A 56,559-nucleotide genomic window follows, 5' to 3' on the forward strand; every position below is an offset into this window, starting at 1 on the left:
TTGGTTGGTGTGTTTTCCGTGGGACTTGTAGCCGTTCCCCGACCAACGCTCACCCCGGTGTTGTTTTTGTACCGGCTTTTAAAAACTCGCCTTACCACTCACGACAGCTGCGGCAGGGCGCTTGCTACTTGGTCACCGCTCCGGTCTTCGGGTCGAGCGTGACCTTCCGGGCCTTCGGCCACCAGAAGTCGAACATCCCGTTCAGCGATCCGGCGCGCGCGTCGAACGACGAGTCGCCGATCCGGCCGGCGAACCAGTTGTCCTCGATGAACTTCAGGATCGACGTCTGGTCCGTGAGCGTGTGGTCGACGTGGTTCACCTTGCTGAACGGCGAAACCACCAGCAGCGGCAGCCGCGGGCCGTAGCCGCAGCGGTCGGCGTACGTGCCCACCGACGTCGGCTTGGCCGTGCAGACCGCCTGGTCCTGCGAGGCGTCGTGGGAGCCGTTGACGATCGGGGACTTCTGGTGGTCGTACCAGCCGTCCGAGTCGTCGTAGGCCAGCACGATCGCCGTCGAGCGCCAGTCGGGGGACTGCTGGATCTTGTTGATCTCGTCGACCACGAACTGCTGCTCGTCCAGGGGGTCCGAGTAGCCCGCGTGGCCGTCCTGGTACTCCGGGGCCTTCAGGAAGCTGACCGCGGGCATCGAGCCGGCCCGCAGCGCGTCGTCGAAGTCCGAAATGTCGTACTGGTGGTTCGCGCGGTCGGTCTGGCCGATCGCGTGCACCGACGACGGCGCCAGGTGCTTCGGGTTCGCCGTCGACGGGTAGTACTGGAACGGCTCGTGGTGCGGGCTGTAGTCGGCGACCGCGTTGCCGCCCACGTTCGTGTGCTTCTGGCCGCAGACCGCGTACCCGTTGGCCTCGCCGGTCGGGCGGAAGCCGCCCTGGAACCAGCCCCACGTCACGTGGCGCTGGTTGAGCAGGTCACCGACGTTGCGGCCCTGCATCGTGGCCAGGTTGTCCGTGCTCGTGTGGTTCTTGTCCGAGCAGTCGTCCCACGCCGGGTCCGGGTCGTTGATCACCGTGCCGACGCCGTTCGCGTCCGGCGACTGCACCGCGTAGGCGTCGCTGACCGGCTTGTGCGTCACCGGGTCGACGGCCTGGGCGCCGTGCGTCTGGCCCGAAATCAGGTTGAGCGCACCCGGCGTCGACGGGCCGAAGACCGTGTTGAACGAGTTGTCGCTCATCGCGTAGTGCTGGGCGTAGTTCCACATGCCCGTGACGGTGTTGCCGTCGTAGTAGTCCATGACCAGGCCGGGCTCGCCGAACAGGATCGGCTGGCCGGTGCACTTGTCCGTCTCGGTCTTCTCGACGAACTTGTCCATCTTGCCGCCGTCGAACGCGGCCTGCTCGGCGCCGTAGTTGTGGTTCTGGTCGCAGGTCATCGCCTGCTCGTGCGTCAGCCGCTTCGGGTTGTACGCGTTCGGGTTGGCGGTCAGGAGCTTGTGGTCCAGGCCGTTGACCTTCGGGGTGCCGTGCGCGGCGGTGAACGGCGTGCCGTCGGTGTTGGCCGCGTCCGGGTAGGTGCCGAAGTAGTGGTCGAACGAGATGTTCTCGCCGAAGATCACCACGACGTGCTTGATCGGGGTGGCCGTCGGGATCCACTGCGCGGGAAAGGGGTGCAGCGGCTGGGCGTCCGCGGTGCTCGCCGCGGAGCCGGTGGCGACGGCCAGGACGGCCACCGAGGCGAGGGCCCCGGCGCCGAGCAGGCCACGCCGTCGCCGGCGGGTTCTGGTGTCCACTGTGGATTCCTTTCGTGGTGGGGTTCGCTCAAGCGAGCAGGGAGCGCCCGAAGTGGTCGTCCGGGCCGGTGACACCCGGCAGCGCGAAGAAGTAGCCGCCGCCGAACGGGGAGATGTAGTCGGTCAGGGGTTCGCCGGCCAGCCGCGTCTGGACCGCCTCGAACTGGCGCTCGAGGTCCTGCTGGTAGCAGACGAACAGCAGGCCCATGTCCAGGTTGCCGTTGCTGTCGACGCCGCGGTCGTAGTTGACCGCGCGGCGCAGGATCCGGCTGGCGTCGGTCTCCGGCGTGCGCGGGTTCGCCTTCCGGATGTGGCTGGTCAGCGGGATGACGGTGCCGATCGGGTCGTCGGCGTAGCGGGGGACGTCGGTCTCCGCGGTGCCGTCGAGCGGGGCGCCGGTGTCGCGGCGGCGGCCGAACATGTTCTCCTGCTCGGCCAGCGAGACCCGGTCCCAGAACTCCACCAGCATCCGGATCAGCCGGATGACCTGGTAGCTGCCGCCCGCGGCCCACGCGGGCTCGCCCTGCGTCCACACCAGACTGTCCACTTCGGAGCCGGTGGGGTTCGCGGTGCCGTCCTTGAACCCCATCAGGTTCCGCGGGGTGCCCTCGGGTCGCGGCGGCGAGCTGAAGCCGTTGAGCTTCCAGCGCAGCTGCATGCCACCGCGCGTGGCGCGGGCGATGTCCCGCAGCGCGTGCAGGACGGTGTCGGTGGAGTTCGCGGACAGCACGAGGCTGAGGTCGCCGTGGCACTGCGCGGGGTCGAGGGCGTCGTTCGGGAACGTCGTCATCGGCTTCAGCTTGGCGGGCTTGAGTTTCGCGAGCCCGTACCGGTCGTCGAACAGGCCGGCGCCGACACCGAGGATGACGCCGAGGTCCCCGCCGGGCACGACGGGCCCGAGCACGCCGGAGTCGGCCGGCGGCGCGGTGATCCCGAGGGAGGCGGGGGCCCCGCCGCCGGTGAGGAACCGGGCCCGGTCGGTGATGGCGCGGAAGAGCTCGGTCAGTTCGGCCTTGGACGCGGCCACGGCGTCGAAGGAGGCGACGATGGTCTGGGTCGGCGGCTTGCGCAGGATGGCGGCCTGGTTCCGGCCGTAAAATGGAACGGGAGAGGTGCTGTCGGTGACGGCGGCGGAAGCGCCCAGCCCGGCCCCGGCGGCCACGGTGAACCCGGCGCCCATGGCGGCCCGGCGGAGGAAGGAACGGCGGGGGAGGCCGGTCACGAGGTCCTCCTCGGCTGGGTGGTGGCGGCCCGGTTCGGGCAGGCGGCCCGGTGCTTCTCGGCTTGGTGGCGGCGCGGCGGGTGCCCGTGCTCGCGGGGTGCGCTCGTCACGAGGTCCTCCTCGGCTCGGCGATCGCCGCGATCGGGGCCAGGAGTTCGGTCAGCTCGCTCACGTCCGCGTTCAGCTTCTGCCGCTCCGGACGGCCGAGCTCGCCCGGCCGGGTCCACGTGCCGTCCGGGCGGTGCGCCGCGTCCAAAGCGGACTGCGTCCGGTTCAGCCAGCTGTCCACCTTGGACAAGCCGGGGTACCGCGGTGCCAGCAGCGGGCGCAGCACGTCCAGCACCGCGCGGGTGCCGTCGAGGTTGGCGCGGGCCGTGGCCAGGTTCGTGCCGCTGCCGTAGTCGGTGCGGGCGGTCAGTTCGAACTGCAGCGTGTTCTCCATGATCTCGTGCGCGCGCAGGCCCAGGTCGTTCCCGTCGACCTGGCTGGTGGCGAAGGACGTCTGCAGCGCGTGGGCGTCGGTGTCGAGCCGGTCGGCGGCCGCGGCGAGCGCGCCCAGGTCCTCGCCGTGCCAAAGGCCCTGCTCCAGGCGGTGGAAGCCGGTGAATCCCGGGTCCGCCGGGCCGTCCGGGAGGCCGTCGGCCGTTCCGTTGAGCGCGCCGTCGGAGTCGCCGAACGCGTCGTACGCCGCCCCGAGCCGCTCGTACGTCAGGTGGGCCGTCAGCCACGCCGCCTGGCTCGCCGCGCGGTCGCCGCCGTGGATCGTGTCCTTCAGCGCGCCGGTGTTCGCGACCAGCTCGGCGAGGCCCGTCGTGACGTGCTGCTGGTACGCCTTGAGCGGGCCGAGCAGGTCGTCGTGCGTCACCGGCGCGACGCCCGGCCCGGTCCGCTCGGCCCCGCCGGTGACCTGCACGGCCGGGCCGACGATCGCGGCGGCGTCCTCGGGCAGGCAGCGGAACGCGTAGCTGCCGTTGCCCAGGTTGACCTGCAGCGGCCGGGTCGTCGCCGGGCCGAGGCCCTCGACCTCGCCGTAGATCACGCCGGTCGCCGGGTCGATCAGGTCGACCTCGGCGGTCACCGACCCGGTGTTGTGCAGCCGGAACGTCTGCGGCCCGGGCTTCGGGTCCGCCCAGCCGGTGCCGCACGCCGAGCGCGAGACCGCGATCTCGGGGTCACCGGCGGCCGCGCTGCCCGGCAGGAACGCCACGACGGCGCCCGCGCCGGCGGCGAGCAGCACCACCGCGCCCACGATCCAGCGAGCACGTACTGACCCCGGCACGCGCACTCTCCCGTCACTCGATCGGACCATCATCGGTCACGGATTATGCGAGCCTATCGCCCGGAAAACCGCATCGGATCCGATCGAAAGAGGGAAGTTCACCCGGACTTCAGCCGGCTGTCTGCAAAAGAGGGAGAATCCAGACGTTTCCCTGTGCCAGATCTGTCGTGTTCGAGAAGTTCGACCGATTTGGCCAGGTCACGGCAGCGGGACACCGGTCTCGAGCAGCGTCTTCAGGCTGGACAGCAGCGCGGGCCAGCCCTGGCTGCACATCGCCAGCGTCGTGCTGTCGTCGTCGAAGCCGTCGTGCAGCACGGTCAGCTTCACCATTTCGCCCTGCGGTTCGAGGGTGAACGTGACTTTCGTGCGGCTTTCCCGTTGCAGTTTGGCGAGCGTTTCCGCGTCGATTCCGTTTCCGTTCGCCCAGTCCGCGGTGAAGGTGTGCCAGGTGTACGACAGCTTGCGGTACGGGTCCGATTCCAGGACGACCTGCCCGGGGTCTTCCGTTTTCGCGCCGTTCTCGGTCCAGGCCATCGGCGAGCCCGGCTTCCAGTCGGTTTCGAAGGAAACGCCCCAGTACTGGCGGGTGAACGCCGGATCGGTAAGCGCTTGCCACAGCTTTTCCGGGGTCGTGTTGATGTAGGTGGTGTAGGCGAATTCGTTCATCGGTGCGGACTCCAAAGCTCGTTTCAGGTCGGCCAGCGCGCCGGCCCGCCGCCGGTCGTAGCGGGTCATCCAGCGCTCGGCGATCGCGTTGATCGGCGCGGCGTCGAGGTGGTGCAGCTTTTCCCGGCCGCGCCAGGTGGTGGTGACCAATCCGGCGGCTTCGAGCACCCCCAGGTGCTTGCTGACCGACTGGCGGGCCATGGTCAGCCCCGCGCACAGCTCGCGCAGCGTCTGGCCGTTGCGCTCGTTGAGCAGGTCCAGCAGCCGGCGGCGGCTGGGGTCGGCCAGCGCCTTGAACACCTCGTCCATTGCGCCTCTCCGGAGAAATGCAGCCGTTTGGCTGCCTTTTCACGATAGGCAGCCGGGCGGCTGCATGTCAACCGGGGGTCAGCGGAAGCGGATCACCGTGATGCCGGCGAGGACGAAGAAGACGAGGACGACCAGGGTGCCGGTCTGCGCGCCGGACGACCGGGTGATCACCTGGTCGACGGCGCCGGTCAGGCGCACCCCGCACTCGGCGACGACGGTGTGCCGCCCCGCCTCGATGCGGGTGAACTCGACCGGCGCGGTGAAGGCGCCGGAGCCGTCGGTGATGGCGGAGCCGACCTCGGCGCCGTCCGACGTCAGCGTCACCATCCGGCCCGGCTGGCAGCCCTTCCCGGACGCCGAGAGCGTCTCGCCGGGCTTGATGCTCGGGTGGTCGAGCACCAGTTCACCGGGCTTCGGCGTAGTGCTGGAGGTCGTGGGGACGCCGGGCGTGACCGGGGTGGTTGTGGTCGGCGGCGCGCTCGTGGTGGCCGGCGGGGTGGTGGTCGTCGGAGTGGGCGGGGTCGTGGTGGTGCGTGGCCGGGTCGGCTGCGTCGTCACCGGCGGCGGAGTGGTGGTCGGCGGCGGGGGCGTGGTGGTCGGGGTGGTCCCGGTGACGACGAAGGTGCCGCTGGCGGTCTCCGGCTGGCTCGTGCAGGTCGCGGTGACCGTGTACGAGCCCGGCTTGGCGCCGGCCGGGACGGCGGTGGGGAACTGCCCGCTGGTCGCCGGGGCCACCTTCGAACCGAGAGTGCTGCCCGCCCAGGAGAAATTGATGATCCGGCAGGTCGGGAAACCGTTCCAGGAAATGGTGAACGAGCTGCCCGCCGGTCCGGTCGACGGTTTCAAACCAACCGACGGCGGAACCTGTGCGTCAGCCGTGCCCGCGGTCATGAGCAGAAGCAACGTTCCGGCCACGGCGCCGAAAAACAGCCGAACCACGAATCGCATTGGGACGTCCCTCCCCGGTGTGTGCTCGCTGTAGCATTCCGGACCAGTCGGATAACGCAAGTAGGGGATGCCCAATGGGACGTGTCATCGCGGCGGGGGTTGCGTTGGGTTTGTGCGCGGTGCTGCTGGGCGCGCCGCCCGCCTCGGCGGAGTCCGGCTCGCTCCAGCTGCAGGTGTCGATCGACCGGCGGCCGATCGAAGACGCCACGGTCCCGATCGATCCGGCGAACCAGGTGGAGCTGCAGGTCGTGGCGACCAACACCGGCACCGCGCCGGTGAAGGTCCGCAGCGTGCGGCTCTCGGGCGTCGCGCTCGCCCTCACCTTCTTCGCCTACGACACGACAGCGCCGTTCGAGGTGCCGCCCCGCGGGTCGGTGTCGCGGACGTTCGTGCTCGACCTCGGTGACCTGAGCGGCCAGGCGACCGGGCTGCTGCCGTCGTCGGTCGAGCTGCTCGACGCCCAGCGCGGCACGCTCGGCGAGGCGGCGACGGTCGCCGACGTCCGCGGCTCCTTCTGGTCGGTCTACGGCGTCTTCGGCCTGGCGATGCTGGTGCTGACGGTGCTGGCCTGGCTGACCGCGCTGCTCGCGCTGGCCCGGCACCGGCTGGCGCCCAACCGCTGGCGCCGCGGCCTGCGGTTCCTGCCCGCCGGGTTCGGCACCGGCCTGGTCGCGGTGATCAGCCTGTCGGTGCTGCGGCTGGTGCCGCCCGAGCCGGCGGTCGAGATCCCGGTGGTCCTGGGCGCGGCGGCGATCGCGTTCCTGCTCGGCTACCTGACCCCGCACCCGGCCCCGCCAGCAGTGACGGAGAGTGACACGACGGTCCGGCTGCCGCTGCCGTCCACGCAGGAATTCACCCGATGAGCGCACCGGCCGAGCTGGTCGCCGCCCTGCCGCAGTACGAGATCGGGGCGTCGATCGGCGAAGGCGGCATGGGGGTGGTGTTCGCCGGCGTGCACCGGACGCTGGGGCGCAGCGTCGCGATCAAGCAGCTGCCGTGGGACGTGCTCAACCACGCGGCGAGCAGCGAGCTCTTCGACCGCGAAGCGCGGGTGCTGGCCAGCCTGGACCACCCGCACATCGTCCCGGTGTACGACTACGTCCGCACCGGCCGCGAGCACCTGCTGGTGATGGAACGCCTGGACGGCGGCACGGTGCACAGCCGCTTCCACGGCGGCGGCGTCAGCGGCGAGCAGGCGTGCGCGATCGGGCTGGCGATGCTGGCCGGGCTGCACGCGGCGCACCGGGCGGGGGTGCTGCACCTCGACGTCAAGCCGCGGAACCTGCTGTTCAGCACGCAGGGCGTGGTGAAGGTGGCCGACTTCGGCATCGCCAGGGTGATCAGCGAGGGCGCGACCCTGGTGACGCACGGCGGCGAGATCCTGGGCACGCCCGCGTACATCGCCCCGGAGCAGGCGATGGGCAACGCCCTGAGCCCGGCGGCGGACGTGTACGCGGCGGGCACGGTGCTGTACGAGCTGCTGTCGGGCCGGCTGCCGTTCGACAACACCCGCGGCGCGATCAGCATGATGCGCCAGCACATGTTCACCGACCCCCGCCCGATCGCGGGCGTGCCGACGCCGATCGCGGGGGTGGTGATGCGCAGCCTGGCCCGCGAACTGGACGCGCGCTACCGCGAGGCGGAGTCGTTCGCGGCGGACCTGGCCGCGGCGGCGACGGTGGCGTACGGACCGGGGTGGCTGGAGCGAGCCGGGGTGCCGGTGCTGCACCTGACGCCGCGGGTGATCGGGGGGCTGAATTCGGCGACCGCGCCGGCACCGCCGGGCGAGGCCCGGACGCGGCCGGTGGCCCGGCCGGGAGCCACGCTGGTCGGAACACCGGCGGAAGTGGCGGACGCGGGCTGGGCCGGCGGGCACGCCGGGCTGGGTGCTGATGCGGCTGGCGCCGGATGGGTCGGGGGGCAGGCCGGGCTGGGTGCCGATGCGGCCGGCGTCGGGCGGCCCGGGGGATCGGGCGGCGCCGGGTGGCCGGGCGGCGATGCCGGTGCCGGTCCTGGTGTGGCGAGTTCCGGGCGGGGTGCCGATGCGGCCGGTGCCGGTCCGGGTGTGGCTGGTTCCGGATGGGCCGGTGGGCAGGGCGGCCGCGGTGCCGACGCAGCCGGCGCCGGTTCGGGTGCGGCTGGTTCCGGGTGGCCCGGCGGTGCGGACGATTCCGCGGCGAACGCTTCCCAAGCCGTTGTGGTGTGGCTGCGGCTGGCGGCTGCGGCCGCCGCGATCGTCCTGGTCGTGCTCGCCCTGCTCAATCCCGCGCGGCTGCCGCACGAGGCGTCCGCCGCGCTGAACCTCGGTGGTGCTTCCGTGGCCACGCCCGTCGAGGTCGATCTCAGCAAGCCGTTGCTGCTGACCGGGCCCGGTAATCCCGGCCCGGTCGAGCTCCACCTGTCCGCCGCCGGGATTCCGCTCGGGTCGGCCGTCACCCAGGCCAAGCCCGCCGGCAACGGCTTCACCGCGCAGCTCACCCTGCCCGGGATCGCGCGGTGGATCGTCGGGGGCGCCGTCACCGCCGACGTCCGCACGGGTTCGTCCACCCAGACCTTCACGCTGCTCACCAGCCAGCACCCGCTCGCCAGCGCCATGGGCGCGGGCAGTCTCATCCTGGCGCTGTTCGCCCTCGCCTATCTCGAGTCGGGGCTGCGCACGATCCGCAACGGCCACCGCTGGCGGGGCGCGGCCGTCGGCGGCCCGGTGCTGGGCGTCCTGTTCGGCGCCGCCGTGTGGCTGTGCGTGTCCGTGCTGCGGGTGCACGAGCCGTCGCCCGGGTTCGGGGCCGGGTGTGCGGTGGCGGGCGCCGTCGCGGCCGGGCTGGTCGTCGCCGCGGCGCGGCGACGGGCGTCCACTGTGGTCAGTCGACCATCCGGACGGTGACGTGCGGGCTGTAGCTCTTGCGCCGGTTCCACCCGTGCTCGGCGCACAGGCTCAGCTGGATCGCGCGGTCGGCGGGCGCCCAGTAGCCGGTGCGGACGAAGTAGCCCTCCATCGTGTTCAGCGCGCCGAGGGTCTTGCGCGCCGAGCACATCTCCCAGCCCCACTGCCGCCCGCTCTGCTCGACGCCGTTGCGGCGCACCGAGATGCGCGGGTTGCCGACCGCACGGATGTCCGCGTCACCCTCGGTGACGTAGACGACGCCGTCGATCTTGTAGAACCGGTTGTTGTCCAGAAGGGACACCTGGCCCGAGAGGGCGACGGCGACCCGCGCGCCTTCGCCGCCCGTGAGCGTCCAATCGAGACAGAATTCCTGAACCGGGAGTTCCAGCGACTGGGTCATGACGAGTTTCCCCTGTTCTGGCTGAGCGTCACCTCCTGAAGATAAGGATTTCCCGGGCGCGGGGAAGGGGACGGGGTGATCTTCACCCGAAGTGGTTTCCGACGCCGGATGCCTTGGGGGACAGGGGTTTTCAGGCTCTTGGGTGACGTGCGGTACGGGGTGTGACCACGGTGCGTCCGGGCGGGTGGTGTTCGGTGCACGGGTGGTCGTCTGCGGGCTTCGGTCACGTTCCGTGAGATCAAGGTAAAGGAACCATTACCTTTGGCGGCGCGTTCGGGGGATATGAGCGCGCCTACTGTCATCGAGCTTGGCCCGCGGGATCTGCTTGTCGTGGCCGGGTTGCCCGGGGCCGGTAAGACGACCATGCTCCGGCATGCGGTTGCCGGGCTGCCGGTGCTCGATTCCGACCAGGTTCGTGAGCGGCTGCGGGGTTTGGTGCCTTCGGTGCCGTATCGCTGGTACCGGCCGGTCGTGCATGCCTGGCATCGGGCGCGGATCGTCGGGTTCGCTGTCGGGGTGGCGGGGCCGGTTGTGGTTCATGAGCCGTCGACCCGGGCTTCGACTCGGCTGCTGCTTGCTCTCGTTGGCTTGGTCAGTGGGCGGTCGGTGCGGTTGCTGTTTCTCGATGTTCCTGCGGACGTGGCGCTGGCCGGGCAGGTGGGGCGGGGGCGGGTGGTTCGGGCGCGGTCCTTTGCCCGGCATGTTCGGCGGGTTGAGCGGTGGCGGGAGGCTTTGCTTGGTGGTCGGGTGCCTGTCGGGTGGTGCAGTGTTCAGGTGATTGATCGGGGGGTGGCTGGTCGGGCTCGGGTAGTGGGTTTCACCGACCCGGACGCCGGATTGTTCAACGGCCGGCACGCCGCGTCAAGGCGGGAAAGCGTGCCTTGACCCGGCGTGCCGGCCGCTGATGCGGCTGCGTATCGGGTCGGCAGGGGGGGTGTGGCCGGGGGGGCTTGGCTCGTGCGTGGGGTGCGTGGTTCGTGCGTGCGGCTGGTGCTCGCGTCGGGTGGTGTGCTCGGCCGGCCTGCGCCGGCCGTGGCCTAGCTGAGCCGGGAGCGTGGCGAGCGATGTGGCCCCCGCTGCTCCCGGCGCGCAAGCCGCCGAACAGGCGACTGCCGGGGTTGGTGTTCCGTTGCTCTGCGTGTGCGGCCGGGGGCCGCTTCCGGCGCTGCTCCCGTTCGCGGTGGGCCGCTCGCCTGCGGGCCGGGTGTCGAAGGCTCGTGTCGTGGCCTTTCCCGCGGTTGCCCGGAAACGCCGAACATCGAATTCCGTGGTTCGGTGATCAATGAACATGGTCACGCATTTCTGTTACGGTGCGAAATCTGTTTCACTCGATCGAGTGGTATTCGAATCCGGTTGTGGGGATTATTGGCGGGAAGTAATGGTGACGGTAAGGTCGTGCCGTGGAGCGCAACCCGAATGGTTGATTATTTCGCCGCTCGCCTTCCGCGATTTCGGAGGAGAGAGAAAAAGTCTTGGATTTCGAAGCACTCGCCGGCGAGCTGCGGAACCTGCGGGAAACCGTCGCCGGGGTGACCGATACAGTGCTGGCCGCCGTCGACGGCATTCCGATCATTGCCGATGCCGCCGATGACATCGATCCGGCGAAGATCTCCGCGCTCGCCGCGGCCGATCTCGGGATCGCGCGGCAGGCGGCCGAAATCACCGGCAAGGGGACGCTGAACCAGACCGTCGTTTTCGCCAGCGAAGGCTACATGGCCGTCTACGCCATCGGGCGGCTCGCGCTGATGGTCGTGCTGGGGGACAAGGGTCTCAACGTCGGGCGCCTGCTGTTCGAATCCCGGCCCGTCATCGAGCGGATCGGCTCGATCCTGGCCGCGTAGCACGCCGGCCACCCGTTCACGGAAAGGATGCAGCACGATGATGAACATCGACACGGCACTCAAGGAAGCCATGTCCATCAGCGGCGCCGTCGGCGTCGCGCTGGTCGACTACGAAAGCGGTATGTCGCTCGGCACCAGCGGCGGCGGCGACTGGCTCGACCTGGAGGTCGCCGCGGCCGGGAACACCGAGGTCGTCCGGTCGAAACTGCGGGTCATGTCCTCGCTGGCGCTCAACGATTCCATCGAGGACATCCTGATCACGTTGCACCGCCAGTACCACCTGATCCGGCTGCTGAATTCGGTGAGCACGCGGAATTCGCTGTTCCTGTACCTGGTGCTGGACCGCGACCGGGCGAACCTGGCGCTGGCCCGGCACTACCTCAAACGCATCGAAGCGGATCTGCAGGTGTAGCCGGGGATGACCGGAGGCGGCTCTCGCGCCGCACTCGTGATCGGCTCGGCGTTCGTGCACGACATCGGTTCCCTGTTCCCCGTGACGATGAACCTCGCCGGTGAAGAGCTGGCGTTCACGTTCGTGTCGTCCTGCCCGTCGCCCGACGCCGTCGAGGAGTGGGTGCGGCGGCGGTCGGGCACCGTCGTGGCCGGCCGGGTGCCGCGCTTCTTCGTCGACGCCGGCGGGCGGCGCATCCGCGTCGAGCTGGCCGGCTCGGCGATCCGGGCCCTGGTCGTGCTCGCCGACGAGGTGACCGCCGCCCCGGCGTCGGTCCCGCGCCTCGGCCGCTGGCAGGACCAGATGCCCTGCCGCGTGCGCGGCGCGATGGACGAGCTCGCCCGGATGCTGGCGCGCTGCCACCACCACGCGGGCGGCACCGCGCCGCTGATCGACCTGGAACTGGCCTACCGCCCGGACCGCGAGTACGAGACCCGGCTGGCCGGCGCGCACGAACGGGTCCAGGCGTACATCGCGCCGGTCCGCCCGGTGCTGGCGATGCGCTGGCGCTCGGCGACGTCGGCGCAGCGCAAGGCGTTCCTGGCGGAGGTCCCGGACGCCGCCGGCACCCGCGGCTGGCTCCGGCGGCGGCGGACCACGCGGATCATGGGAATGGAGGTGGAGGTGGCGCCGTGACCGTCGCCGCAGCCGCCGGTCGACGAGGTCCGACTCGCTCGAGGATCCGGCGAGCTACGTGGTCGGCTTCCGGGTGCCCGAGCCGCCGGAACTCGTCGGGCACGTCCAGGCACCGGCGGCCACGCCGGACAGCGGCGCGGGATGAGCGGCGCACGGCGCGGGCGCGCTGCGGGCCTCCTGGCGGCACGTCGACGCGAGCAGCAGCACCAGGAACAGCGCCGCGACGAGCCACACGCACCCGCCGCCTTCGGTGCGTTTCGCGCGGACCTCCACGCGGCCGCCGGGCACCCTCCGCGCGTGCCGCTGGGCGTAGTGGCGGGCTTGCGTCGCGGCGCCTTGCGACTCGGTCTGCCAGGGCGTCCGGTACGAGCATTCGCCGCACCAGTACCGGTAGTTCGCGGCCATCGGCTCTCCTTCCACGAACGGGATCCGGGCCGGGCGGCCCCCGTCCCCGCCCGGCCCGGAAGATCAGGGGTGCTGCAGCGCCTGCATGAGCAGGCCGACGAAGTGGTCCAGGTCGGCCTGCAGGCACGGCTGCTGGTTGTGCTTGCCGGTGCAGCCCGGCGCCCACGCGCTGCCGTCGCCGTAGTCGGCGAAGGTGAACGGGATGCCCTCGGCGGTCAGGTTGGCCGCGGTCACCAGGTTCGTCTCCCGCGCCCGGTTCTCCACGACCGCCTGCAGCGGGTCGACGGTCAGGTCGCCGCCGTTGCCGGTGTAGAGGGCCACGCCCATGCCGCGCAGCGACGACACGTGCTGGGCCGGGCTCTGCGCGTTCCAGATGCCGTCGAACGGCCAGACCGGCGGCCCGAAGATCGCGTCCACCGACGTCGTCGGCGTGCCGGACGCCGGGTCCAGCGCGGTCTCGGCGACCGCCGCCCGCTGTTCGGAGTTCTGCAGGTCGAGACCGCCGGAGAAGCTGCCGACGTAGCCGAACAGGTCGGGCCGGTGCTCGGCGTAGTGCACCGCGCCGAAGCCGCCCATCGAATGCCCGGCGATCGCGCGGCCGGTCCGCGCCGGGATCGTCCGCAGGGTGGCGTCGATCAGCGGGATCAGCTGCCCGAGGTGGAAGTTCTCCCAGTTCTGCGTGCCGAGCGCGCCGGGGTTGACCCAGTTCGAGTACCAGCTGCGGCCGCCGTTGGGCTGCACGGTGATCAGCGGCGCCGAGCGCGTCGCCGACTCGGCGATGTCCAGGTTCCGCTGCGTGTTGGGCAGGTCGGCGTTGCCGTGCAGGGCGTACAGCACCGGGTAGCGGGTGCTGCCGTCGTACCCCGCGGGCAAGGTGACCATGACGACGTGCCGGCCGGGCACCTGACCCGGCAGCACCGACGGCGCCGGCACCTGGTCCGAGCGCACGGCGAAGGTGAACGTCCGGGGGTGGCCGTCGACCCGGGTGGGTTGTTCGGTGACGGTCAGCCCGAAGCCGTCGGCGAAGTGCGGCAGCCCGGTTTCGGCGGCCGCCACCGGTGCGGCGAAGGCCGAGACGGCGGCGAAGCCGGCCACCAGGGCCGCTGTCCGCAGTAGGTGACTCTCCATGGCGGATCCCCTCTTTTCGTGTCCTGTTCCGCCGTGAGCTTGCGGTTCGCGCAGGTCAGGGCACCAGGACGCGGACCGGCCGAATATGGCCGATCGGCACGCTAGGGTCGTCGGGGACGAAACGCCGCTGCTGGGGGGATGCGCGGAAGTGACGAGCGGGTTCGGGGCGCTGTTGCGGGAACTGCGGCGGCAGGCGGGTTTGACGCAGGACGAGCTCGCGGAGCGGTCCGGGGTCGCGGTGCGGACCATCGGACGCCTCGAGCGTGACGAGGGCACCGACCCCCGGCTCGGCACCGTGAAGCTGCTCGCCGACGCGCTGGGTCTCGCCCCGGAGGACCGGCGGCGGCTGCTGGCCGTGGCGGCCGGCGGCACCCCGGAGCCCGACGACGTCCCCGAAGTCCCGCCCGAAGCCGTGACGCGGCCGGTGCCCCGCGGCGAGCTGGCCGACGCGGCCGAGCGGCTCGCCCACGCCGTCGCCGGGCGGTGGCAGCGGGAGGAGGAGCAGCGCCGGATCCACGACCCGTTCCCGCTGCCGGTGCGGTGGCGGCCGCTGCCGTCCCGGCTGACCGACCACTGGGCCAACGTCCGCCGCGTCCCGGCCGGTGCCACGGCGGACCCGCTGGACCTGTCGGGCGAACTGGGGGAGATCGCGGCGACCTACCGCCGGATCCCGTCCGGCCGGCTGGTGGTGCTCGGCCGCGCCGGGTCCGGCAAGACCGTCCTGACCCTGCGGTTCGTCCTGGACCAGGTGCGCGGGCGCGCGGCGGGCGACCCGGTGCCGGTGCTCTTCGGCCTCGGGTCGTGGGATCCGGGGACGACGGCGTTGCGGGACTGGCTGATCGAGGGCCTGCTGCGCGACTACCCGGGGCTGGCGGCGGCCGCACCCGGCGGGTCGACGCTCGCCGCCGCGCTGGTCGAAGCGGGGTACGTCCTGCCCGTGCTCGACGGCTTCGACGAGATCGCCGACGGCCTGCACCGCGCCGCGCTGGAGGCGCTGAACGGCACCACCCTGCCGCTGGTGCTGACCAGCCGCCCGGCCGAGTACGCCGCGGCGGTCGCGGCGACCGACGTGCTGACCGCGGCCGCCGGCGTCGAGCTGACCGACCTCACCCCGGCCGACGTGCTCGGCTACCTGCCCCGGACGACCCGCCGCCCGGCGCCGGCCGGCGGCCCCGGCACGGTGTGGGACCCCGTCCTCGGCGAAGCCGGCCCGGCGCTCGCCGCCGTCCTCAGCACCCCGCTGATGGTCGTGCTCGCGCGGACCGTGTACAGCGACGCGCCGGGGGAGGACCCCGCCGTCCTGCTGGACACCGAGCGCTTCCCGACCGCCGAAGCCGTCGAAGACCACCTGCTGGGCAGCTTCGTGCCGACGGTGTACCGGGACCGGCCGCGGTGGGAGCCCGCGCGCGCCCGCCGCTGGCTCGGCTACCTCGCCCGCCACCTCGACCGGCTCGGCACGCACGACCTGGCCTGGTGGCGCCTCGGCGGTTCGCTGCGCCGGTCGTCGCGCATCGTCGCCGTCGTGCTCTCGGCCATGCTCGCCACCGCGGTCGCCGACTGGCTCTTCTTCGTGCCCGTGGACGTCGCCGCGCTGGGTTTCCTGCCCGGGCTGGGCGCCGGGCTGCTGGACGGCCTGCTCGTCGGCACGGTGGTCGGCCTGGCGTTCGGCCTGGTCCACGGGATCATGGTGGTCTACGGCGGGCTGGTGTTCGAGCCGTCCCGGATGCAGCTGCGGCTGCGCGGGCGGACGGGCCGGCCCGAGGGCGGCCTGCTGCGCCGCTACGCCGGCCGGTTCGGCGCCGGGCTGCTGGGCGGGTTCGTCGTCGGGCTCGGCTACGGCCCGGTGACCGTCCTTTCCCGCGCCGCGGCGACCGGCGTCGCGCCCGAGCTCGGCGTCCTGGTGGAGACGGCGCTGGTCAACACGCTGGTGAGCGGGCTCGTGTTCGGCCTCGCCGCCGGGGCGACGTTCGGGCTCGTCGCCGTGCTGGAGACACCGCTCGACATCAGCTCGGCGGTCAGCCCGGCGACGCTGCTGCGCGCCAACCGCACGACGGTGCTGCGCCAGGTGCTGGCGTTCGGGCCGCTGCTGGCCCTGGCCATCGCGGCCGGCGGCCGGATCGTGGTCGAGCTCCTGCAGGACGTCGTCGGGCCGCTGGTCTGGACGCTCTCGGGCGGCCTGGCCGTCGGCGTGATCGGCGGTGCCGGCGGGGCGGTGGCGTACGTGTTCGCCTTCACCGCGTGGGGCCAGTGGCTGGTGGTGAGCCGGGTGTGGCTGCCGCTGACCGGCCGGCTGCCGTGGGCGACGGCGGCGTTCCTCGAGGACGCCTACCGCCGCGGGATCCTCCGCCAGGCGGGCGCGGTCTACCAGTTCCGCCACGCCCGGCTGCAGGACCACCTGGCCAGGACGGCCGGCGGCCCGGCGGAACGGGCCCCGGAACCGGCGCCGAGCTGAGTTTTCCCGCGCACCGATTCCTCCGGGCGTCGCGCGGTGTCTACGTCTTCGGAAGCGGCGGACCGCCGGTGACCGGAGCACGAGGAGACATCGTTGGGCATCAGGACTTCACCCCCGCCGGCCGCGCCGGGGACGCGGCAGCGGGGTGGCGGTGCCCCTCGGGCCGCTGCTCGGCGGGGCCGTCGCCGAGGGGTTTCCTGCCGGGCGCCTTCACCGACGGGTTCACCGCCGCCGCCGTGGTCAGCGCTGTCCTCGCCGCCGCGGGGGTGCTGGCCGGTTGTTTCATCCCGCGGCGCGAACCGAAGGAGCCGGACCATGCTTGAACTGAAGACCCACGCCGAGCTGCTGCGCTCGCTGCACCACGGGAAGCTGCTGGTGCTGCCGAACGCCTGGGACGAGGCCAGCGCGGAGCTCGTCGTCGAAGCCGGGTTCCCGGTGGTGGCGACGTCCAGCGTCGCGGTGGCGGACGTGCTCGGCCACCAGGACGGGGAAAAGGCGCCGTGGCGGGAGATGTTCGCCGCCGTCGCGCGGATCGCCCGCGCGGTGCCGGTGCCGGTGACCATGGACGCCGAGGCGGGCTACGGCCTGGCGCCCGAGCAGCTCGTGGCCGAGCTGCTCGAAGCCGGCGCCGCCGGCTGCAACCTCGAGGACACCGACCACCGGGCGGGCGGGCTCAGGGACGTCTCGGCGCAGGCGGACCGGCTGGCCGGCGTCCGCGCGGCCGCCGACGCGGCGGGCGTCCCGCTCGTGGTCAACGCCCGGATCGACGTTTTCCTGCCGCCGAGCGGAATCCCGGAACCCGGGCGGACGGCCGAGGCGATCCGCCGCGGCCAGGCCTACCGGGAGGCCGGCGCGGACTGCGTGTACCCGATCGGGATGTCCGCCGCCGTCGACGTCCGGCGGCTGGTCGAGGGGGTGCCCGGGCCGGTCAACGCGAATGCGGGACCGGCACTGGACCTGGACACCCTGGCGTCGCTGGGGGTCGCCAGGGTGTCCTACGGGCCGCGGTTCTACCGCGGCGGCCTGGCGGCGATGCGCGGCGCCCTCGAAGAACTGCGGAGGGCGGCCGGGCCGGAATCGCTGCGGGATTCCGCTCTTTGACCGACGATGTCCCCGACGAGCAGGAGTACGTGTGTCTTCCGAAGCGATTCCCCGGGCCGAGTGGCTGCAGGCCGAGTTCGGCGCGCTCCGCCCGGCGCTGGTCGCGCACTGCTACCGGATGACCGGGTCCTACCCGGACGCCGAAGACGTCGTCCAGGAAACCTGGCTCAAGGCCGTGCGCGGGGTGGCCGCGTTCGAGGGGCGGTCGTCGCTCAAGACGTGGCTCTACCGGATCGCGACCAACGCGTGCCTGAGCGAGCTGAGCCACCGGAGCCGGCGGGTGCTCCCCGCCGGCCTCGGCGCGCCGTCGGACGATCCCGGCGCGCGGGTCCTCGCCGACGACTCGATCGCGTGGCTCGGGCCGCTGCCCGACGCAGTGCTCGGCGACCCGGGCGAAGTCGTGGTGCAGCGCGAATCGGTCCGGCTGGCGCTGGTCGCGGCGCTGCAGCACCTGCCGGCGCGGCAGCGCGCGGCGTTCCTGCTGCGCGAGGTGCTCTCGTGGCCGGCCACCGAAATCGCGGACACCCTCGGCGTCAGCGTCCCGGCGGTGAAGAGCCTGCTGCAGCGGGCCCGCAGCAGGCTCGACGAGCTGGACCTGGACGACCGGCCGCCGCCCGGCCCGGAGCACGAGCTGCTCGGCCGCTACATCGCCGCGTTCGAGGCCGAGGACACCGCGGCGCTGCGGGCCGTCATCCACGACGACTTCAGCCTCGAAGCCGTGCCGCACCCGGTGTGGTTCCAGGGTGTGGACGTGTGCCTGCCGTTCCTGGAGCGCGCGTTCTCCGCACCGGGCGGCGCGCCCCGGCTCCTGCCCACCCGCGCGAACGGCCAGCCCGCCGCGGGCAGCTACCGGCCGGACGGGCCCGACGGCCTGTGGGTGTTCACGGTGCGGGACGGCCGCTTCTCGCGGGCGGTGAAGTTCCACGACCCCCGGCTCGTCACGGCCGCCGGCCTGCCGGCTCAGTGAGCGAGCAGCTTCACCGCCACGACGGCGAGCGCGATCGCCATCTCGACGACGAACAGCAGCAGCTTGAACAGGGCGGCGTCGAGCGGCAGCCAGCCGAGCGCCGCGGCGCCGACGCTGAGGATGGGCAGCGGTGCGCGCTCACGTCGGCGAAGCCGCCGGCCAGGCACAGGGCACCCAGGGCGGCGGCTTCGGTCATACCGGACCCTGAACGGGCCGCCGCGCGCGGACCCGGCGGACGACGAACACGCCTGCGGCGACGGCGATCGCCGCGAAAACCACGTACTGGAAGATCGACGCGTACCGCTCGACCCGCGGCCAGTGCTCGCCGAGCAGGTAGCCCGCGCCGACGAAACCGGTGTTCCAGATCAGGCTGCCGGCGGTGGTGCAGAGCAGAAAGCGCCAGAACGGCATCCGTTCGACGCCGGCGGGCACGGAGATGAAGCTCCGGAAGACGGGAACCATGCGGCCGACGAAGACGGCTTTGCCGCCGTGCCGCGCGAACCAGGCGGCGGCCCGGTCGAAGTCGCCGCCCCCGACCAGCGGCAGCCGGCTCACGAGCCGCCGGGTGCGCTCGTGGCCGAGCCGGCGGCCGAGCAGGTAGACGACGACGGCCCCGGCCACGGAACCGAAGGTGGTCCAGAAGAGGGCGGAGCCGAACCCGAAGGCACCGCGCCCGGCGGCGAAGCCGGCGAGCGGGAGAACGAGTTCGCTGGGCAGGGGCGGGAAGAGGTTGTCGAGCCCGACGACGAGGGCGGCTCCGGGCCCGCCGAGCGACTCCATGAGCCCGGCGGCCCACCCGGCCACCCCGGTGAGCTCTTCGGTGGCCGGTGGGGCCGGGGCTGCGGTCATGACGTCCTTTCGGGACGGGGATCGGGCCGGTTCGCGGAGTTGCGGTCTGACGTCCTTTCGGGACGGATCGGCCGGGCCGGCTCGCGGGCTTGCGGCCGAGTCCGGCTTGCCGGGCGTGGCGGCCAGGGTGCGCTCGGCCGCGGCCGAATCCGTGCCTCGGCAAGGTGGCCTCGCCGGGCAAGGCCGCCACCATCCATTAAGGACAAATCACCCCGCTGCGGGCTTTCGTCAACGCTTTCATCGGATTTCCTTCCGTGGGACCGCCGTGCGGGTCCGGATCAGGCTGGCGGCGACCGCCGTCGCGAGGATGGCGCCCACCACGCCCAGTGACAGGGCCGTCGGGATCTTCCAGATGTCCAGCAGCAGCATCTTCACGCCCACCCAGACCAGCACCAGGGCCAAGCCGAGCTTGAGGTACACGAACCGGTGCATGACGTCGGCGAGCAGGAAGTACATCGCCCGCAGCCCCAGTACCGCGAACGCGTTCGACGTGAACACCAGGAACGGTTCCTGGGTCACCGCGAAGATCGCCGGGATCGAGTCGACCGCGAAGACGACGTCGGTGACCTCGATCAGCACCAGGACCGCGAGCAGCGGCGTCGCCACCCAGCGGCCGCCGAGGCGCACGAGGAACTTGCCGCCGTGGTCGCCGTCGGTCGAGGGGACGATGCGGCGGAACACGCGCAGCACCGGGTTGTTCCCGTAGTCGACCGTTTCGTCCCGGTGCAGGGCCATCCGGATGCCGGTGAGGACGAGGAACGCGCCGAACACGTAGAGGATCCAGGCGAAGCTCGCGATGAGGGCCGAGCCCGCCGCGATGAACACCGCGCGGAACACCAGTGCGCCGACGACGCCGTAGAACAGGATGCGGTGCTGGTACTCGCGCGGGACGGCGAAGTAGCCGAAGATGATCGCGAACACGAAGACGTTGTCGACCGCGAGGGACTTCTCGATGACGTAGCCGGCGAAGTACTGGCCGGCGAACTCCGCGCCCCAGATCCACCAGACCACCGCGCCGAAGGCGAGCCCCAGCGCGACCCACACGCCGGACCAGGCGAGGGCTTCGCGGACGCCGACGACGGACGCCTTGCGGTGTGCGGCCAGGTCGATGGCGAGCATGGCCAGGATGACGCCGAGCACGGCGGCCCAGGCCCACAGCGGGACGGTCACGACACACTCCTCCGGTTCGGTGACGAACCGGAGGTCTCCCCGGTCACCCGAAGGTGACGCCGGCACCGGACTGCTCTGGGGCAGCCGGATTGACGATGCCGGACCGGGCGGGTACTCCCCTCCGCTGCCACCAGAATGACGAACTCCACTTCGTCTGTCAAGTTCGGACGTCTACTGTGGCCGGTATGGCTTCGTGGACGTTCCTCAGCAACCACGCGCACGTTCTGCTGTGCGTGGCCGCGGATCCGGACCGGACCCTGCACGACATCGCCGAGCGGGTCGGGATCACCGAGCGCGGCGTGCAGCTCATCCTGGGCGACCTCATCGCCGGGGGCTACCTCGAACGCGAGCGCGTCGGACGGCGGAACCACTACCGCATCCACCCCGAGGGCCGGCTGCGCCACCCGCTGGAGGCGCACCACCGGGTGGCCGATTTGGTGGCGGCGCTGGGCCTGGAGCCCGCCCCCGACGCGTGACCGCCGCCAGGGCACCGGCTCGCCCCACCGGTGCGCAGGGCGCCCGCAAGACCACTCGGTGAGTGAACCCCGGCCTACGAGCCGGCCGGCCGCAGCCAAGCCGCGGTGTCCGCGGCCACGATGCCGGGCTCGGCGCTCTGCAGCACGGCCGCACCCCACTCCGCGGGCGGCGTGAAGTCCGTCGGCCCGGTGTTGACCACGCACACCAGCTCGCCGCGCCGGAACGCGAGCACCGTGGCCTCGCCCGTCTCGAGCCACTCCACGTCGCCGGGCGCGCCCAGCCCGAGCTCGCGCCGCGCCCGGATCGCGCGGCGGTAGAGGTGCAGCGTCGACGTTTCGTCCTGGACGTCCGCCGCGTAACCGGCGAACCACTCCGGCTGGGGCAGCCACGGCGTGCCCGTGCTGAAGCCGAACGCCGGGGCGGCCGCCGACCAGGGCAGCGGGACGCGGCAGCCGTCGCGGCCCTTCTCCCGGCCGCCGCTGCGGTGGAACACCGGGTCCTCGCGAGCGTCGTCGGGCAGGTCGAGCACCTCGGGCAGGCCGAGTTCCTCGCCCTGGTACAGGAACACCGAGCCGGGCAGGGCCAGCACCAGGAGCAACGCGGCCCGGGCCCGCCGCTCGCCCAGCTTGACGTCGACCTCGCCGCGGGGGCGCATCAGGGCGGCGAACGCGTCGTTGCTCACCGGCGCCGGCTCGGGGCGGACGATGCCGTACCGGGTGACCGCCCGGTGCACGTCGTGGTTGGCCAGCGTCCACGCCGCCGGGGCACCGTGCACCGCCGTCCGGGCCACCGCGCGCTCGACGGCGCCGCGCAGTGCGCCCGCGTCCCACGGCTGGAGGAGCAGGTCGAACGAGAACGCCTGGTGCAGCTCGTCCGGGCGGAGGTAGTCGTCGAGGTCGGCCGGGTCGGGCACCCAGACCTCGCCGACCAGCAGCAGGTCGCGGTCGTAGCCCGCGGCCAGGGCGCGCCAGCGGCGGAAGATCTCGTGGACCTCCGGCTGGTTCCAGCTGTGGGCGTTGTAGCCGCCGCCGTCCCAGTCGCGCAGGGCCGCGTCCTTGATCAGCCCGTGGCAGACGTCGATGCGGAACCCGTCCACGCCGCGGTCGAACCAGAACCGCAGGATGTCGTCGAACTCGGCCAGGACGTCGGAGTGGCGCCAGTCGAAGTCCGGCTGCTCGCGGGCGAACAGGTGCAGGTACCACTGGCCGGGCGTGCCGTCGGGTTCGGTGACGCGGGTCCAGGCCGGCCCGCCGAACACCGACCGCCAGTTGTTGGGCGGCTCGTCGCCGCGGCCGTCGCGGAAGACGAACCGGGCGCGCTCGGGGGAGCCGGGGCCGGCGGCGAGCGCCGCGGTGAACCAGGGGTGGCGGTCCGAACAGTGGTTCGGCACCAGGTCCATGAGGATCCGCAGCCCGCGGGCGTGTGCCTCGGCGACCAGGTGGTCGAACGTCTCGAGGCTGCCGTATTCGGGGTTGACGCCGCGGTAGTCGGCGATGTCGTAGCCGTGGTCGGCCTGCGGCGAGGGGTAGCAGGGGTTGAGCCAGATCGCGCCGGCGCCGAGGCCGGCGATGTGGTCCAGCCGCCGGATCACCCCGCCGAGATCGCCGACGCCGTCGCCGTCGCTGTCGGCGAAGGAGCGGACGTAGAGCTGGTAGACGACCGCGTCGTCCCAGAACGAGGGGGTGCGGGAGGAAGTCGCAGGCACCCCGCGATCCTCGCACGCGGCCGGCGCCCGGGCCGCGGCTACCAGAGCGTCGTTGAGAAGATCCTGAGAGCGGGCCGGGTGGGGGAGCTGAACTCTCCGGGCGCGGCCGACGTGGCCTCCGGTGTTCGGGTCAACTTCCCAGGAGGTCACGGATGGCCGAGGACACGCGACGGGCAGCCGTCGTCCGCAACGACCGCGAGTACCGGCTGGTCACCAACCAGGCGGTGCCCGCCCGCGCGCTGCTGTTCACCCTCGAAGGCGAACTGACGGCCACGCCGACGCGCTTCACCGTCCAGCTCGACGCGCACAGCCACGTCGACATGCCCGCCGGGTGCCCGCTGGAGGAGGTGCTGGACCGCTACTACTGGCGGTTCATGAACCACGCCTGCGAGCCGGCGGCCGTGATCCGCGGCCGGTCGGTGCTGAGCCTGCGGCCGATCCCCGCCTGGTCGGAGATCACCTTCCACTACGCCAGCACCGAGTACGACATGGCCGAGCCGTTCGTCTGCCGGTGCGGCGCGGCCGCGTGCGACGGCACGATCCAGGGCTTCCGCCACCTGCCGCCGGAACGCCGCGAAAGCCTCCGCGAGCTGCTCTCGCCGTACCTGCTCGCCGTGCTGGACGGCCGGATCGCCGAACCCGCCGGGGTGTGACGGTGAGCCAAGCGCCCCAGCCGCACGACGCCCGCCCCGCCCTGCTCCACCGCTTCTTCGAGGAGTCGGCCCGGCGGTGGCCGGACGCGGTCGCCGTGGACGTGCCGCCTTCGGGCGGGCGGCCGCGGCGGACCGCCACCTACCGCGACATGCACCGCCGGTCCGCGATCGTGGCGCGCGCGGTGCACCGGGCCGTCCGGCGCCCGGGGATCGTCGCGATCCTGTTGTCCCGCACCACCGAAGACCTCTACCTCGCCCAGCTCGGCGTGCTCCGGGCGGGCTCGGCCTACGTCTGCCTCGATCCGTCCTTCCCGGACGAACAGCTCGGGCACATCCTCACCGACGCCGCGCCCGCGTTGCTGATCACCGACCGCGCCGGGCACGAGCGGGCCGTCCGGGCCGGGTACACCGGCGCGGTGCAGCGCGTCGACGGCACCGCCGAGCCCGCCGCGCAGCCGGTCATCGCCCCGGCGGCGCCGGCCGGCCTGGCCTACGTCATCTACACCTCGGGGACCACCGGCAAGCCGAAGGGCGTGCTCGTCGGGCACCAGGGCGTGGTGAACCTGATCCGCTCCGACGTCGCCGAGTTCGGCCTCGGGCCCGGCGACCGGGTGGCCCAGGGCTCCTCGCCCGCCTACGACTCCTCGGTGGAGGAAGCCTGGATGGCGTGGGCGTGCGGGGCCACCGCCGTGGTGATGGACGACGAGACCGCGCGCCTCGGCCCCGACCTCGTGCCCTGGCTGCGCGACGAGCGGATCACCGTGCTCTGCCCGCCGCCGACGTTGCTGCGCGCGGCCGCCTGCGCGGACCCCCGGCGGGAACTGCCGCAGCTGCGGCTGCTCTACGTCGGCGGGGAAGCGCTGCCCCCGGACGTCGCCGAGCGCTGGGCCCCCGGCCGCCGGATGGTCAACGGCTACGGGCCGACCGAATGCACGGTGACGTGCCTGCGCGCCGACGTCGAACCGGGGAAGCCGGTCGCGATCGGCCGTCCGGTGCCCGGCATGCGGGCCCTGGTGCTGGACGACCGGCTCGAACCGGTCGCGCCCGGCGAGAAGGGCGAGCTGTGCATGACCGGCGCCGGGCTGGCGCTGGGCTACCACGGCAAGCCGGAGCTCACCGCCGGGAAGTTCCCGCGGCACCCGCGGCTCGGCCGGCTCTACCGGACCGGCGACCTCGTGTCCGCCGGGCCGGACGGCTCGCTGTTCTACCACGGCCGGATCGATTCCCAGGTCAAGCTGCGCGGCTACCGGATCGAGCTGGAGGCGATCGAGGCGTCGCTCGCGCGTCACCCCGGCGTGCGCGAGGCCGCCTGCCGGGTCCAGGGCGAAGGCGCCGGCCAGGTGATCGCCGCGCACCTCGTGCCGGAGCGGCCCGGCGGCGTGCCGGACCCGGCCGAGCTGAAGGAACACCTGCGCAAGGCCCTGCCCGCGTACATGATCCCCGCCGTCTTCGGGGCGGCGGAGACGCTGCCGCGCAGCGCCGGCGGCAAGCTGCGGCGCACCGACTTGCCCGTGCTCGCCACCGCCCGGCGGCACGCGGCCGAGACCACCGCCACCAGCGGCAACGAGCTCGAGCAGTTCATCGCCGGCGCGCTGGGCGAGGTGTTCGAGACGACCGGCGTCGGGTTCGACGACGACTTCTTCGACGACCTGGGCGGCAGCTCGCTGCAGGCCGCGATGCTCATCTCGAAGCTGCGCGGCAACCCGCTCACCGAGGCCATCGCGGTCCGCGACGTCTACAGCGCCCGCACGGTGTCCGGCCTCGCGAAGCTCGCCGCGCCGGTGACCCACGACGAGCTGGACGCGGTCGCGGCGCCCGCGCGCAGCGCCGTCGCGATCACGCTCGCGCAGGCCGCCTGGCTCCTGGCCGAGCTGGCGATCGCCGCGCCGATCGGCTGGTTCGCCGCGTTCGTCGTGCTGCCCTGGCTCTCCGAGCGGATCGGGCTGGTCCCGCTGATCGTCCTGCTCCCGGTCGCGCTGCTGGTCCTCGGCTTCGGCTGGACGCCGGTGGCGGTGTTCCTCGCCGTCCGCGCGAAACGGCTGCTCATCGGCCGGTTCGAACCGATGCGGGCGCCCGTGTGGAGCGGGTTCCACCTGCGGCTGTGGATCGTGCGGCACCTGCTGCGGTTCGTGCCGTGGGGCACCATCGCCGGGACCGAGTTCCAGAACATGGCCCTGCGCGCGCTCGGCGCCCGCATCGGCAAGCGCGTGCACATCCACCGCGGCGTCGACGTCGTGCAGGGCGGCTGGGACCTGCTCGACATCGGCGACGACGCCACCATCGGCCAGGACGCCTCGCTGGGCACGGTCCAGCTGGCCGAAGGGCACCTCACGATCGGCCGGATCACCGTGGCCGGCGGCGCCACGGTGGACGTCCGCGCGGGCATGTCCCCGAACACCCGGCTCGGCCGGGGCGCCTGGCTCACCGCGCTGTCGTCGCTGCCGTCCGGGACCGCCGTGCCCGACGGCCGCCGCTGGGACGGCGTCCCCGCGCACGACGCCGGGCCCGCGCCCCGGGCGCCGGTCCCGGTCGTCTCGGGCAGCCTGCTTTCGCCGTTCGCCCACGGCCTGGCGACCGTCGCCGCCCGCGCCGCGTTCGGCTGGCTGTTCGCCCTGCCGTTCTCGGCCGTCACGGTCGCGCTGGTGCTGGCCTTCGGCATCACCTACCCGGACGTGCTCGCGGCGTTCACGCGGCCGTGGGCGCACGGGCAGTTCATGGCCGTGTTCGCCCTCTCGGCCTGCCTTTCGCTGCTGGCCGGCGTGTGGCTGGAGGCGGTGAGCGCGCGGCTGCTCGGCCAGGTCCGCGAAGGCGTGATCAGCCGGTGGAGCCTCGCCTACATCCGGGTGGCGCTCAAGACCGGGCTGGTCACCACGGCGGGGAACTGGCTCTCGGGCGGGCTGTTCTGGCCGGTGTGGCTGCGCTGGGCCGGGATGGCGGTGGGACGCGGCTGCGAGATCAGCACGATCATCGACGTCGTCCCGGAGCTGGTCGAGATCGGGCCGGACACGTTCTTCGCCGACGGCATCTACCTGGGCGGCCCCCGCATCCAGCAGGGCACGGTCACGCTGGCCCGGGTGCGCCTCGGGCACGACACGTTCCTCGGCAACCACGCGGTCGTCGCGGGCGGCCAGCGGCTGCCACCGGACATCCTGATCGGCGTCTGCACCGTCGCCGACGACCGGATCATGCGGCCCGGCACGTCGTGGTTCGGCCACGCGCCGATCCTGTTGCCCCGCCGGGAAATCGTCGAGACCGACCGCAGCCTGACCCACGACCCGTCGTTCGCCCGGGTGGTCACCCGGGTGTTCTGGGAGTGGCTGCGGTTCGCGCTGCCGATCGTGCCGCTCGCGGTGCTGACGGCGTGGTTCGTGCTGACCGCCTACGCGGCGCAGGTGCTGCCGCTCGCGGCGTTCCTCTTCCCCGGAGCGGCGGTGGTGGCGGTGCTGACCGCGATCCTGCCGTGCCTGGTCGTCCTCGCCCTGAAGTGGGGGCTGCTCGGCCGGGTCAAGCCGGGCGTGCACCCGCTGTGGTCGTGCTGGTGCAGCCGCTGGGACTTCCTCTACGTCGCCTGGGGTGTCATCGCGAGCGGCGTGCTCTCGGCGTTGGAGGGCACGCTGATGCTGCCGCTGTACCTTCGCCGCACGGGCATGGATATCGGCAAGCGCGTGGTCCTCGGCGAGGGGTTCGCGCAGGTCGTCGACCCGGACATGCTGCACTTCGGCGACGGGGCGACGGTCAGCGCGATGTTCCAGGCCCACACGTTCGAGGACCGCGTGCTCAAGATCGACCACGTGTACGTCGGTGCGCATTCGACCCTGTCCCACGGCACGGTTCCGTTGTACGGCGCGGAAATCGGCGAGTACGCCTATGTGGCCCCGCACAGCGTGATCATGAAGCAGGAGCACCTGCTGCCGCGGCTGCGCTACGCGGGCGTGCCGACGAAGGAGCAAAAGGCGCCGTCACCGCGGACGAACCCGGAGCTGCGGACGTACCCGTTCCGGGCCGGCCGGCCGCAGGTGGCGCCGGCCCCGCCGACGCAGCCGTTCCTGCAGTTCGAGCGCACGTTCACGGTGCCGGGCGAGCAGCCGGCGGCCAGGCCGCTGCCCCACGGCGGAGGGGCGCACAGTCATGCCTGAGCGAGCCGCGCCAGGTAGCGGTCCCGGGCCACGAGGCTCACCGCCAGGTGGTCGGCCAGCGGTTCGAAAAACGCGCTGCGGTACTTCGCGTCCGTCACCGTCGACGCCGCGAAGTACAGGCCCGAGAACGCTGCGATGAACAGCGACACCTGCAGCAGCTCCTGCGGGATCGGCAGCTGGATGCCGAACAGCGTGCCGCTCGCCGGGTCGCGGCCGATCCACGCCTTGATCACCGAGTGCTGCACCGCGCTGATCCCGAAGACCACGAAGAGCACGAACACCAGCGTGGCCAGCACGAGGGTCTGCAGCACCTGGGTCAGCACCAGGACGAGGACCATGTTCGCCCGCTCCAGCTTCGTCAGCGGGACCCGCTCGCCGTCCGCCGTGAACGCCGCCAGCGGGGTGTCGCGCAGCTTGTCGAGGCCGACCGGGACCGTGCGCGACTGCGTCAGGCGGGCGACTTCGTCCTTCAGCATCGCCAGCAGGAACACCACCGCGACCGCGGCGAACAGCGCCACGACCAGCCACATCCGCTGCCGCGGCAGGGCCGCGCCGACCTGCCAGATCTCGGTCGTGAAGAAGCCGAACACGGTGAACAGCAGGAGCAGGGGCAGCGCCCGGCTGGTCAGCTCGCCCAGCAGCTGCGTCTGGCGGAAGGCGGCCCGCAGCGCCCAGCCGACGATCGAGCCGGCACCGGCGAACGCCGCCGCGAACAGCCCGGCCAGGATCGCCAGCTGCGTCACCAGGCCGAGCGGCAGCGAGCCGCCGTCGACGAGCCGGTCGAGGACGGGCACGACGAGCACGAACCCGGCCGCCAGCACCGCCGCCGGCGTGGCCCCGCCGCGGTCGACCAGCTTGCGCCGCACCCACCGCGCGGTGAGCCAGGAACTCAGGCCCGGCAACACGACCAGGCCCACGAGCAAGCTGCCGTATCCCAGCGCGAAGACGTCGCTCTCCATCAGGCGGTCGAAGTCCGCGTCCGTTTGACCGTCCACTGCGGACAGCACCGCGGTCAGCACCTGCCAGACCGCGATGAACACGACCGCCGGGGTGGTGCGGACCGCCAGCCGGGCCGGGCGGCCCCGCACGACGGCGGGCAGCCCCCGCCGCCGGAACCACTGCTCGGCGGCTTCGACCTCGCGTTCGCCCGTCATCCCGGCCTTCCGATCGGCACGGCCACCGCCGTGATCAGGGCGATGTTAGCGGCCCCGGGGGCGCCCGCAGGGCGGCGGGCCGCGTCGGGTCGCCGAGACGGTCCTAAGAGGATCCACCGGCCCGCTCAGGCCGGGAGGCCGTTGTCGTCGGTCTCCAGGACCTGGGTCTTGAACTTCGTCAGGAACGCCGTGAGCTCACCGGTCGCCGACTCGATGATCGTGCCGCCGTCCTGCCAGGTGCCGTCGAGGTGCTGGAACTGCCCGGGCGGGTCGCCCTGGTTGTAGTGGATGTCGTGCACGCCGAGTCCGTGGCTGTAGGGCGCGCCGAACACGGACACCCGCCGGCTGCCCGTCAGCCGCTGCTCCAGCAGGTTCAGCGCGTTGTCCGCGGTGCTCTCGACCCAGCCGAACCGCGGCGAGCGGAGGATCGTGTTGACCGCCGCCGCCAGGGGACTCGCGATCAGCGTCAGGCAGCCGCGGCCGCGCAGCAACGGCGACCGCAGGTAGTCGAGCGCGCCGGAATTCGCGGTGCAGGGCAGGGGATGCCAGCCGGGGCCGAGGCCGGAGACCGCCGAGAACAGGTCCGCGTCGAGCTTGCGCACTTCGCGGTACTGCACGGGAACACCGCTCGGTGTCGACACGTCGACCGCGCACTCGTACTGGCCCTGCGGCGCCCGCACGGTCATCTTCCCGTGGTACCAGGACCCGAAGTCGTCCGGGTCCTCCCGGGTGAACGAGACCAGCGTGCCGATCAGGACGCCGTAGGCGGGCAGCGGCATCGGTTCCTCCTCGGGTCAGCGGAACAGCAGCCGCTGTCGGTAACTGGGGGTCGCGCGCTCGTAGTAGCGGGCGGCCCAGCTGTCGCCGGGCACGAGGTAGCCGACGTTCGCCGGGTCGTCGCGGAACTTCTGCTGCAGGTACCGGAAGTAGAAGTGGTTGAACAGCCGCATGAACTCGCCGAGGTAGATGTCCGCGACCCGGGTGTCGCCCTGGATCACGAGCATGTTCTCGTCGTTGTCGTGCACCGAGGCGTCGCTGAAGTTGCCCGAGCCGGTGATCACCAGGGGGTCGTCGCCGAGCGGATCGGCGAGCATGAACTTCGTGTGGGTGTAGCGGACGTGGAAGTTCAGGCCGGTCAGCTGTTCCTTGGTCCAGCGGTCGAGGATGTCCGTGCTCAGCAGCGATCCGACGGCGACCTTGACGTCGTGGTCCCGGGTGAACTCCACGTCGCCGCTGTCGGGCGGTTCTTCGAGGACGAGGTACCGCAGCACGTCGGACTCGCCGGAGATCGCTTCGGCGATCTTGTCGTGCACCCCGAACGCCGCGGTCATGAAGAACGACTTCCGCGCGCGCCCGGCTTGGCCGGCGTACCAGTCGATCAGGTCGAGGGTGGTCCGCGGGCTGACCACCGGCGAGATCCCGGCCGGCGGCGGCGTGGCCGGGGTCGGCGTGGCGGTGGTGTCGGCGGGCCGGATCTCGTCGTAGCCCGGGTCGGTGGACAGGCGCGTCCAGTAGGCGAGGTACTCGGCGGCGAGCGCGGGGTCGCGGACGAGGTGTCCGACGTTGGACTGGCCGAACAGGCCGCCCCAGGTGATGTTGGTCGAGCCGGTCCAGACGGCCTGCGGTTCGCCGTCGTGCAGCAGCACGAGGAACTTGTTGTGCGAGATGGCGCTGCCGTTCTCGCGCGGGATCATGCACGCGCCGAGCCCGGCGGCGGCGATGGCCGGCTCCGACTGCTGCCACACTTTGGCCCGCTTCGGATCCGTGCTCGCCTTTCCCCGCCGGTCGTAGATGATCTTGACGTCGGCTCCGCGGTCCGCGGCGGCCTTCAGGGCGTCCAGGACGCGCGGGTAGTTGAACTCGTACACCGAGCCGCGCAGCGCGAACCCGGGCCCGGCGGCCGACGCGACGAACTTCACGAGGGCTTCTTCGAGGCCGCGGGAGAGCCAGGTGTAGGCGGGGTCCGAGCGGTCGCCGGGCCGCGGCGGCCGCCCGAACCGCTGCGCGTACGCCTGGCTGGCGGCGACCCCGCGGTTGAAGTGGATCGCGTGCGTCCCGGTGTCGACGGGTTCGGTGCGGACGGTCACCGTGACCTCGCGGCGCTCCTCGAGGTTCTTGGGTTTCCCGTAGAGCGCGACCACCCGGTACACGTATTCGTGGTCCGGCTCGGCGGTGTAGTCGCCCCACTGGAAGGATTGCAGCGGGTGCTCGCGCAGGCTGACCGAGGTGCCCGGGGGAATTCCGTGTGAAGTTTCCTCGAACACCTTCATGCCGCGGAGCCAGTAGCGTTCCTTTTTGGCCGGGTCGGTGCGTTCGATGGCGAAGCCGAGCAGGCCCTTGGTGGCGCGCTTCGGCAGGTCGATCCCGAACAGCACCACGGCGGACCCGGCCACGGCGTGGACTTGCAACGAATCGGCAGTACTGCGGCTCCGCATGGTCGTGCCTCCACCCCGCCGGCCGTCCGTTCGGCAGCGGATCCACCCCGGCACTGATGGGTCGCGCGGGACGCGACGGCCGTTACGGGGTCAGTGCTCGCCGGGTGCCTGCGCGGTGTCGACCTGGCCCTGCCAGGTGGCCTGGGCGCCGGAGTCGCCGATGCGGTAGACGTCGAAGACGGCCGCGCCGGCGGCCGCGACGGACAGCACCGCGAGCACCACCGTGACCGCCGCCGAAGCCGGGGCGAGGAAGGTGCGTTTCGCCGCGCCCTGCCGGGTCTCCCGCGTGCGCCACCACACCAGCAGCGCCAGCACGGCCACCGGGAGCGCCACCCAGATCGCCGTGTCGCCGAGTTCGGTGTGGGTGCGCACCAGCGGCGTCCGCGCGACCCGCCGTTCGAGCCACTCGCCGGCGTCGGTGGTGATCGGGACGAGGAGCACGACGAGCACGGCCAGGATCGCGTTGGGCCCGGCGAGCTTCCCGCGCGCGGCCGGCCACACGGCGCTGAGCACCAGGAGCAGCGCGGACAGCGGCAGCAGCACGACGATGGCGTGCACGAGGAGGATGTGGGCGGGCAGGCCGTTGACGGTGGTCATGGTGTCCTTTGTGGAGGGTGACGGGTCTTCGGGGGTTTCAGGAGACGCGGGCCGCGGTGGTCACCGGTGGGCCTGGTCGATCGCCGACTGCAGGGACTGCTGGTAGCCCTCGGAGGTGTAGGTGGCGCCGCTGACGGTGTCGATCTGCGCGCTCTGGGCCTGCAGCGTCTCCTGGTTCAGTGCCGGCACGGCCGCGGTGTTGATCCGGACGTCACGGCCGCTTTCCTGCGGGTATTCGATGGCGTCCGCCGCGGTGATGCGGCCGCCGGAGACGGTGATCCGGACCTGGACCGGGCCGTAGCGGGTGTCCGCGGCGTCGCCGGTGAACGTCCCGTCGCTGCCGCCGCCGGCGGTCGCGGCGGGGCTCGTGGTGCGGGACGGCTGGGTCCGGCCGGTGACGGCGGGGGTGGAATCCGTGCTCGTGCGGTAGCTGAACAGCAGCACGACGACGGACACGGTCGCCGCGACGGCGATGGCGATCCTGCGCATCGGAAGTCCTTTCCTACCAGGCGAACCGCTCGTGGTGGACGCGGCGGGCGGGGACGCCGGCGCGGCGGGCGCTGTCGAGCACGGCGCCGGTCCAGGCGTCGGGGCCGCAGACGTAGACGTCGTGGTCGGCGATGTCGGGCACGAGGTGGCGCAGCACCTGCTCGTCGGGGACCGGGGCGTAGCCGGCGGGCAGCCAGGACAGGCGGTCGCGGGAGCGCCGGCCGAGCAGGTGGTGGACCCGGATGCCGCGGCGGGCCGCGAGGTCTTCGAGCTCGTGGCGGAACAGCAGGTCCGCCGGGCGGCCCGCGCGGTGGAACAGCACGGCTTCCCCGGGCTGGTAGGGCAGTTCTTCCAGCAGCGCGCGCAACGGCGTGATCCCGATGCCGGAGGCGAACAGGGCGATCTTCCGTCCTTTCCGGACGACCGCGGTCAGCCGGCCGTAGGGGCCCTCGAAGAACGCCCGCGTGCCCGGCTGCAGGGTGGCGAGGCGGCGGCTGCCCGGGCCGAGGTCCTTGGCGGTGATCCGCAGCCGGTGCCCGTCCGGGGCGGCCGAAAGGGAGAACGGCTTGCCGCGCGTCCAGCCGGGCCCGGTGGAGAACCGCCAGACGCAGAATTGGCCCGCGGCAGTGGGGAGCCGGTCGAGTTCGCGCCCGCGCAGGTACACCGAGACCACGCCGCGGCCTTCGGGCACGACCCGCTCGACGACCAGCCGGTGCCGCACGTTGAGCCACACCGGCCGTCCCACGCGGAACACGAGCACGGCGCCCGCCGCCGCGGCGTACGCGGCCCACCAGAACGCGGTCGCGACCGGGGAAGCGGTGAAGTCGGCGCCGGTCCACAGCTGGTGCGGCAGCGCGAGCCCGGCGCCGAGGTAGGCGTAGAGGTGCAGCAGGTGCCAGGACTCGTAGCGCAGCCGCCGCCGGGCCGCGCGCACCGACGTCACGGCGACCATGCCCAGCGCGGCGGTGCCGGCGGCCGCCAGGAGCATGCCGGGGTAGGTCGTCACCAGCACCCACGCCTCGGCCAGGACGCCGGAGCGGTCGGCCGCCGCGTAACCGAGGGTGACGAGCACGAGGTGCGCGGCCAGCAGCGTGATCGAGGTGAACCCGGCGAGCCGGTGGCGGCGCGCCAGCTCGTCCTGGCCGTAGCTGCGCTCGACCCACGGGATGCGCGCCATCAGCAGCAGCTGGAGCAGCAGGAGGTCGGCGGACAGCAGCCCGGTCAGCCGGCCGGTGGAGGTGAAGAAATCAGTGGTGAGGTCCTGCAGGCCGCGGCCGGACACCCAGAGCGCGACCACGAAGAGCACGCTCGCCCAGCTCACCAGCCCGGCGGCGTCGCGCCACCACGCGCGGACGGCAGGCCGCGCGATGCGGCGGGTGGCGAGCGTGGTGGCGGACATCGGGCTCCTCGGGTGATCGTTACGGGATCCACCCTTCCCGAGCCCGGTTAGCCGTCGACGTGATCAGGGTGAGAGTTCGGTAAGAGCAGCTCGGCGCCGACGGTGAACCCGACCACCGCGCCGCCGCCGGGGCGCGGCTCGGCGAACACGGTGCCGCCGTGAGCCAGCGCGATCTCCCGCACGATGGCCAGGCCGAGGCCGGAGCCCGGCAGCCCGCGGGCGCCGTCGGCGCGGTGGAAGCGGTCGAACACCCGGGCCGCGTCGTCGTCGCCGATGCCGGGGCCGCGGTCGAGCACCTCGACGCGGCTGTCGCGCACGACGGCCTCGATCGGGCCCTCGGGGGCGAACTTCACGGCGTTTTCCAGCAGGTTCGCGACCGCGCGTTCCAGGGCCTTCGCCTGGCCGGTCACCGCGGACGCGTCGGCCTCGACGCTGATGGCGCGCCCCGACCGCCGCCGGACGCGCTCGGCGGCGCGGCCGGCGATCTCGCCCAGCTCCACCGGCGCCGGCTCTTCGGCCTCGTAGCGGCGGGTGGCGAGCTCGACGAGCTCGTCGACCAGGTGGGTGAGCTCGCGGGTCTCGCCGTCGACGTCGTCGAGCAGCCGGGTCCGGGAGTCCGGGCTGAGCTCACCGAACCGGCGCAGCACGCTGGCGTTGGTGCGGAGGCTGGTCAGCGGCGTCCGCAGCTCGTGGGCGGCGTCCTGGACGAGCCGTTCCTGGTCGGCGCGGGCGTCGGCGAGCCGGCCGAGCATCCGGTCGAACGACGTCGCGAGCCTGCCGACCTCGTCGCGGCCGCCGGTGGGCACGGCGACGTCGTCGAGGCGGCCGTCGCTGACCTGCTCGGTGACGTCGGTGAGCCGGACCAGCCGCCGGGTGATCTGCCGGGCCAGCAGCCAGCCCGCCAGGGCCGCGACGGCCAGGACCAGGGCGCTGACGCCGGTGATCCGGGCGGCCAGTCCCTTCAGGACGTGCCGGGATTCGTCGACGTCGATGCCGAGCTCGATGGCGCCGCGGCCGGGCCCGAGGGCCACGGTGATGACCCGGTAGTCGTCGCGGCCGGCGGTGAAGTCCGCGTAGCGGTGGTCGCCGAGGGCGCCGGTCGCGGCCAGCGCCCGGTCGGGGTCCCCAGCCGGGAGGCGCACCCGGCGGCCGCCGAGCGGGCGGACGGTCCCGTCCGGGGCGATCGCCTGCGCCGCCATGGGCTGGGCCTCGTCGTGGTCGTCGTCATCGGGGCCGCGGGTGACCGGGCTCGGCGCCAGGACCTGCGTCGCCCCGGCGGCGATTTCCGCCGACGTCGTGAGCAGCGACCGGTCGAGTTCGGCGTCGATGCGCTGGGAGGCGGCCTGGTAGCTGAAGACCCCGACGAGGATCGCGACCGCCGCGCCGACCCCGGCGAAGGCGATGGCGAGCTTGCTGCGCAGGTTCACGACGGCCGCACCGAGTAGCCGACGCCGCGGACGGTGTGGATCAGCTCGGTGGCCCCGGCCTGCTCCAGCTTGCGCCGCAGGTAGCCGATGTAGACGGCGAGGTTCTTGGAGTCCGCGCCGAACTCGTAGCCCCAGATCCGCTGGTAGATGGTGGCCCGGTCGAGCACGATCCCGGCGTTGCGGACGAGCAGTTCCAGCAGGTCGAACTCGGTTTTCGAGAGGGTGATCTCGGTGCCCTGCCACCACACCCGCCGCGCGGCCGGGTCGACGGCGAGCTCGCCCAGCCGCACGGTCCGCCGCGCCTCCGGCTCGGACGAGGTCCGCCGCAGCAGCGCCCGCAGCCGCGCGAGCAGCTCGTCCAGCTCGAACGGCTTGGGCAGGTAGTCGTCGGCCCCGGCGTCGAGCCCGGCCACCCGGTCGGGGGTCTCGACACGCGCGGTGAGCATGAGGATAGGCGTGGGATCACCTTCGGCGCGCAGGACGCGGCAGACGCCGAGACCGTCGACGCCGGGCATCATGACGTCGAGGATCAGCACGTCGAACTCGTCCCGCCGGGCGGTGGCGAGCGCGCTGACCCCGTCGGCCACCTCGGTGACCCGGTAGCCCTCGAGGTCGAGGGCCCGGACGAGCGACTCCCGGATGGCACGGTCGTCGTCGGCGAGCAGGACACGGTGCGGCATGGCCGCCATCATGCCCGCGCGCCGCCACCGGCCGCGCGGGTGGCGTGGCCGGGGCCCGCGGGCGCCGGCGACACGTCCGCATCGACTCCGAGACCGGCGCGCATCTCGGCAAGCAGTTCGCCGCGCTTCCCGGAGTCCTTTCCGATGCGTTCCTGAACGTCGGCAGTGTCGTCACCGTCCCAGTAGAAAATCATCAGTGAAAGGCTGAAGACTTCCACGGAGAGCGTCTTGCATAATTTGACGACAGCGGAATCTGCTATTACCTGAATGACCGCCAAGGCGGCAGACATTCTGGCGCTTGCAGCTCTCAGACCCTCCACGATCTCGTCGCGCGCAGGTTCTTTCGGTCCTCGGACATAAGCGAGCCCAACCTTCTCCAGCTCCGTTCGGTGGGCGTGCATCGCTGCTGACAAAGCTTGGTCGAGGCCGCCGAGGAAATCCCCGAACTCGGCCAGCTTGCGCTCACGCCAATCGAGCTGGAACTCGTGCCTCCGCTGGTCGTCGAGGCGGCTTCGCTCACGCTGCCACCGAACTTCCTCGCGATCACGTTCTCGGTCCCAGCGCCGGTCTTCGCGACGTGAGGCAATCAGTTGCCCGCCCCAGCTGCCTGCCAGTGCACCGACAAAGCCCAAGACCGCAGCCCACCATGTCATGGCGGAAAGACTACGAGGTGATGGCAGTGAGTCTTGAAGTAACTGGCGCCGCCGCCGGCCGCGCGGGTGGCGCGGCCGGCGGCGGCCGTTACGTCGCTAGCGGGTGAAGGTGAACCAGTTGATGTTGACGAAGTCCGCCGAGCTCCCCGAGAACGTCAGGTAGACGTCGTGCACGCCGGTGGCCGCGCCCACGATGTTGGCCGGCACCGTCTGCCACTGCTGCCAGCCGCCGTTGTTCGCGAAGTCGATCTCGGCGATCACCGGGCCTGACACGCCGTCCAGGCGGGCCTTGATCGCGCCGCTCACCCCGGCCGCCGCGCCGGAGGCCAGGCGGGCGACGAACTGGTTCGGTGAGCTCGAGCCGAAGTCGACGCCCGCGTACTTCAGCCAGTCGCCGTTCGCGAGCCAGCCGACGTCCACTCCGCCGCCCGTGTCGCTGCACGACTCGTTCTGGGTGCCGCTCTGGGCGTTGTACGCCTCCGCCTGGATCGTCGAGTACGCGCTCCGGTTGCCGGAACCCGGCGGGGTCGTGCCGCCGCCCGCGCCCGGTCCCAGCGAGACCGTCCAGGACGTCGGGGCCGGGTCCTGGAGGTGGCCGTCCACCGGCTGGGCGCCCGTCGGGCCCACGTCGTCGTACGGGAACGCGTACCCGATCGACGCGTACTGGTGCACCAGGCGCGCGTAGTGGTTGGTCGTCGCGTCCCGGTAGTACTGCGAGGGTGGGACGCCGTCGGGCTGGTTGTTGCCGCCGGCGACCAGGAGGCTGCTGCGGTTCAGCGCGGCGGCCAGGCGGGCGGCGACCGCGCCCCGGGCGTCGCTGCCGGAGTTGTACAGCGGCCCGCTCGCGCAGCCGAAGATGTCGGCCGCGCTCGGCTTGGTGAACGGCACCCCGTTGGTGTTCAGGCCGGCGAACACGATCGCGTCGCCGCTGACCGTGCCCGTGTAGGAGCCGATGCCGCCCTGCCCGTTGATCGTCAGCGGCGTCGAACGGTAGTGGTCCCAGACGGCGTTGAGGTAGTTCGTCCAGTAGCCGCCGAAGTCGACCGGGGAGTGGCCCGGTGCGAGCACCCGCACCACCTTGCCGGCGGAGTCGGTGACGACCAGCCGGTCCCACGGTGCGCCGTCGGCGTTGTGCTGCGCGCGCAGCCCGTCGGCGATGCTGCCGAGGGCGCCGTCCGGCAGCGGGCTGACCGACTGCGCGCCCGCCGCGCCCGTGGTGGCCATCGACACCGGCAGCGCCACCATGTCGACGTAGCTGATGTTCGCGTAGAGGTTCGCGCTGTTGTAGGTGAACTCGCAGAACGTCCAGTTCGTCTGCCAGTTCGGGTCCGAGCTGGTGAAGCCGGGCTGCACCAGGCCGGGCCCGGGGTTGACGAAGAACTGGATCTTCTTGTCCACCGAGAACCACACCCGGCCGCCGATGAGGTAGTCGGTCAGCGTCACGGTGAGCTGCGAGCCCGAGCCGCCCAGCGGGATGGCGTAGTCCGGGATCGGCGTCACCGGCGAAGACGGGTTGGGCAGCGCCTGGAACCGGCCGTCGGCGGTGACGAACCCGGGACGGCCCGAAGTGTCCGCGCCGCTGATGTAGGCGTAGACGGTGCCGCTGCCGGAATTGTTCTTCAGCGTCAACGGCAGGGCAGCGGCGGCGCGGGCGGCCGGCGCGGCCAGTGCGGACCACAGCGGCGTGCCGGCGGCGACCGCCAGGCCCGCGGTGACGAAGGTACGCCTCGACAGCATGGCACCTCCTGGGGAAAGGGCGGGATTCCCACCGTGTCCGCCGGACGGTAGGTACGGGTTCCGGCGGGGTCAACTCCCGGCGGGCCGGGTTGGGGACTAACGGACCACGAACCTGCCCTTTCGTTGCCTGGACCAATCCGCCCGGTGGTCCGGTGTCAGTCCTTTGTGGACTGACAGGGCGACGCTCTTGCCTGCGGTCGCCCGGGCGCGCACCATGAGGTCGTCGGGGGCCGGAAGGAGCGGGTCATGGACGAACCGGCGATCGGGGTGACCGGCCTGCGCGTCCGCCGCGGCGGCCAGGACGTCCTGCGTGACATCGGCTTCACCGTCCGGCGGGGCACCGTCACCGGCCTGCTCGGGCCGAACGGCTGCGGGAAGAGCACGCTGATGCGCTCGATCGTCGGCGTGCAGGTCGTCAGGGGCGGTCAGGTCAGCGTGCTCGGCCGCGCCGCGGGCAGCCCGCAGCTGCGGCGGCGGATCGGCTACGCGACCCAGGACCCCGCGATCTACGCCGACCTGACCGTCGCCGAGGCCCTGCGTTACTTCGCCGCGGTGCTCGGCACGGGTCAGTCCGATGTGGACCGCGTGCTCGCGCAGACCGGCCTCACCGGGTCCGCGCGCACCCTGGTCGGCCGGCTCTCCGGCGGTCAGCGCGGCCGGGCCAACCTCGCCGTCGCCCTGCTGGGCACGCCCGAGCTGCTGGTGCTGGACGAGCCGACGGTCGGCTCCGACCCCGAGCTGCGCGACGAGTTGTGGAAGCTGTTCCACACCCTGGCCGCCGCCGGGGTGACGCTGCTGATCTCCAGCCACGTCATGGACGAAGCCGCGCGCTGCGACGATCTCCTGCTGCTGCACCAGGGCAAGCTCCTCGCCCGGGGCACGCCGGACGAGCTGCGGGCCCGGACCGGCGCCGCCGACCTGGAGCAGGCGTTCCTGCGGCTGATCAAGGGCCGGGAAGGGGCGACGCGATGAGCGCGGCGATCACCCTGGCCACCACCCGCCGGATCCTCACCCAGCTGCGGCACGACCCGCGCACGGTCGCGCTCCTCGTCGGCGTGCCGAGCCTGCTGATGATCCTGCTGCGGTACGTCCTGAACTCCGAACAGCGGTTCAGCGGCATCGCGCCGGCGCTGCTGGGCATCTTCCCGTTCACGATCATGTTCCTGCTCACCTCGGTCACCACGCTGCGCGAGCGCACGACCGGGACGCTGGAGCGCCTGATGACCCTGCCGATCGGCAAGCTCGACCTGCTGCTCGGATACGCGCTCGCGTTCGGCCTATTGGCGGTCCTGCAGGTGGTCGTCGCGGCCGGGATCTCCCTGACCTGGCTCGGTCTCGACATCGCCGGCTCGGTCTGGGCGCTGCTGCTCATCGTGGTTTTGGACGCGCTGCTCGGGACGGCGCTGGGGCTGTTCGTCAGCGCGTTCGCCCGCACCGAGTTCCAGGCCATCCAGTTCCTGCCGGTGTTCGTGCTGCCGCAGTTCCTGCTGTGCGGCCTGTTCGTCCCGCGCGGCGACATGGGCTGGGTGCTCGGTGCGGTGTCCGACGTCCTGCCGCTGTCCTACGCCGTGGACGCCCTCACCCAGGTGACGCGCTCGGCCGAGGTCGACGGCACGCTGATCCGCAACGTCGGCATCGTCGCCGGCTGCGCGGTCCTGGCGCTCCTGCCACCCTGCGCCGGCGCACGCCGTGAGCGTCACGGGGCGGGTACGGCGACTTCGGTGGTGAGGCCGTCGGACCACGTCAGGGTGACGCGGTCCCCGGCGACGGTCAGGGCCGGATCGGGGGCGCCGGGCCCGCCGCGGTCCAGGACGACCACGGCGGCGAGCACCTCGCCGGGCGCCGGGGGACCGTCGGTGGTGACGAACGGGATCGCCGTCACCGCACCCAGCGGTGACGTGCCGGCTTCGGCCGCCACGTCCGCCGTGGCGAAGCCGCGCAGGTTCCGCACCGCGGACCGCAGGTCCGGGGTTTCGGCCGTGGCGGCGGCGCCGGTCCGGGTCACGAGCGGCTGCGCGCCCGCCACCGGCCACCCGCTCAGCCGCACCGCCCGGACTTCGGCGCCGGCGGCACCCAGCCGCGCGAGCCGGATCTCGATCCCCTGGCGCACCACGGAAACGACGGTCAGCACCGGCCCCGGCACCACCGGGCCGCTGCGGCCCGAGCCGTGGTCCGGGCTGTCGTCACCGGTGGTGTCGACCCAGCGGACGCGGCCCCGGGACGCCGCCGCCAGCACCCCGCCCGGCAGCTCGGCCGTGTAGCACGTCGAGAAGCCCGCCCGGTGACTCGCCCGGCCGTCCGCGTCGAGCACGGCGACCGTGTTGTCGGGTACGGACCCGAGCGGCGGCACCGTGGCCGTCGAATAGCCGAGCCGGGCGTACAGCGGTGAGTCCGACCGCGGGTCGCCGGGGCGGGCGTGGTCCGTGCCGTGGTTGACGACCAGGGCGATCCCGTCGCGCCGCCGTCCCGAGACCAGCCAGCCGGGTGCGGCGATCACGCGGGCGACGTCGCCGGTCTCGATCGGCAGCGGCTCTTCGACGTCCGTCCACACGGGATGGTCCGCCGGCAGGGCGAGCCCGAGCAGGCCCTTGGCCGCCCAGTACGGCGAGCCGGGCCCGGAGTACGCCTGGCGCATGGCCGGCCAGGCCCGGTGCCAGCCGAGCGACAACACGCCGTCCGGTTCGAACGCGCCGCGGTCCGCGAAGTGCCGCACCATCCCGCCGGCCACCCGCCGGGTCAGGCCCGGGGCCAGCCGGGAGGTCCCGGTGAGCGCGCCGACCCAGAACGGCGCGGCGGCGGCGAAGCGGTAGACCAGGCTGCGGCCCTGCAGCAGCGGCGAGCCGTCGGCACCCACCAGCCGCACGGCGTCGTCGAGGTACTCGCGGAGGTCGGCGGCCCACTGGTGCCGCAGCGAGCCGGGGCAGAGGCTGCCGGTGACGTCGAACAGGTGCGTCCACAGCAGCGGGTACAGGTGCAGCGCCCAGCCCGTGTAGTGGTCGTAGGCGCGCTCGTCGCCGTCGCTGAGCCAGCCGCCGGGCCGCCGCAGCGAGGCGTGCACGGCGAGGTCCTCTTCGACGTCCGCCGCCGACCACGGGCCGCCCGCCTCGCGAAGGAACGACTCCACGACGATCCGGAACCACACCCAGTTGATCGGCGGGTAGGGCTGCCCGACGACGGTCGCCAGCCAGCCGACGACCCGTTCGCGGACGCGGTCGTCGAGCCGGTCCCACAGCCACGGCCGGGTCAGCTGGAGCACCAGCGCGATCGACGCGGCCTCCACTTTGGACTGACCGAGCTCGTCGGGCCGCGGCCACGCCTCGGGCGACGCCGGATCGGTCCCCGCGGCCAGCCCGCGCGCGTACGGCTCGAGCAGCCCGCCGGGATCCGCCCCGCGTTCGCCGGCCACGCGGAACCCGGCGACGAGGAACGTCCGGGCGAACCCTTCCAGCCCGTCGGAAACCCGGCCGTTGCGGCTGGCCGGCCCGGGCAGGTCGACCCGGGCGCCGCCGGGGGAGCGGTACGGGGCCACCGCGGCGAGCATCCGGTCGGCCAGGGCGGTCCAGTGCCCGCGCGTCCACCCGGTGTAGGGCGAAAGCCGCCGGTCCTCGAGGGCGGTCATGCCTGCACGGCCAGGGAGTGGCGGGTCACCGGGGCCCGCGGTGGCAGGCCGGCGGCGTAGCGCTCGAGCTCCCCGAGCGCCTCGGCGGTCATCCGCCGCGTCTCCGCGCCCAGCGAGCCCGCCACGTGCGGCGTCAGGACCACGTTGGGCAGGTCGTACAGCGGTGACGCCGCGGGCAGCGGCTCGGGCTCGGTGACGTCGAGGACGGCGTGCAGGCCGTCGGCGGCGCAGGCGTGTTCGAGGGCCGCGGTGTCCACCAGCGCCCCCCGTGCGGTGTTGACCAAGACCGCGCCCGGCGGCAGCGCGGCCAGCTCCGCGGCGCCGATCATGTGCCGGGTTTCCGGCAGCGATGGTGCGTGCAGGCTCAGCACGTCCGCCTGGGGCAGCGCTTCCGCCAGCGTCGCCGGCTCGGCGCCGGCCGCCCGGATCTCCGCCGGGTCGGCCACCGGGTCGACGACGAGCACCCGGGCCAGGTCCAGCAGCCGCAGCAGGGCGGCGACCCGCCGTCCGACGCGCGAAAAGCCGACCAGCACGACCGTGCGGTCGCGGCCGGACAGCTCGCCGCGCTCGTCGCGGTAACTCCAGTCCTCGCGGAACTTCCGGGCGTCGGCGGCCAGGAACGGCACCTTCTTGAACGCCCACAGGATCGCGCCCAGGGTGTACTGGGCGACCGGTTCGGCGTTGGCGCCGGCCGCCGTGGTGACCAGCAGGCCGCGGTCGAACACCGCCGCGCCGACGTGGTCGCGGACGCTGCCGGCGGCGTGCAGCACCGCCCGCAGGTTCGGCGCGGCCCGCAGCACCTCGTCGTCGAGCGGGGGACAGCCCCACGACGTGATCAGCACCTCCACCTCCGCCAGCCGGGCCCGCACCGCGGCCGAGGCGAGCTCGCCGGTCCACAGTGGATCACCGAGCCGGGCCGCGGCCCGCAGCCGCGCCAGTTCGGCGTCACCGAACTGCAGGTGCATCGTGTCCCGGCCCAGCACCAGCAGCGTCTCGGGGCGGCGCGTCATTTGACGCTGCCCGCCGCCAGCCCGGACCGCCATTGCCGGTGCAGCAGCACGAACGCGACCACCAGCGGCAGCACCGCCAGCAGCGAGCCGGTGATGACGAGCGGGTTGTACTGCGGGAACTGCGTCACCCGGGTGCTCCACTGGTACAGCCCGAGGCTCATCGGGAACAGCTGCGGGTCGGTGAGCATCACCAGCGGCAGGAAGAAGTTGTTCCAGATCCCGACGAACTGGAACAGGAAGATGGTCACCAGGCCCGGCCGCATCATCGGCAGCGCGATGGTGAAGAACGTCCGCAGCTCGCCGGCGCCGTCGGTCCGCGCGGCTTCGAGGACCTCGCCGGGCACCGCGGCTTCGGCGTAGACCCGGGCGAGGTACACGCCGAAGGGGTTGGTGAGCAAGGGGACGAACACCGCCCAGAACGTCCCGACCACGTGCAGCTGGGACGCCAGCAGGTACAGCGGCAGGGCCAAGGCGGTGGTCGGCACCAGGACGCCGGCCAGCGTGACCGCGAACAGCGCGCGCCGCCCCGGGAAGTCGAGCTTCGCGATGGCGTATCCGCACCCCGCGCAGATCAGCGAGCCGAGCACCGCGCCGAGGCCGGCGTAGAGCAGCGAATTGCGGATCCAGGCCAGGAAGACGCCGTTCTCCTGGGTGAACAGGGCGCCGAGGTTGGTGCCGAGGTTCCACTGCCCGAGCTCGAACGCGCCGGTCGTGGAGAAGTCGCCGACGGACTTGGTGGCCGAGGTGACCAGCCAGACCAGCGGCAGGACCGCGTAGAGCGCGGCCAGCACCAGCAGGACGTGCACGACCGTGCGTGACGTCCACCGCGAGCCTGCAGGGGAGAGGGTCACCGGGACCTCCGGTTGGACAGGCGCATGACCAGCGCCGAGAGCAGGGCGGACACCAGGGCCAGCAGCACGGACGCGGCGGCGGCCCGGCCGTAGTCGCCGGCGATGAAAGCGGCTTCGTAGACGTAGAGGCTCGGGGACCAGGTGCTCGTCACCGATCCGGTGAACCCGCGCAGCACCAGGGGTTCGGTGAACAGCTGCAGGGAGCCGATGACGGTGAACACGAGGGCGACGAACATCGTCGGCCGGATCATCGGGACCTTGACCGACCACGCCGTCCGGATGCCCCCGGCGCCGTCGGCGCGTGCGGCTTCCAGGACGTCACGCGGGACGGCCTGCAGCGCGGTGTAGAAGATGATCATGTTGTAGCCGACCCACTGCCAGGTCGCGATGTTCACGATCGACGGCAGGATGCCGGTCTTGCCCAGCGGGTCGAACGGCAGCAGCGCGGTCAGTCCCGAGTTCGGGCTGTAGAGGTAAGCCCAGACGAGCCCGGTGATCACCGTCGGGACCGCGTAGGGCAGGAAGACGGCCAGCGACCACACGCGCTTGAGCCGCACGACGGCGGAGTCGATCAGCAGGGCCAGGACGAGCGCCAGGCCCAGCATGATCGGGATGTGGACCACGACGAACAGCGCCACGTTCACGAGACTGGCGTGGAACGCGCTGTCGGTGAGGACGCCGACGTAGTTGCCGAGCGCGACGAACGCCTGCCGCGGGCCGGAGAAACCCAGGCCGGACAGGCGATCGGTGAACAGGCTCAGGTAGAGGGCGTACCCGATCGGGACGAGCACGGTCGCGGTCAGCAGGATCGCGAACGGTGCCGCCAGCACGAGTCCGGCGCGGCCGCGGCCGCGGCGACCCGGCGCCGGGACACCGGTGCTCGCCGGCGCCGGTACGCTCGCGGCGCGCTCGGGGGTGAGGACGGTCATCAGGCTTTCCCTTCCAGCACGGTCAATCCCCGCCCGCGCAGCTCGGCGACGGCGTCGGCCTGCGTCTGCCGGACGGCGGTGGCCAGGGTCGTGCCGCCGGTCTTCACCCCGCCCAGGTGGTCGACGACGGTCGAGAACATGCGCAGGGCGTCGGGGCCCCACGTCCAGTCCGGGACGCGCCGGGCCGCTTCGTCGAGCACGTCGTACACCGGGGCGCCGAGGAAGTAGCCGCCCTTGTACGCCCGCCGGGCGACGTCCCGGCTCGGCAGGTAGCCGGGGAACGGCGTGGTGAACGTGGTGCCGATCTTCGCCACCGCCGGGTCGGTGCTCAGCCAGCGCAGGAACTTCACGGCGGCCTCGGGCACCTTGCTTTCGGCGGAGACGGCGAACGCGCTGCCGCCCTGCACGCCGGTGGCCGGCACGCCGTCCCAGGTCGGCATGGTGGTCACCGCCCACCGGCCGGTGTCCTTCGGGATGGACTTGACGAGCGTGCCGACGCTCCACGACGCGCCGAGCAGGCCCCACAGCCGGCCGGTGTGCATCGCGCCGATCCAGTCCTGGTCGCCGGTCGGGGCGGTGGCGACGAGGCCGTCGCCGATCATGCCCTGCCAGTAGTCCGCGGTGCGCAGGGTGCCGGCGCCGTCGATGTTCACCCGCCACGCGCCGCCGTCGACCCGCCACCAGGGATCGCCCGCCTGCCAGCACATCCCGGCGAAGAACGAGCCGTCGTTGAGCGGGAACGTCGTCACCCGCGCGGCCGGGTCGGCCGTCCGCACCGCCTGCGCGGCGGCGCGGAACTCCGCCCACGTGCGCGGGACCGCGATGCCGTGCCGGTCGAAGAGGTCCTTGCGGTAGTAGAACACCATCGGGGCGAGGTCCATCGGCACCGCCCAGGTGCGCCCGCCGGGCCGCACGCCCTGCCAGGCGGCGGGGGAGTAGCCGCGTTCGAGGTCGGCCACGTCCGCGGTGAGGTCGCGCAGGCCGCCCGTGGTCAGCAGCTGCGGCAGGCCCTGGTACTCGGTGTGCAGGATGTCCGGGGCGTTGTGCGCGCGCAGGGCGTTGGTCTGCTGGGCGTAACCGCCCTTGAGCCCGGACGCGATCACGTTGAGCTCCACCGAAACGTCCGGGTGCGCCGCGTTGAACCCGGCGACGTACTTGTCCATGCCGGTGAGCCAGGACCAGATGCGCACGCGGGTCGCGCCGGAGGCCGTGGTCGTCGACGACGCGCAGCCGCCGAGGAGACCGGCGGCCGCCAGCCCGGTGGTGGCGGACAGGAAGGTCCGGCGGGTCAGGCCCGCCGATCGCCGAAGCGTCATTGCTCCTCCGTCGAAGTGATGGCTGTCACTGTCCGGGTGTGCCATAGTGCGAGTCAACAATTTGCGTCATAAACGATCAAAAACGATCAGAACCAAAGGGATCGGGCATGGAGCTCTTCGGCTTTCCCGACGTCCGTGACCGGGCGGTCTGGGACGCGGCCGAAGGCGCCGACGTGCTCGCCGACGCCCGCGCGCTGCTCGCCCGGCCGACGCCCGTGCTGACGGCCACGGCGTGGGCCCGGACGTTCCGCGACGGGGTCCGGACCGACTACGAAGACCCCGCCCGCGAACTGCGCGAGCGCGTGACCACGCTGGTGCTGGCCGCGGTGCTGACCGGCGAGGCCCCACCGGCCGAGGTGCCGTTCCTGGACGGCGCGATCGACGGGCTGGTCGCCCTCGCCGAGGCGACCACCTGGTGCTGGGCACCGCACGACCGGCACGCGGCCGGGCGCGGCGAAGTGCTGGCCGACCCCGACGACCCGTTCCTCGACCTGGGCGCGGCCGAGGTCGCGTCGCTGTTCGCCTGGGCCGATCACGCCCTCGGCCCGCACCTCGACGCCCGGGCGCCCGGGCTGCGCAAACGTCTGCGGCGGGAGGTCGAGCTCCGCGTCCTGGGGCCGTTCGAGCGGATCCGCGATTGGCACTGGCTCGGCTCGGACGGCGACGCGCACAACTGGAACCCGTGGATCCACAGCGCGGTCCTCACCGCCGCGCTCCTGCTCGTGGCCGGCGAAGAGCGGCGACGGCGGCTGGTCCGGCTGGTCGTCGAAGGTCTCGGGCACTACATCGCCGTGCTGCCCGACGACGGTGGCATCGACGAGGGCGTCGCCTACTGGTGGCACGGCGCCTGCCGGCTGCTGGAGTGCCTCGACCTGCTGGCCGGCTGCGGCGAGGAGATGCGGGACTTGTCCGTGCTCACGGAACTGATCCGCTTCCCGCACCGGATGCACCTGGGCGGCGACGCGTACGTCAACGCCGGAGACGCCCCGGCCCGCCTGTCGCCGGCCCAGCCGTGGCACGTCCTGCACCGGTGGGGCGAGCGGCTCGGCGACTCCGCCGTGTGCGCGTTCGCGGCCGCCCGGGCCTGCGCGGGCGGCCGGCTCGTGTGGCCGTCGGCGGGGCTGGGCCGCGCTCTGGCGGGCTTGGCCGACCCGGGCTGGCGTGCGGCGGTGGCCGCGGCGGAACCGGGCGAACCCTGGCTGGCCCGCGAGCAGTGGCTGCCGCGGGTGCAGGTGCTCGTCGCGCGCGAGACGGCGGGCACCGCGCGCGGGCTGACCGTGGCGGTCAAGGCCGGGCACAACGGCGAGCGGCACAACCACCTCGACGTCGGGTCGTACTGGGTGGCGGTCGAGGGCGTGCCGGTCGTGGTGGACGCCGGCCAGCCGACCTACACCGCCGCCAGCTTCGGCCCGGACCGGTACCGGGCCTGGGCGCTGCGCAGCGAGTGGCACAACGTGCCCGATCCGGGCGCCACGCAGGAACCGGGGGAAGCTTTCGGGGCGCGGGAGGTCCGGGTCGAGCTCACGGCGGCCGAGTCCGCGCTGTCGGCGGACCTCGGTGGCGCCTACCCCGGTGTCGTGCGCTGGCTCCGGTCGGTGCGGCTGGTCCGCGGACCCCGCGCCCACGTCCTCGTCGAAGACGACGAGTCCGTCCGGCCGGTCCGGCTGCGGCACGTCCTCGCCGGCGACGTCGAGCTGGGCGACGGCGAGGCGTTCGTGGGCCTGGCGGGCCGGCGGGTGCTGCGGCTGAGCTGGGATCCGCGCGGCACCGACGCGGAACTCGAGCGGCGGGAGCTGACCGACCCGCTGCTGCGGGCCGCCTGGGGCGAGCACCTCAGCCGGCTCACCCTGCTCGTGCGCGAGGGCCCGGCGCGGGTCCGGCTGGAGCGGGTCCGGTGATGCTCGCTTCGGAACGGCACCAGCTGATCCTTTCGCTGGTGCGCGAACACGGCGCGGTCCGGCTGACCGAGCTGGTCGAGCGCCTTGGCGTCACCGCGGTCACCGTGCGCCGGGACGTCACGGAGCTGGCCGACCGCGGGCTGCTGACGCGGGTGCACGGCGGGGTCACGCTGACCCGCCCCCGCGGTGGCCCGCCCGAGCCCGGGCGCGTCACCGCCTCGGTGTTCGGCCCGGTCGTGCCGGGCGCGCTGGTCGGTATGGTCACGCCGTCGGTGGAGTACTACTGGCCGGCGGTGGTCCAGGGCGCCCAGTCCACGGTGGCCGCGGCGGGCGGGCGGCTCGTGCTGCGGGCGTCCAGCTACGACGCGGCGGAGGACCGCCGTCAGGTCACCAAGCTGCTCGAACGCGGCGTGCAGACGCTGCTGGTCGCGCCGGCCACCAGCGGGCGCGGTGCGCTGGACCTGCTGCGGTGGCTGGGTTCGCTCAGCGTCCCGGTGGTCCTCGTCGAACGCCTGCCGCCGCCGGAGCTGCCCACCCTCGCGCTGGACGCCGCCACGACCGCGCACGCGCTGGGCGCGGGCCTGGCCGTGCGGCACCTGGTCTCGCTGGGCCACCGCGGCGTCGGGCTGGTGACGTCCCGGTCCAGCCCGACCAGCCGCGCGCTGCGCACCGGTTGGCGCGAGACGGTCGAATCCCTCGGCCTGGACGCGGCCACGGCGCTCGATCTGGACGTGCCGGTCTACGGCTCGCCGGGCTGGGCGGGGGAGTACGACGCGCTGCTGGACCGCTGCCGCCGGGCCGGCGTCGCCGCCCTGCTCGTGCACTCCGACCGCGAGGCCATCGGCCTGATCGAGCGGGCCCGCGACGGCGGCGTCGCGGTGCCCGGCGAACTGGCGGTGGTCACCTACGACGACGAGGTGGCGGCGGCCTCGGATCCGCCGCTGACGGCGGTGTGCCCGCAGAAGCACCGGCTCGGCGCGGTGGCCGCGGAGCTGGCGCTGGCCCGCCTCGCCGACACGACCGGACGGCCGGTCCACCGGCTGCAGCTGTGGCCGACGCTCGTGGTGCGCGAGTCCTGCGGCGGCGACCCGGAGTCGGCGCCGGGGTGAAGTCCGCTCGGCTACTGCGATCGGGGCAGGTGAGCGCGCCACCGGGCACGGGCCGTCACGGCGGTGCCGAGGACGACGGCGAGCACGGTCCCGGCCAGCACTGCCCGCCCGCGGCTTCGCGGGGCGGGCGCGGAAATGCCGAGCCCAGCGAACAACCGGGCCGCTTCGGCCATCGCCGGCCGGGCCGAGAGTTCCGGTGCCAGCAGTGCCCGCACGGCGTCGAGAACCGGCCCGCACGTCCGCGGCGGGACGGCGGACCCGGGCGGCCGCCCTTCGAGCGCGCAGTAGAGCGTGACCCCCAGGGAACGGACGTCGGCGGCGAACGCCGGCGACGCGGCATCGGGGGCGAGCGGCGAACCGGGCCCCAGGCCGAAGCCGCCGAGCTTCGCCGCCCCGCCGTCGGTGAGCAGCACGTGGTCCGGGCCGATCCCGCGGTGCACGATACCGCTCGCGTGCGCGGCCGCGAGCGCCGACGCCAGCTGGGCACCGAGCCGCGCAACCTGGTCCGGCGGCAGGGATCCCTCCCGCGCGAGGCGCTCGGCGAGGGTGCGGGCGGCCAGGTGTTCGGTCACCACGTACGGCGCGAATTCGTGCTCGAAGACGTCGTGCACGACGAGCAGGTGGGGGTGCCGCAGCCGGGTCGCGGCGTGGGCTTCGCGGATCACCCTGGCGCGCACGCGATCCGGGTGGGCGGCGTCGAACGGGCACCCGGGCGGCGGCCGCCGGACCGCGACGGGCCGGTCGAGCAGCTCGTCGTGCGCGCGCCAGACGGTGCCACCGGAACCGTCGCCGACCGTCTCGAGCAGCCGGTACCGCCCGGCGAGTTTCCCTGCCATGGTCCCCCTTTTCCGGCGTGCCCCTACCGGGAACACGGCGGCGGCGGGCCATCGGTTCGGTGGATGGGCCGGGATCCTTGCGGCCGGGATCGCGGCCGGTCGCCGCGGTTGGCTGCGGGCCGCGTGGGGATCGGCCGGGTCGCCACCGCCGCGGCCGGTCGCCGCAGCCGGTTGCGGACGGCGCGGGGCGCGCCCGCCCATCGCGGCTGGTTGCGGGCCGCGCCGGGAGCGGTCGGACCACCATGGCCGCGGCCGGTTGCCGCAGCTGGTTGCGGGCCGCGCGGGGGATTGGCCGGACTACAGCGCCGGTCGCCGCGGCTTGTTCGCCGCGGCCGGTCGGGCGGTCGTGGGTTCGTGCCGGACCACCGCAGCTGGCTGAGGCCGCGCCGGGATCGGCCCGCCACCGCCGCGGCCGGTTGCCGCCGCTGACTGCGACCGCGCCCGGGATCGGCCGGACCATCGCCGGCCGCCGCGCCAGGTCAGCCCGCTGCGGCCCCGGATCCGCCGTGCCCGCGGCCGTTTCCGGCTCGGCCGGTCGGCGCTGCTCCCGTGCTTTCTCCCACGACGAGCTGCGGCAGCACCGTTTCCGGCTCCGTGGCCGGTGTTCCGTCCAGCTGGCGGACCGCCCGGTCGACGGCCAGCGCGCCCAGCTCGCGGGCCGGGATCACCACCGCCGTCGGGGGGATGCGCTGGTGCTCCGCCACCGTTGCCGAACAGACCGCCGCCACCGAAACGTCTTCGGGGACCCTCAGCCCGCGGGTGCGCAGTGTGGCCATCACCAGCGGCAATGCCGCTTCGTCGTGGACCACCAGCGCCGTCGGGCCGGTGCCGGTGAGGAGCTCGCCGAGGCAGCGGGCGATGTCGCTCGCCGTCGGCTCGCACGGTTGGGAAAGCGCTTCCACGCCGCGCCGGGCGGCGGCCGCGCGCAGGCCCTCGGTGAAGTCCTCCAAGTACCGCCGGCGGTGGCCGGGCAGCGTGGGTGACGGTCCCAGGTGGGCGATCGAGCGGTGGCCGAAGTCGGCCAGGTGGTCCAGTACGGCCTGCCCGGCCGGCCGGAAGTCGAGCGTCAGCGCGGCCAGCCCGTGGTGCCGTCCCGGCGCGCCGACCAGGACCGCCGGGCGGCCCGAGGCGAGCAGGACCGGCACCCGCGGGTCGCCGTCGCCGGCGTCCAGCACGATCACCGCGTCGGCCAGCGCCGCCGACGTCACCCGGTGCAGGCCCGCCGTGCCTTCGTCGTCGGTCACCAGGAGCAGGTCGAAGCCGCGGCCGCGGGCGGCTCCGGCGGCCGCGGAGAAGAACTCCATCTCCACGCCCACGTGCCGGTCGCCGTGCGGCGGCACCGCGACCGCCAGCACGCCGGCCCGGGCCGGGGATGGGGACGGCGAGCCGGTGCGCCGCCGGTAGCCGAGCGCGCGGATGGTCTGCTCGACCCGCCGCCGCGTCGCCGGGGAGATCGTCCGCTTGCCGGTGATCACGTACGACACCGTGCTCGCCGAGACGCCGGCCGCGTTCGCCACGTCGGTGATGGTCACCACGCCGCGGCCTGCTCCGCCCGGTTCGTCCGCGACGTCGCGGGGATTCGTCATTGTCGAGCACTTTCCCGGGCCATTGTCCGGTCCGTTGTCCGGTGGAGCGTTAGCGTTAACACGAAAGAGGGAAGGCTGACCATAATGGCGGTCAACGGCGCTGGTCAAGCCACCTTCGTCGGAGCGCGTAGCCCGCCCTCACCCCGCGGGGCGGCAGTCGGTCACGGGGAGTCCGCGGTGGCCACCGCGCGCCAGGGCGACGAAGCCGAACGTCGTCGTTTCGCCGGGCCGCAGCACCGCGTTCCACTTCGGCGTTCCCGATCGCCGAAGTGGCGCCGGTCCGCTGCAGCTTGCCGTTCCAGAGGTCGTCGATGCTCGTCCCGGACGGCGTCGGCCAGCTGACCGTCCAGCCCGCGAGGCCGGCGCGCCCGCTGTTGCGCACGGTCACCAGACCCTGGAAACCGCCGTCCCAGGACTTCACGACCTGATAGCGCGCGTCACAGCGGGGCGGCCCCGCGGCGGACGGCGCGAACGCGGTCGTGGACGGCGCCGACGCGAGCTGGGCCGGTGCCACCGTGGGCTCGGGGCGGGCCGGGATCGCCGTCGCCGCCACGATTCCGGCCGCGGCCAGCACCAGCACGGTCCCGGCGAGCGCGACGCGGGCGCGCCGGGGACGCGCCGGCGTGGGCTCGGCGACCGCGGGGGCCGGGGCCGGCGGCGGCGTGTTCCCGAGGGCGCGGCGGCCGAACAGCCGGGCCGCTTCGGCCATCGTGGGCCGGGCGGCCGGGTCCCGGTGCAGCAGCCGGAGGACGACGTCGGTGACCGGGCCGGTGGTGCGCGGCGGGCGGACCTCGCCACGGACGACGCGTTTGAGCAGGGCCAGCTGGTTGTGGTCGGTGCCGGACGGCGGCCGGCCTTCGAGGGCGGTGTAGAGCGTCGCGCCGAGGGAGTACACGTCGGACGGGAAGCCGGCGTCGGCGCCGTCCGCGACCTCCGGGGCGAGGTAGGCCGGCGTCCCGACGACGAGCCCGCGCCCGGTCGCGGTGCCTTCGCCGTGCGCGTGCGCCACCCCGAAGTCGGTGATCTTCGCGGTGCCGTCGGTGGTGACGAGGACGTTGTTCGGGCTGACGTCGCGGTGCAGGACGCCTTCGGCGTGCGCCGCGGCCAGCGCCGAGGCGAGCTGGCCGCCGAGTTCGGCGACGTACTCCGGCACCAGCGGGCCTTCGTCGGCCAGGACTTCGGTGAGCGTCCGGGACGGCAGGTACTCCATCGCGATGTACGACGCCGAATCGTGCTCGACGACGTCGTACACGACGACGGCGTGCGGGTGACGCAGGCGGGCGCCCACGCGGGCCTCCCGGACCGTCCGGGCCCGGGTGCGCTCCGCGGCCGCCGCGCCGGCGTCCGCTTCGCCGAACAGCTGCTTGATCGCGACGACGCGCTCGAGCCGTTCGTCCCGCGCCCGCCACACGGTGCCCATCGCGCCGTGACCGGCCCGGCCGAGCACGCGGTAGCGGCCGGCGATCACTGCCCCTTCGTACACGGGCGAGCTCCCCTCTGCGGTTGCCGTCGACGGGGAACACGGCTCCTCCGGCCGCGGCGTTCGGCGTAGCCGGGGAATTCACTCAGCCGGGTGGTTTCCGGAATTGCCTTCGACGATTTCGCTCCGGATCCCGGAAAAGCAATCGGTTGCTACGGAGAAAAGGCCGATCCGGTTGTGTCGGAACGGTAACGGTATTCCGCGGTCAGTTCGACCGGCAGCCGAGGACGGGCACGGCGGCCCGGCCGCCGTCGAGGTCCTGGGTGAGCCCGAACGACGCCGAGGCGCCCGGTTCGACCAGGGCGTTCCAGCCCGCGTCGGTGACGGTCACCGTCGAACCGGCCCGGGCGAGGGTCCCGTTCCAGAGGTCCCGGATGGTGGTGCCGCCGGGCACGGCCCACGTCACCGTCCAGCCGGACAGCCGCGTCGCCCGGTCGTTGTGCACGGTCACTTCGGCCTGGGCGCCGCCCGGCCAGGAGTTCGTGATCTCGAACCGCGCGCTGCACCCCGCAGCGGCCGGCTCGGCGGGGCGCACCGGCGGCGCCTCGGTGACGCGGGCCGGCGGGGGCGGAGGCGCGGGGGCCGTGGTGGTGGCGCTGACGGTGCGGTCCGCGGTGACGGTCGCCGGCGGGCGTTCGACGGGGGCCGCGGTGGTCTCCGGCTCGCCGGTGAGGGCCACCCCGGCCGCCACGCACGCCGAGGTCAGGCACACGGCGGCCCCGGTCACCGCGACCCGGCGCAGCCCGGGACGGCGAGGCGACGCCGCGGCCGCCGGCCGCCCGACCGCGGAGAGGAGGGCCACCGCCTCCTGCATCGTGGGGCGCGCGGCGGGATCGCGTTCGAGCATCCGCATCAGCACACCGGTGAGCGGGCCGCCGCGCGGCGGCGGGAGGAGCTGGTTTTCGGTGATCCGCCGCAGCAGCGTGATCGGGTCGTCGCTGGTGCCGAACGGCGGGGCGCCCTCGAGCGCGGTGTAGAGCGTGGCGCCGAGCCCGTAGACGTCGGACGGTAAGCCGGCTTCGCCGCCCCGGGCCACCTCCGGGGCCAGGTAGGGGAGGGTGCCGACGATGACGTCGTCTTCGGCCGCGAGGTGCTCGCCGAGCGCGCGCGACACCCCGAAGTCGGTGATCCGGGCGGTGCCGTCGTCGGAGACCAGCACGTTGTTCGGGGTGACGTCCCGGTGCAGGATCCAGTCCCCGTGCGCGGCGGCCAGCGCGGCGCCGATCTGCCGCCCGAGCCGGACCACGTCGCACCGTGGCAGCGGCCCCCGTTCGAGGAGCAGGTCGGTCAGCGAGCGGGCCGGCACGTACTCCATGACCAGGTACATCGAACCGGCGTCTTCGAGGACGTCGTACACGGTGATCGCGTGCGGGTGCCGCAGCCGGGACGCCAGCCGCGCTTCGCGGATCGCCCGTTCGCAGGTCCCGGCGGCCGCCGACCCGCTGCCCGGCTCGTGCAGGAACTGCTTGACCGCGACGACGCGGTCCAGCCGCTCGTCCCTGGCCTGCCACACCACGCTCATCGCCCCGCGGCCGATGCGTCCCAAGATCCGGTACCGCCCGCTCACGAGCTGTTCCTCGAAAGGCACCGGTACCCCTGCGTCGCTCGGCGGACTTCGTGACCGAGGGACTTTTTAGCAGAGAACGGGCGCGCGCGGGGAGTTCGTTCGGTCACTCGCGCGAGAACCGTTATCATGATCGGCCCCTTCGCCGATTTCGACGAATCGCTTGCAGTCCATTGTGGACTTTGTGGAACGTGGTCGGCCGTCGCGCGTGCGGAGGCCGGGGCAGGACGCGCCTGGCTAAATCAACCGCTTGAATCAAGCCTGGTGTGAAGTTCGGCCGGAAAGCCACTTGGTCGGTGAATCCCGCGCCGTGCCCGCCGGTGGCCGTGAGGCGTACGGTGGGTACTGCGGTTCAGCCGAGAGCCGTCGCCCTTCGCGTCGTCTCTCGCTGCCAGGAGGCCGTGTGCTCGACCAGCTCGCCGTTCCGCGTCGTCACGTCGATGTCCCGGCCGAGATGACCCTGCGGGTCACCGCCACGGCGGAGGCCACGATCGTCACCGTGCGCGGTGACGTCGATCTGGCGGTCCTCGGCCGGCTCCGCAGCCGGCTGGGCGAAGAGCTCGACCTCGCGCCGCGGGCGCTGGTCCTGGACCTCACCGGAGTCGGGTTCTGCGGGTCCGGCGGCATCACCGAACTGCTGGTCGCCGCGTCCGAGGCGCACGTCAGCGGGGTGCCGTTCGCGATCGCCGCCGACCGGCGGCCGGTCCTGCGGCCGGTCCGGGTCCTGGGGCTGGAGCAGGTGCTGCCGATCCACCGCAGCGTCGACGCCGCGCTCGACTGGCTGGCCGTGCTGCCGCGGCTGCTGCCCGACCGTCCACAACGGACGGACTGACCGCGGCGGTCACCGCCGGTTCGCGCGCTCCCGCTGCGGCACGACGACGTACTTGGGGTCCTTCGTGGACTCCACGCCGGCCTCGAACACCCCGAACCGCTGCAACGCGCTGCCCGCGAACAACGCCGCTCCCGCGGCGACGGACACCGCGCGGCTGCGGTGCCCCGCCAGCGTGCCGAGCAGGCCCGCGGCGGTCAGCCGTTCCGACCACTTCCGCAGCCGGTGCGCCTTGCCCGTCGTGTACGCCTCCGCCGTGAGGCCGAGCCGGTGCTCCAGCACCTTCGACGCCGTCAGCTCCGCCACCGCGCCGAACGCCGCCAGGGCGCGCGCCGGCCCCGCCTCGGCGACCGGGACCAGCACCATCGCGAACCCACCGGAACTCGCCGCCGCCGAGCCGGTGAACACGAACGGCAGCTGCGGGTGGGCTTCGTGCCAGGCCGGCACCGCCGTCTGGGACAGCAGCACGGCCGTGTACGAGGCGACGGCCGGGGCGATGGCCGCCGACGCCAGGCCGGCGGGCCGGGCCACGGCGCCCAGCAGCCGGCCGGGCAGCGAACGCCGGACCGACGCAGGCAGCACCTCGGCCGCCGCCGCGACGCCCACCCCGGGGCCGAAGGCGCTCAGGATCCACGTGCCCACGCTCATCGGGGACGTCGGCTTCGCGACGCGCAGCATGTGGTGGAACCGCTCCGGCCGGCCGAGGTCGGCGACCAGCAGGTAGACGCTGGCCAGCAGCGCGGCCAGCGAACCGGTGCGGCCCACCCGGCGCAGCGCGGGCCGCCCGGTCAGGTCCGCGCCCGCGGCGAGCAGCGAGGTGCCGGCCGCGAGCCCGCCGGTGAACAGGTACGCCGGCACCTTCCACTCCCACACCGGCGGCTTGAGCACCGGACGGCCGTAGTACGACCGGAACTCGGCGCGCGGCACCATCAGTTCCTCACGCGAGCCGCCGCCACGCTTGCGGCGTCGGCGGCCGGGCACGGTGGCGCCGGCGTCGCCGGCCTGGGCGTCGCTGCGGGGTTCGCGCAGCAGCGGGTCCTCGCTCACCGGCGCCTCCCGAACGCGGCGACCGCGGCGGCGAGCAACGCCGACGCCGCCATCCCGGCGTACTTCCACATCGCGGGCAGTTCGCGCGTCGGCACCACCGGGTCCGGCGGCAGCCCGTAGACCTCGGGTTCGTCCAGCAGCAGGAAGAACGCGCCGTTGCCGCCGACGCCGTCGGCCGGGTCGTGGCCGTAGAGCCGGGCTTCGGGCACGCCGCGCTCGTGCAGCTGCTCGACGCGGCGGGCCGCCCGCTCGCGCAGCTCGTCGAGCTCGCCGAACTGGATCGAGTCGGTCGGGCACGCCTTGGCGCACGCCGGTTCGAGGCCGTCGTGGAGCCGGTCGTAGCAGAGCGTGCACTTCTGCGCCCGCCCGTCGTCCGGCCGCCGGTCGATGACGCCGTACGGGCAGCCGGAAACACAGTAGCCGCAGCCGTTGCAGATGTCCTGCTGCACCACGACCGTGCCGAACTCGGTGCGGAACAGCGCGCCGGTCGG

The 56,559-nt window shown here is 73.2% G+C and carries 48 protein-coding genes and 3 pseudogenes (1 of these 51 only partly in view); 17 read left to right on the forward strand and 34 right to left on the reverse strand.

What is annotated here, in order from left to right; translation table 11 throughout:
• Positions 1-124: 124 nt before the first annotated feature.
• The 5 genes from AB0M93_RS43965 to AB0M93_RS43985 all read right to left on the reverse strand — a co-directional run bounded on the left by AB0M93_RS43965 (position 125) and on the right by AB0M93_RS43985 (position 6,066).
• On the reverse strand, positions 125-1,744 hold the full coding sequence (locus tag AB0M93_RS43965; protein WP_364285960.1) for an alkaline phosphatase family protein: 1,620 nt from the start codon (positions 1,742-1,744) through the stop codon (positions 125-127).
• A gap of 28 nt (positions 1,745-1,772) precedes the next feature.
• A complete protein-coding gene (locus tag AB0M93_RS43970; protein WP_364285962.1) occupies positions 1,773-2,966 on the reverse strand; it encodes a Dyp-type peroxidase in 1,194 nt (397 codons plus the stop codon).
• Between the two features lie 106 nt (positions 2,967-3,072).
• Entirely contained in the window at positions 3,073-4,245 is a 1,173-nt protein-coding gene (locus tag AB0M93_RS43975; RefSeq protein ID WP_364285964.1) for an EfeM/EfeO family lipoprotein, read from the reverse strand.
• Positions 4,246-4,443: 198 nt separating this feature from the next.
• Entirely contained in the window at positions 4,444-5,220 is a 777-nt protein-coding gene (locus AB0M93_RS43980) for a metalloregulator ArsR/SmtB family transcription factor (protein WP_364285966.1), read from the reverse strand.
• 78 nt (positions 5,221-5,298) lie between these two features.
• Complete coding sequence (locus AB0M93_RS43985; RefSeq protein ID WP_364285968.1) at positions 5,299-6,066, reverse strand: hypothetical protein; 768 nt, start codon at positions 6,064-6,066, stop codon at positions 5,299-5,301.
• 176 nt (positions 6,067-6,242) lie between these two features.
• Here AB0M93_RS43985 and AB0M93_RS43990 point away from each other — a divergent pair, with 176 nt between their 5' ends.
• Complete coding sequence (locus AB0M93_RS43990; RefSeq protein WP_364285970.1) at positions 6,243-7,031, forward strand: hypothetical protein; 789 nt, start codon at positions 6,243-6,245, stop codon at positions 7,029-7,031.
• On the forward strand, positions 7,028-9,052 hold the full coding sequence (locus AB0M93_RS43995; protein ID WP_364285972.1) for a serine/threonine-protein kinase: 2,025 nt from the start codon (positions 7,028-7,030) through the stop codon (positions 9,050-9,052). Before AB0M93_RS43990 ends, AB0M93_RS43995 begins: the two co-directional genes overlap by 4 nt.
• On the opposite strand, the gene AB0M93_RS44000 is transcribed toward AB0M93_RS43995, so the two are convergent.
• Complete coding sequence (locus tag AB0M93_RS44000) at positions 9,030-9,452, reverse strand: hypothetical protein (protein ID WP_364285974.1); 423 nt, start codon at positions 9,450-9,452, stop codon at positions 9,030-9,032. The genes AB0M93_RS43995 and AB0M93_RS44000 overlap by 23 nt on opposite strands.
• Before the next feature lie 282 nt (positions 9,453-9,734).
• On the opposite strand from AB0M93_RS44000, the gene AB0M93_RS44005 reads away from it, so the two are divergent.
• From AB0M93_RS44005 to AB0M93_RS44020, 4 genes are all read left to right on the forward strand, one after another.
• Complete coding sequence (locus AB0M93_RS44005) at positions 9,735-10,337, forward strand: AAA family ATPase (protein WP_364286101.1); 603 nt, start codon at positions 9,735-9,737, stop codon at positions 10,335-10,337.
• 587 nt (positions 10,338-10,924) lie between these two features.
• Positions 10,925-11,293 carry a roadblock/LC7 domain-containing protein gene (locus tag AB0M93_RS44010; protein WP_364285976.1) on the forward strand — a complete coding sequence of 123 codons (369 nt, stop codon included), beginning with the start codon at positions 10,925-10,927 and terminating at the stop codon, positions 11,291-11,293.
• A 40-nt stretch (positions 11,294-11,333) separates the two neighbouring features.
• Positions 11,334-11,705 (forward strand): hypothetical protein, encoded by a 372-nt coding sequence (locus tag AB0M93_RS44015; protein ID WP_364286103.1) that lies wholly within the window; start codon positions 11,334-11,336, stop codon positions 11,703-11,705.
• 6 nt (positions 11,706-11,711) lie between these two features.
• Positions 11,712-12,380, forward strand: a complete 669-nt coding sequence (locus AB0M93_RS44020; RefSeq protein ID WP_364285978.1) for a hypothetical protein — start codon at positions 11,712-11,714, stop codon at positions 12,378-12,380.
• Positions 12,381-12,434: 54 nt separating this feature from the next.
• On the opposite strand, the gene AB0M93_RS44025 is transcribed toward AB0M93_RS44020, so the two are convergent.
• Both AB0M93_RS44025 and AB0M93_RS44030 read right to left on the reverse strand, forming a co-directional pair.
• Positions 12,435-12,785: a hypothetical protein gene (locus AB0M93_RS44025; protein ID WP_364285980.1), complete on the reverse strand. Its 351-nt coding sequence runs from the start codon at positions 12,783-12,785 to the stop codon at positions 12,435-12,437.
• 63 nt (positions 12,786-12,848) lie between these two features.
• The gene (locus AB0M93_RS44030) at positions 12,849-13,913 is read right to left on the reverse strand and encodes an alpha/beta hydrolase-fold protein (protein ID WP_364285982.1); all 1,065 of its coding nucleotides are present in this window, start codon (positions 13,911-13,913) and stop codon (positions 12,849-12,851) included.
• 148 nt (positions 13,914-14,061) lie between these two features.
• On the opposite strand from AB0M93_RS44030, the gene AB0M93_RS44035 reads away from it, so the two are divergent.
• Complete coding sequence (locus AB0M93_RS44035) at positions 14,062-16,365, forward strand: helix-turn-helix domain-containing protein (RefSeq protein WP_364285984.1); 2,304 nt, start codon at positions 14,062-14,064, stop codon at positions 16,363-16,365.
• Positions 16,366-16,465: 100 nt separating this feature from the next.
• Here AB0M93_RS44035 and AB0M93_RS44040 read toward each other — a convergent pair whose 3' ends face one another.
• On the reverse strand, positions 16,466-16,651 hold the full coding sequence (locus AB0M93_RS44040) for a hypothetical protein (protein ID WP_364285986.1): 186 nt from the start codon (positions 16,649-16,651) through the stop codon (positions 16,466-16,468).
• A 29-nt stretch (positions 16,652-16,680) separates the two neighbouring features.
• On the opposite strand from AB0M93_RS44040, the gene AB0M93_RS44045 reads away from it, so the two are divergent.
• Complete coding sequence (locus AB0M93_RS44045; protein ID WP_364285988.1) at positions 16,681-17,466, forward strand: isocitrate lyase/phosphoenolpyruvate mutase family protein; 786 nt, start codon at positions 16,681-16,683, stop codon at positions 17,464-17,466.
• Positions 17,467-17,497: 31 nt separating this feature from the next.
• Positions 17,498-18,433 (forward strand): RNA polymerase subunit sigma-70, encoded by a 936-nt coding sequence (locus AB0M93_RS44050; RefSeq protein ID WP_364285990.1) that lies wholly within the window; start codon positions 17,498-17,500, stop codon positions 18,431-18,433.
• Here the strand turns inward: AB0M93_RS44050 and AB0M93_RS44055 are convergent.
• The 3 genes from AB0M93_RS44055 to AB0M93_RS44065 form a co-directional block, all read right to left on the reverse strand.
• A complete protein-coding gene (locus AB0M93_RS44055) occupies positions 18,427-18,600 on the reverse strand; it encodes a hypothetical protein (protein ID WP_364285992.1) in 174 nt (57 codons plus the stop codon). The two genes, AB0M93_RS44050 and AB0M93_RS44055, sit on opposite strands and share 7 nt — an antisense overlap.
• 25 nt (positions 18,601-18,625) lie before the next feature.
• A complete protein-coding gene (locus AB0M93_RS44060) occupies positions 18,626-19,282 on the reverse strand; it encodes a DedA family protein (RefSeq protein ID WP_364285994.1) in 657 nt (218 codons plus the stop codon).
• A gap of 237 nt (positions 19,283-19,519) precedes the next feature.
• Complete coding sequence (locus AB0M93_RS44065; RefSeq protein WP_364285996.1) at positions 19,520-20,452, reverse strand: TerC family protein; 933 nt, start codon at positions 20,450-20,452, stop codon at positions 19,520-19,522.
• A 185-nt stretch (positions 20,453-20,637) separates the two neighbouring features.
• On the opposite strand from AB0M93_RS44065, the gene AB0M93_RS44070 reads away from it, so the two are divergent.
• A complete protein-coding gene (locus AB0M93_RS44070) occupies positions 20,638-20,928 on the forward strand; it encodes a winged helix-turn-helix domain-containing protein (RefSeq protein WP_364285998.1) in 291 nt (96 codons plus the stop codon).
• A gap of 74 nt (positions 20,929-21,002) precedes the next feature.
• On the opposite strand, the gene AB0M93_RS44075 is transcribed toward AB0M93_RS44070, so the two are convergent.
• The gene (locus AB0M93_RS44075; RefSeq protein ID WP_364285999.1) at positions 21,003-22,634 is read right to left on the reverse strand and encodes a glycoside hydrolase family 13 protein; all 1,632 of its coding nucleotides are present in this window, start codon (positions 22,632-22,634) and stop codon (positions 21,003-21,005) included.
• 122 nt (positions 22,635-22,756) lie between these two features.
• Here AB0M93_RS44075 and AB0M93_RS44080 point away from each other — a divergent pair.
• Positions 22,757-23,287, forward strand: a pseudogene (locus AB0M93_RS44080) (hypothetical protein); the annotation flags it as partial.
• A 2-nt stretch (positions 23,288-23,289) separates the two neighbouring features.
• Positions 23,290-27,423 (forward strand): amino acid adenylation domain-containing protein, encoded by a 4,134-nt coding sequence (locus AB0M93_RS44085; RefSeq protein ID WP_364286000.1) that lies wholly within the window; start codon positions 23,290-23,292, stop codon positions 27,421-27,423.
• Here AB0M93_RS44085 and AB0M93_RS44090 read toward each other — a convergent pair.
• From AB0M93_RS44090 to AB0M93_RS44135, 10 genes are all read right to left on the reverse strand, one after another.
• On the reverse strand, positions 27,414-28,577 hold the full coding sequence (locus AB0M93_RS44090; RefSeq protein ID WP_364286001.1) for a hypothetical protein: 1,164 nt from the start codon (positions 28,575-28,577) through the stop codon (positions 27,414-27,416). The two genes, AB0M93_RS44085 and AB0M93_RS44090, sit on opposite strands and share 10 nt — an antisense overlap.
• A 125-nt stretch (positions 28,578-28,702) precedes the next feature.
• The gene (locus AB0M93_RS44095) at positions 28,703-29,356 is read right to left on the reverse strand and encodes a DUF2278 family protein (protein WP_364286002.1); all 654 of its coding nucleotides are present in this window, start codon (positions 29,354-29,356) and stop codon (positions 28,703-28,705) included.
• 15 nt (positions 29,357-29,371) lie between these two features.
• Positions 29,372-30,970, reverse strand: a complete 1,599-nt coding sequence (locus AB0M93_RS44100) for a phospholipase D-like domain-containing protein (protein WP_364286004.1) — start codon at positions 30,968-30,970, stop codon at positions 29,372-29,374.
• 132 nt (positions 30,971-31,102) lie between these two features.
• Positions 31,103-31,609: a DUF2231 domain-containing protein gene (locus AB0M93_RS44105; protein WP_364286006.1), complete on the reverse strand. Its 507-nt coding sequence runs from the start codon at positions 31,607-31,609 to the stop codon at positions 31,103-31,105.
• Between the two features lie 60 nt (positions 31,610-31,669).
• Positions 31,670-32,098, reverse strand: coding sequence for an FMN-binding protein (locus AB0M93_RS44110; RefSeq protein ID WP_364286008.1), 429 nt, complete (start codon positions 32,096-32,098; stop codon positions 31,670-31,672).
• Between the two features lie 13 nt (positions 32,099-32,111).
• A complete protein-coding gene (locus AB0M93_RS44115) occupies positions 32,112-33,497 on the reverse strand; it encodes a ferric reductase-like transmembrane domain-containing protein (protein WP_364286010.1) in 1,386 nt (461 codons plus the stop codon).
• A 47-nt stretch (positions 33,498-33,544) separates the two neighbouring features.
• The gene (locus AB0M93_RS44120; RefSeq protein WP_364286012.1) at positions 33,545-34,924 is read right to left on the reverse strand and encodes an ATP-binding protein; all 1,380 of its coding nucleotides are present in this window, start codon (positions 34,922-34,924) and stop codon (positions 33,545-33,547) included.
• The gene (locus AB0M93_RS44125) at positions 34,921-35,613 is read right to left on the reverse strand and encodes a response regulator transcription factor (protein ID WP_364286105.1); all 693 of its coding nucleotides are present in this window, start codon (positions 35,611-35,613) and stop codon (positions 34,921-34,923) included. Before AB0M93_RS44125 ends, AB0M93_RS44120 begins: the two co-directional genes overlap by 4 nt.
• Positions 35,613-36,257, reverse strand: a complete 645-nt coding sequence (locus AB0M93_RS44130) for a hypothetical protein (protein ID WP_364286014.1) — start codon at positions 36,255-36,257, stop codon at positions 35,613-35,615. The genes AB0M93_RS44125 and AB0M93_RS44130 overlap by 1 nt, the downstream gene beginning before the upstream one ends.
• A gap of 96 nt (positions 36,258-36,353) precedes the next feature.
• Positions 36,354-37,994, reverse strand: coding sequence for a beta-1,3-glucanase family protein (locus AB0M93_RS44135; RefSeq protein WP_364286016.1), 1,641 nt, complete (start codon positions 37,992-37,994; stop codon positions 36,354-36,356).
• A gap of 246 nt (positions 37,995-38,240) precedes the next feature.
• Here AB0M93_RS44135 and AB0M93_RS44140 point away from each other — a divergent pair, with 246 nt between their 5' ends.
• Together AB0M93_RS44140 and AB0M93_RS44145 are read left to right on the forward strand one after the other, a co-directional pair.
• Positions 38,241-38,966 carry an ABC transporter ATP-binding protein gene (locus AB0M93_RS44140; RefSeq protein WP_364286018.1) on the forward strand — a complete coding sequence of 242 codons (726 nt, stop codon included), beginning with the start codon at positions 38,241-38,243 and terminating at the stop codon, positions 38,964-38,966.
• A pseudogene (locus tag AB0M93_RS44145) lies at positions 38,963-39,598 on the forward strand (ABC transporter permease); the annotation flags it as partial. The gene AB0M93_RS44140 and the pseudogene AB0M93_RS44145, both read left to right, overlap by 4 nt.
• A gap of 92 nt (positions 39,599-39,690) precedes the next feature.
• On the opposite strand, the gene AB0M93_RS44150 reads toward AB0M93_RS44145, so the two are convergent.
• The 5 genes from AB0M93_RS44150 to AB0M93_RS44170 are packed head-to-tail and all read right to left on the reverse strand — an operon-like array spanning position 39,691 to position 45,719.
• Positions 39,691-41,613, reverse strand: a complete 1,923-nt coding sequence (locus AB0M93_RS44150) for a DUF2264 domain-containing protein (RefSeq protein ID WP_364286020.1) — start codon at positions 41,611-41,613, stop codon at positions 39,691-39,693.
• Positions 41,610-42,623, reverse strand: a complete 1,014-nt coding sequence (locus AB0M93_RS44155) for a hydroxyacid dehydrogenase (RefSeq protein WP_364286022.1) — start codon at positions 42,621-42,623, stop codon at positions 41,610-41,612. Before AB0M93_RS44155 ends, AB0M93_RS44150 begins: the two co-directional genes overlap by 4 nt.
• Entirely contained in the window at positions 42,620-43,429 is an 810-nt protein-coding gene (locus AB0M93_RS44160) for a carbohydrate ABC transporter permease (protein ID WP_364250799.1), read from the reverse strand. The genes AB0M93_RS44155 and AB0M93_RS44160 overlap by 4 nt, the downstream gene beginning before the upstream one ends.
• Positions 43,430-43,470: 41 nt before the next feature.
• A complete protein-coding gene (locus AB0M93_RS44165) occupies positions 43,471-44,403 on the reverse strand; it encodes a sugar ABC transporter permease (RefSeq protein WP_364286024.1) in 933 nt (310 codons plus the stop codon).
• Positions 44,403-45,719 (reverse strand): sugar ABC transporter substrate-binding protein, encoded by a 1,317-nt coding sequence (locus tag AB0M93_RS44170; RefSeq protein WP_364286026.1) that lies wholly within the window; start codon positions 45,717-45,719, stop codon positions 44,403-44,405. The genes AB0M93_RS44165 and AB0M93_RS44170 overlap by 1 nt, the downstream gene beginning before the upstream one ends.
• 107 nt (positions 45,720-45,826) lie before the next feature.
• On the opposite strand from AB0M93_RS44170, the gene AB0M93_RS44175 reads away from it, so the two are divergent.
• Both AB0M93_RS44175 and AB0M93_RS44180 read left to right on the forward strand, forming a co-directional pair.
• Positions 45,827-47,617: a heparinase II/III family protein gene (locus AB0M93_RS44175; RefSeq protein ID WP_364286028.1), complete on the forward strand. Its 1,791-nt coding sequence runs from the start codon at positions 45,827-45,829 to the stop codon at positions 47,615-47,617.
• Positions 47,617-48,726 (forward strand): substrate-binding domain-containing protein, encoded by a 1,110-nt coding sequence (locus AB0M93_RS44180; protein ID WP_364286030.1) that lies wholly within the window; start codon positions 47,617-47,619, stop codon positions 48,724-48,726. Before AB0M93_RS44175 ends, AB0M93_RS44180 begins: the two co-directional genes overlap by 1 nt.
• A gap of 11 nt (positions 48,727-48,737) precedes the next feature.
• Here AB0M93_RS44180 and AB0M93_RS44185 read toward each other — a convergent pair whose 3' ends face one another.
• From AB0M93_RS44185 to AB0M93_RS44200, 4 genes and pseudogenes are all read right to left on the reverse strand, one after another.
• Complete coding sequence (locus tag AB0M93_RS44185) at positions 48,738-49,562, reverse strand: serine/threonine-protein kinase (protein WP_364286032.1); 825 nt, start codon at positions 49,560-49,562, stop codon at positions 48,738-48,740.
• A gap of 479 nt (positions 49,563-50,041) precedes the next feature.
• The gene (locus AB0M93_RS44190; protein WP_364286034.1) at positions 50,042-51,148 is read right to left on the reverse strand and encodes a LacI family DNA-binding transcriptional regulator; all 1,107 of its coding nucleotides are present in this window, start codon (positions 51,146-51,148) and stop codon (positions 50,042-50,044) included.
• Between the two features lie 138 nt (positions 51,149-51,286).
• Positions 51,287-52,631, reverse strand: a pseudogene (locus tag AB0M93_RS44195) (serine/threonine-protein kinase).
• A gap of 202 nt (positions 52,632-52,833) precedes the next feature.
• A complete protein-coding gene (locus AB0M93_RS44200; RefSeq protein WP_364286036.1) occupies positions 52,834-54,216 on the reverse strand; it encodes a protein kinase in 1,383 nt (460 codons plus the stop codon).
• A gap of 379 nt (positions 54,217-54,595) precedes the next feature.
• On the opposite strand from AB0M93_RS44200, the gene AB0M93_RS44205 reads away from it, so the two are divergent.
• A complete protein-coding gene (locus AB0M93_RS44205; RefSeq protein ID WP_364286038.1) occupies positions 54,596-55,024 on the forward strand; it encodes an STAS domain-containing protein in 429 nt (142 codons plus the stop codon).
• Between the two features lie 9 nt (positions 55,025-55,033).
• On the opposite strand, the gene nrfD is transcribed toward AB0M93_RS44205, so the two are convergent.
• Both nrfD and AB0M93_RS44215 read right to left on the reverse strand, forming a co-directional pair.
• Positions 55,034-56,068, reverse strand: a complete 1,035-nt coding sequence (nrfD, locus tag AB0M93_RS44210) for an NrfD/PsrC family molybdoenzyme membrane anchor subunit (RefSeq protein ID WP_364286040.1) — start codon at positions 56,066-56,068, stop codon at positions 55,034-55,036.
• On the reverse strand, positions 56,065-56,559 hold the 3' portion of the coding sequence (locus tag AB0M93_RS44215; protein WP_364286042.1) for a 4Fe-4S dicluster domain-containing protein. It continues 534 nt past the right edge of the window; only the last 495 of its 1,029 coding nucleotides appear in the window; the start codon falls outside the window, past its right edge; the stop codon is at positions 56,065-56,067. Before AB0M93_RS44215 ends, nrfD begins: the two co-directional genes overlap by 4 nt.

Origin of the sequence: Amycolatopsis sp. NPDC051102 (genome assembly GCF_040682815.1) — a bacterium.
GTDB lineage: Bacteria > Actinomycetota > Actinomycetes > Mycobacteriales > Pseudonocardiaceae > Amycolatopsis.

What these genes read in the sequence shown, in the direction of transcription:
- AB0M93_RS44095 (WP_364286002.1), bottom strand. Translation starts at nt 29,356, where the DNA reads ATGCCGCTGCCCGCCTACGGCGTCCTGATCGGCACGCTGGTCTCGTTC.
- AB0M93_RS43990 (WP_364285970.1), top strand. Translation starts at nt 6,243, where the DNA reads ATGGGACGTGTCATCGCGGCGGGGGTTGCGTTGGGTTTGTGCGCGGTG.
- AB0M93_RS44090 (WP_364286001.1), bottom strand. Translation starts at nt 28,577, where the DNA reads ATGACGGGCGAACGCGAGGTCGAAGCCGCCGAGCAGTGGTTCCGGCGG.
- AB0M93_RS44185 (WP_364286032.1), bottom strand. Translation starts at nt 49,562, where the DNA reads ATGGCAGGGAAACTCGCCGGGCGGTACCGGCTGCTCGAGACGGTCGGC.
- AB0M93_RS44015 (WP_364286103.1), top strand. Translation starts at nt 11,334, where the DNA reads ATGAACATCGACACGGCACTCAAGGAAGCCATGTCCATCAGCGGCGCC.
- AB0M93_RS44020 (WP_364285978.1), top strand. Translation starts at nt 11,712, where the DNA reads ATGACCGGAGGCGGCTCTCGCGCCGCACTCGTGATCGGCTCGGCGTTC.
- AB0M93_RS44155 (WP_364286022.1), bottom strand. Translation starts at nt 42,623, where the DNA reads ATGACGCGCCGCCCCGAGACGCTGCTGGTGCTGGGCCGGGACACGATG.
- AB0M93_RS44045 (WP_364285988.1), top strand. Translation starts at nt 16,681, where the DNA reads ATGCTTGAACTGAAGACCCACGCCGAGCTGCTGCGCTCGCTGCACCAC.
- AB0M93_RS44105 (WP_364286006.1), bottom strand. Translation starts at nt 31,609, where the DNA reads ATGACCACCGTCAACGGCCTGCCCGCCCACATCCTCCTCGTGCACGCC.
- AB0M93_RS44125 (WP_364286105.1), bottom strand. Translation starts at nt 35,613, where the DNA reads ATGGCGGCCATGCCGCACCGTGTCCTGCTCGCCGACGACGACCGTGCC.
- AB0M93_RS44170 (WP_364286026.1), bottom strand. Translation starts at nt 45,719, where the DNA reads ATGACGCTTCGGCGATCGGCGGGCCTGACCCGCCGGACCTTCCTGTCC.
- AB0M93_RS43995 (WP_364285972.1), top strand. Translation starts at nt 7,028, where the DNA reads ATGAGCGCACCGGCCGAGCTGGTCGCCGCCCTGCCGCAGTACGAGATC.
- AB0M93_RS44040 (WP_364285986.1), bottom strand. Translation starts at nt 16,651, where the DNA reads ATGAAACAACCGGCCAGCACCCCCGCGGCGGCGAGGACAGCGCTGACC.
- AB0M93_RS44175 (WP_364286028.1), top strand. Translation starts at nt 45,827, where the DNA reads ATGGAGCTCTTCGGCTTTCCCGACGTCCGTGACCGGGCGGTCTGGGAC.
- AB0M93_RS44180 (WP_364286030.1), top strand. Translation starts at nt 47,617, where the DNA reads ATGCTCGCTTCGGAACGGCACCAGCTGATCCTTTCGCTGGTGCGCGAA.
- AB0M93_RS44070 (WP_364285998.1), top strand. Translation starts at nt 20,638, where the DNA reads ATGGCTTCGTGGACGTTCCTCAGCAACCACGCGCACGTTCTGCTGTGC.
- AB0M93_RS44030 (WP_364285982.1), bottom strand. Translation starts at nt 13,913, where the DNA reads ATGGAGAGTCACCTACTGCGGACAGCGGCCCTGGTGGCCGGCTTCGCC.
- AB0M93_RS44005 (WP_364286101.1), top strand. Translation starts at nt 9,735, where the DNA reads ATGAGCGCGCCTACTGTCATCGAGCTTGGCCCGCGGGATCTGCTTGTC.
- AB0M93_RS44115 (WP_364286010.1), bottom strand. Translation starts at nt 33,497, where the DNA reads ATGTCCGCCACCACGCTCGCCACCCGCCGCATCGCGCGGCCTGCCGTC.
- AB0M93_RS44130 (WP_364286014.1), bottom strand. Translation starts at nt 36,257, where the DNA reads ATGACATGGTGGGCTGCGGTCTTGGGCTTTGTCGGTGCACTGGCAGGC.
- AB0M93_RS44000 (WP_364285974.1), bottom strand. Translation starts at nt 9,452, where the DNA reads ATGACCCAGTCGCTGGAACTCCCGGTTCAGGAATTCTGTCTCGATTGG.
- AB0M93_RS44140 (WP_364286018.1), top strand. Translation starts at nt 38,241, where the DNA reads ATGGACGAACCGGCGATCGGGGTGACCGGCCTGCGCGTCCGCCGCGGC.
- AB0M93_RS44060 (WP_364285994.1), bottom strand. Translation starts at nt 19,282, where the DNA reads ATGACCGCAGCCCCGGCCCCACCGGCCACCGAAGAGCTCACCGGGGTG.
- AB0M93_RS44025 (WP_364285980.1), bottom strand. Translation starts at nt 12,785, where the DNA reads ATGGCCGCGAACTACCGGTACTGGTGCGGCGAATGCTCGTACCGGACG.
- AB0M93_RS44165 (WP_364286024.1), bottom strand. Translation starts at nt 44,403, where the DNA reads ATGACCGTCCTCACCCCCGAGCGCGCCGCGAGCGTACCGGCGCCGGCG.
- AB0M93_RS43980 (WP_364285966.1), bottom strand. Translation starts at nt 5,220, where the DNA reads ATGGACGAGGTGTTCAAGGCGCTGGCCGACCCCAGCCGCCGCCGGCTG.
- AB0M93_RS44150 (WP_364286020.1), bottom strand. Translation starts at nt 41,613, where the DNA reads ATGACCGCCCTCGAGGACCGGCGGCTTTCGCCCTACACCGGGTGGACG.
- AB0M93_RS44135 (WP_364286016.1), bottom strand. Translation starts at nt 37,994, where the DNA reads ATGCTGTCGAGGCGTACCTTCGTCACCGCGGGCCTGGCGGTCGCCGCC.
- AB0M93_RS44110 (WP_364286008.1), bottom strand. Translation starts at nt 32,098, where the DNA reads ATGCGCAGGATCGCCATCGCCGTCGCGGCGACCGTGTCCGTCGTCGTG.
- AB0M93_RS44190 (WP_364286034.1), bottom strand. Translation starts at nt 51,148, where the DNA reads ATGACGAATCCCCGCGACGTCGCGGACGAACCGGGCGGAGCAGGCCGC.